Genomic DNA, 40,403 nt, shown 5'->3' on the forward strand with positions numbered 1-40,403 from the left:
CAGATCAACTCCTCCTGGACGGTCCGCGTCCACCGCGACGAGCTGGTCGAGTTCCAGGTCGACGGCACCCACGGCTCCACCGCCGCCGGAGCCCGGTCGTCCCACCACACGTGGTACGTGTCGACGACCACGCCGACCTGTGTCGCGGGGAAGTGCTCCGCGATCTCCAGGGCCTGGTCCAGGGTGGACACCGCGCAGCGGTCGGAGGCGTACATCGGGTGCAGCGCCTCGATGGCCAGGCGGACACCCCGCTCCCCCGCGTACGGGGCGAGCTCCGCGATCGCCTCGGTGATGCGGGACCGGGCGTCCGCCAGGTCGCGGCCCCCGGGGGCGAGACCGCCCGAGACCAGCACGAGGGTGTCCGTGCCGAGCGCCGCGGCCTCGTCGATCGCGGCGCGGTTGTCGTCCAGGTCGCCGGCCGTCGTGAAGAAGCCGCCCCGGCAGAGGGTGGTGACCCCGAGCCCGGCGTCCCGCAGCAGCGCGGCGGTGGCCTCGACCCCGTACGACCGGACCGGCTCGCGCCACAGTCCGACGCCCGGGATCCCCAGCCGTACGCAGTGCTCGACGAGTTCGGGCAGGGAGAGCTGCTTCACCGTCATCTGGTTGATCCCGAAACGGGAGAGGTCGTTCACCGCGGTACTCCGTACACCGTGAGCAGGGACGCCATCCGGGCCTCCGCCCGCTCGGGATCGGGGAACAGGCCGAGTCCGTCGGCCAGTTCGTACGCCCTGGCGAGGTGCGGGAGCGACCGGGCGGACTGCAGACCGCCGACCATCGCGAAGTGGTCCTGGTGACCGGCCAGCCAGGCGAGGAGGACCACGCCCGTCTTGTAGAAGCGGGTCGGCGCCCGGAACAGGTGCCGCGACAACTCCACCGTCGGGTCCAGGAGTTCCCGGAAGCCCCGCACGTCGCCGGTGTCGAGGACCCGGACCGCCTCGGCCGCGAGCGGGCCGAGCGGGTCGAAGATGCCGAGCAGGGCGTGGCTGAAGCCCGCTTCGTCGCCGGCGATCAGCTCCGGATAGTGGAAGTCGTCGCCCGTGTAGCAGCGGACCCCCTCCGGCAGGCGGCGGCGCAGGTCGACCTCGCGCCGGGCGTCGAGGAGGGAGACCTTGATGCCGTCGACCTTGTCGGGGTGCGCCTTGACGACCTCCAGGAAGGTCTCGGTCGCGGTGTCGAGATCGGCCGAGCCCCAGTAGCCGTCGAGCGCCGGGTCGAACATCGGCCCGAGCCAGTGCAGGATCACCGGCTCGGCGGACTGCCGGAGCAGCCGCGTGTAGGTGTCGAGGTAGTCCTCGGCACTCCGGGCCGTGGCCGCCAGGGCGCGGGAGGCCATGAGGACGGCCTGCGAGCCGGTCTCCTCGACGAGGGCGAGCTGCTCCTCGTACGCGGACCGGACGGCCGCGAGGCCGGCGGGACCGACGGGCAGGCCGCCGCCGGCGAGCTGGTCCGTGCCGACGCCGCAGGCGATCCGGCCGCCGACCGCCTTCGCCTCGGCGGCCGAGCGCCGGATCAGTTCCGCCGCCCCGGCCCAGTCCAGGCCCATGCCGCGCTGCGCGGTGTCCATCGCCTCGGCGWCGCCGAGGCCGTGGGACCAGAGGTGGCGGCGGAAGGCGAGGGTGGCGTCCCAGTCCACGGCGGCGGGCCCGTCGGGGCTGGTGTCGGCGTACGGGTCGGCGACCACGTGCGCGGCGGAGAAGACCGTACGGGAGGCCAGGGCGCCGCCCGCGGCGGGGCGGGCGGCGGCGGGACGCGGGGTGTACTCCCGGACCCCTCCCCCGGCCTGGGGCAGGCGGATCACAGGGCGACCTCGGGCACGTCGAGGCGGCGGCCCTCGGCGGCCGACCGCAGGCCCAGCTCGGCGAGCTGCACCCCGCGCGCGCCGGCCAGCAGGTCCCAGTGGTACTCCTCGCCGAGCACCACGTGCCGCAGGAACAGCTCCCACTGCGCCTTGAAGCCGTTGTCGAACTCGGTGTTGTCCGGGACCTCCTGCCACTGGTCGCGGAAGGACTCGCCGGCCGGGATGTCCGGGTTCCAGACCGGCTTGGGGGTGGCCGAGCGGTGCTGGACACGGCAGCCGCGCAGGCCGGCGACGGCGGAGCCGTGGGTGCCGTCGACCTGGAACTCGACCAGCTCGTCGCGGTGGACGCGGACCGTCCAGGAGGAGTTGATCTGGGCGACCGCACCGCCCTCCAGCTGGAAGATCCCGTAGGCCGCGTCGTCGGCGGTCGCCTCGTACGGCTTGCCCTGCTCGTCCCAGCGTCGCGGGACGTGGGTGGCGACGTGCGCGGCGACGGAGGTGACCCGGCCGAACAGCTCGTGGAGCACGTACTCCCAGTGCGGGAACATGTCGACGACGATGCCGCCGCCGTCCTCGGCCCGGTAGTTCCAGCTCGGCCGCTGGGCGTCCTGCCAGTCGCCCTCGAAGACCCAGTAGCCGAACTCCCCGCGGACGGACAGGATCTCGCCGAAGAACCCGCCGTCGACGAGGCGCTTCAGCTTGAGCAGGCCGGGCAGGAAGAGCTTGTCCTGGACGACGCCGTGCCGGACGCCGGCGGCCTCGGCGAGGCGGGCCAGGTCCAGCGCGCCCGCCAGGTCGGCGGCCGTGGGCTTCTCGGTGTAGATGTGCTTGCCGGCCGCGATCGCCTTGCGTATCGCCTCGACACGGGCGGAGGTGACCTGGGCGTCGAAGTAGACGTCGACGGTCTCGTCCGCGAGTACGGCGTCGAGGTCGGTGGACCACTCGGTCAGGCCGTGCCGCTCGGCGAGCGTACGCAGTGCGTGCTCGCGGCGGCCGACCAGGACGGGCTCCGGCCAGAGGGTCTCGCCGTTGCCGAGGTCGAGTCCGCCCTGCTCGCGCAGGGCGAGGATCGAGCGGACGAGGTGCTGGCGGTATCCCATCCGTCCGGTGACGCCGTTCATGGCGATCCGGACTGTCCTGCGTGTCACGAAGTCTTCCCTCCACCCACGACGGATCAGCGCTGTCCGCACTGCTGATAGAAAGCGCTTTCTACTGACAATGACGCTAGCCTGCCGACAACACGCCGGACAAGGGGTCGGCCCCCGTCACCTCGGAGGAACGCGATGACCGTCACGCTGGCGGATGTGGCTGCGCGGGCGCGGGTGTCCCCGGCCACCGTCTCCCGTGTCCTGAACGGCAACTACCCGGTCGCCGCGTCGACGCGGGAGCGGGTGCTGCGTGCCGTGGACGAGCTGGACTACGTCCTCAACGGACCGGCGAGTTCACTCGCCGCCGCCACCTCGGACCTGGTCGGCATCCTGGTCAACGACATCGCCGACCCGTTCTTCGGGATCATGGCGGGTGCGGCGCAGAGCGCCATCGGCGAGGGCGCGTCGGGGCGGGCGGGCGGCGAGAAGCTGGCCGTGGTCTGCAACACCGGCGGCTCCCCGGAACGCGAACTCACCTATCTGACCCTGCTCCAGCGCCAGCGGGCCGCGGCGGTCATCCTGACCGGCGGCTCCCTGGAGGACCCCGATCATCTGGCGGCGACGGCGGCCAAGCTGGCGCGGCTCGCGGACGCGGGGACCCGGGTCGTGCTGTGCGGGCGGCCGCCGGTGGCGGGGGACGCCGCCCTGGCGGCGCTCACCTTCGACAACCGGGCGGGGGCACGGCGGCTGACCGAGCACCTGCTGTCCCTCGGGCACCGGCGGATCGGCTACGTGGCCGGGCCCGCGAACCGGACGACGACCCGGCACCGGCTGGAGGGCCACCGGGACGCGATGGCCGCGGCGGGGTTGTCGGGGGGCCAGGAGGAGCTGACGGTGCACGGCCCGTACGACCGCCGCGCGGGCTACGACGCCACGCTCGAACTCCTGCGCAGGGACGGGTCGCTGACGGCGATCGTGGCGGCGAACGACACGGTGGCGCTGGGTGCGTGCGCGGCGCTGCGGGACCGCGGTCTGAGCATTCCGGGGGACGTGTCGGTGGCGGGCTTCGACGACCTCCCGTTCTCGGTGGACGCGGTGCCGGCGCTGACGACCGTACGGCTGCCGCTGSACGAGGCGGGGGCCCGAGCCGGCCGCCTGGCGATGGGCACGGAGGAGCCCCCGGCGGGCGGCATCGCGACGGTGCCGGGCGAACTGATGGTGCGCGACTCGACGGCGCCGCCGGCGACGGGCGCGCGGGAACGGGCCGCGCGCTCGGGACCCCGTCACCGGCGGGGGTCAGCCCCGTCGCCGCGAGGACCGCGTCGACGGTCTCCTCCACCGACTGCCGGGCGTTGTCGATCCAGACGCCGTCGCCCGACAGCTCCGCCCGCATCACCTCGTCCAGCGGCGCCCAGTCGGTCGTCAGGCGCTTGTCGCGCGCGTTGTTGCGCTCCCACGCCGTCGCCGGGCCCGGGGCGAGGAAGACGACGTGGAAGGGACGGTGCCGCAGAGTGGCGCGGTAGAAGTCCAGGTGGCTCCGGCGGACGACCACGTCGTCGATCACCGGCAGGAAGCCGGCCGAGGTGAAACTGTCCGCGAGCAGGCAGGCGTTGCGGGCCCGCAGGAAGATCTGGCGGTCGGCCTCCGGGTCGCCGTCCGGGGTCGGCCAGTGGCAGCCCCGGACGATGAGGTCCTGGAGTCGGTCGACCTCGATGTGCGCGGACCGCGCGAAGCGCGCGGCGAGGGCCGCGGCCACGGTCGACTTGCCGCTGCCGGGGATGCCGCTGAGCAGGACGGTCGCGGGCGCGGGGTCACGGTCGATCGGCACGAGTTCCATGCCACAGGACGATATCCGGATCTTGGTCGGCGCCCTCGGGTGCCCCGGCGGGCTCCCGCGCCGCCGCTCCGGAGGGGAGCTGCCCGGCACCGGCCGCGGCGGCCGCCACGACGGGGGGCGGCATCGCCGGCGCGGTGGCGGACGGGGCCGGGGCCGCCTCGGCGGGCGCGAGGGACGTCAGCGCCACTCCCCCGACCAGCAGCGCCGCGGCGCACCAGCGCAGCGGACTGACGCCCTCGCCCAGGAAGAGGGCCGCCGAGGACATCCCGAAGACCGGCACCAGCAGGGAGAACGGTGCGACCGACGACGCCGGGTGCCGCCGGAGCAGCCATCCCCAGGCGCCGAAGCCGAAGATCGTGGTGACCCAGGCGACGTAGAGGACGACGCCGGCCCCGGCCCAGTCCAGGCCGCGCAGCGCCGCGAGGTCCCGTTCAGGCCCCTCCAGGACGAGGGACAGGGCGAGCAGCGGCAGGACGGGGACGGTGCTGACCCAGACCATGAAGTTGAGGGCGTCGGGCGGGGCGGCCTTGCGGGTGAGCACGTTGGACACGCCCCAGCAGGCCGCCGCGGCGACGCAGAACGCGAAGCCGGCGAGGGGTCCCGAGGCGTCTTCGTCGACCGCGGCCACCCCGATGCCGGCCAGCGCGACCGCCATGCCGACCAGCTTCGTCCGCCCCGGCCGCTCGCCGAGCGCGACGAAGGCGAAGAGGGCCGTGAACACCGCCTGGATCTGCAGGACCAGCGAGGAGAGCCCGGCCGGGGCGCCCAGGTCCATGCCGGTGAAGAGCAGGCCGAACTTGGCCACGCCGAGGACGAGTCCGACGCCCACGATCCACTTCCAGGCCGCCTTGGGGCGGCCGACCAGGAACACGGCGGGCAGCGCGGCGACGAGGAAGCGGAGGGCCGAGAAGAGCAGCGGGGGGAAGTGGCCGAGGCCGATCTCGACGACGACGAAGTTGACACCCCAGACGGCGGCGACGAGCGCGGCCAGGGCGATGTGGGCGGGTCGCATGGGTCGAGCATCGCCGCCCCCGACCGTGTAGCACCAGCACGGATCCCTTCATGGTTGGATGAAGCAGCGCTTCATCCCACCTGTCGCCGTACCGTCGCCGAGGAGGCATCGTGCTGGATCTCGGACGCCTGCGGGCGCTGCACGCCGTCTCCGTCCACGGGACGGTGGGCGGTGCGGCCGCCGCCCTCGGCTACACGCCGTCCGCGGTCTCCCAGCAGATCGCCAAGCTGGAACGGGAGACCCGCACCACCCTCCTCGAACGCCAGGGCCGTGGCATCCGGCTGACCGACGAAGCGCACCAACTGGTCGCCACGGCGGAACAGTTGCTGTCCCTCGTCGAGGAGGCGGAGGTACGGCTCGAGGAGCGGCGCGGGCTGCCCGCCGGACGGCTGGCGATCGGCTGCTTCGCGAGCGCGGCGCGCGGTCTGATGCCACGGGCGCTCGCCGAGCTGGCCCGGCGCCATCCCTCGCTGGACGCCCGGCTCACCGAGGTCGACCCGCACGTGTCGATCGAGCTGGTGGCGCGAGGGGTGATCGACCTGGCCGTCGCCCACGACTGGGACATCGCGCCGATGCCGACCCCGCCGGGCGTGGAGCAGGCGGTGATCGGCGACGACCTGTGCGACGTGCTGGTCCCGCGCGCGCATCCGCTGTCCGAGCGGGCGTCGGTGCGGCGGGAGGAGCTGGCGGGCGAGCGGTGGATCTCGCAGCCGCCGGGGACCGTGTGCCACGACTGGCTGATGCGGACGCTGCGGTCCACCGGGTACGAGCCGCACATCGTCCACCAGGCCGAGGAGAACCACACCCAGGTCGCGCTCGTCGCGGCCGGGCTCGGGGTCGCGCTCGTGCCGCGGCTGGGCCGCGGGGCCCTGCCGCCGGAGGTGACCCCGGTCCGGCTGGACCCGGTCCCGACCCGTCGGCTGCGGGCCCTGTGGCGTACGGGCGCGGCCCGCCGCCCGGCCATCACCGAGACGGTCCGCACGCTCCAGGAGCTCTGGCCGTCGGTCGCGGCCGCGATCTGACCCCGGCTCACCTCCATCCCGCACGGCCGGTACCGACCTGCCGGGGCTTCCTCCGGTGACCCCCACCCGTGCCCGTGGACGCGCCGACCCGTGCGCACGAACCCGTACGCACCCGCGCACTCCCGCCCACAGCAGGCCCGGCGCGCGAGGCCCGTGGACGCACCACGCGACGCGTTTCTTGCGCAGATCCTTGACCTGGCAGTTACTTTCGGGCTATCCGTGGCACCTTGGAAGTTTCCTTCACCATTGCACGGCCGGAAGGAGCATCAGTGCACCACCGCGCCACCTCCAGACGCACCCTCCTCACCGTCACCGCCGCCGCTGCCGCGGCGGCCGTCACCGGCGTGACCGCCCCGCTCGCCCACGCCGGGACGGACTCCGGATCCGACTCCCGCCCGGGGGCCGGCCTCCCCGACGCCCGGCTGCGCCGCCTCATCTCCGGCATGTCGCTGGAGGAGAAGGTCGGCCAGCTCTTCGTCATGCGGGTGTTCGGCCATTCCGCCACCGCCCCCGACCAGGCCGACATCGACGCCAACCTCGCGGAGATCGGCGTCCGCACCGCCGCCGAGCTGGTCGACCGGTACCACGTCGGCGGGATCATCTACTTCGCCTGGACGCACAACACCCGCGACCCGCACCAGATCGCCGAGCTCTCCAACGGCATCCAGCGGGCCGGCCTCGCCCAGCGGACCCCCCTCCCCCTGCTGATCTCCACCGACCAGGAGCACGGCATCGTCTGCCGGGTCGGCGAGCCCGCCACCCTCCTCCCCGGTGCGATGGCGCTCGGCGCCGGAGGCTCCCACTCCGACGCCCGCCGCGCCGCCCGGATCGCGGGCGCGGAGCTGGCCGCCGTCGGCATCCGGCAGAACTACGCCCCGGTCGCCGACGTCAACGTCAACCCCGCCAACCCCGTCATCGGCGTCCGCTCCTTCGGCTCCGACCCGCAGGCCGTCGCAGGACTGGTCGCGGCCCAGGTGAAGGGCTACCAGCGAGCCGGAGTCGCGGCGACGTCCAAGCACTTCCCCGGCCACGGCGACACGGCCGTGGACAGCCACTACGGCCTGCCGACCATCACCCACACCCGCGAGCAGTGGTCCGAGCTCGACGCCCCGCCGTTCCGCGCCGCGATCGCCGCCGGGATCGACTCGATCATGACCGCGCACATCGTCGTGCCCGCGCTCGACCCGAGCGAGGACCCCGCGACGCTCTCGCACCCGATCCTGACCGGGATCCTGCGCGGGCAGCTCGGCTACGACGGCGTCGTCGTGACGGACGCGCTCGGCATGGAGGGCGTCCGGACCAAGTACGGCGACGCGCGGGTCCCGGTCCTGGCGCTGAAGGCCGGCGTCGACCAGCTGCTCAACCCGCCGAAGCTGGACGTCGCCTGGAACGCCGTGCTCGACGCGGTCAAGGGCGGCGAGCTCACCGAGGCACGGCTCGACGAGTCGATCCTGCGGATCCTGCGCCTCAAGGCGAAGCTGGGACTCTTCGAGGAGCCCTACGTGAGCCGGGCGGGCGTGGACCGCACGGTCGGCATCCCGTCCCACCTCGCGCACGCCGACCGCATCGCCGAGGAGACCACCACCCTGCTCCTCAACGAGGGCGGGCTGCTGCCGCTCTCCCGCCGGAGTCACGGCGACGTCCTGGTCGTGGGCGCCGATCCGGCCTCGCCGTCCGGGACGACCGGGCCGCCGACCACCACCCTGGCCACGGCCTTCACCGAACTCGGCTACACCGCGACGGCGTTGTCCACCGGAATCACGCCGACCGCGGCGAAGATCGACGAGGCGGTGGCCGCGGCGGCCGGCAAGGACGTGGTCGTCGTCGGCACCTACAACGTGACCGCGACCAGCCCCCAGCGGACCCTCGTCTCCCGGCTCGCCGCGACCGGCGTCCCCGTGGTCACGGTCGCGATCCGCAACCCGTACGACATCGCCCAGCTCGCCGGCCAGCGCGCGACCGTCGCCACGTACTCCTGGACCGACGTCGAACTGCGGGCGGCCGTAAGGGTCCTGGCGGGCCGGGCGCGGCCGCGGGGGCGGCTGCCCGTGCCCGTGCAGCGGGCGGACGACCCGACCCGGGTGCTGCACCCCGTCGGCTTCGGCCTGTCGTACCGGTGACCCGGCGGGTGTCCCGCCGGGCCGGTCCGGCGGGACACCGGCCATGAACGACCGCGTGGCCGGACCCCCGAGGGGTTCCGGCCACGCGTCGTTCGATGCCGGGGGTTACGGCCGGAGGCCGTGCTCCCGGTTCAGCTGCTCGTCGTCCACCGTGTCGAGGCGGGCGTCGAAGCGGGCCAGCGGCCGGGCCGCGGCGGTCGCCTGGGCATCGACTCCGGCCCAGGCCAGGATGCGGGCGGTGGCCTTCGTCCGCTCGGCCTCGACGAGCGCGGCGACGGTGGCACCGTGGTTGGCGCCCGGCGCGTAGTAGACGTAGCTGTCGCGCGTGCCCTTGCCGAGGTGGAACGGTTCGGCACCCCAGGGGTCGTTGCCGCCGTAGACGAACAGCATCCGGTTCGCGTTCTTGCGGACCCAGTCGTCGACGTCCCGCATGACCCACGGCTTGAACTTCATCGGGATCTCACGCGGCACGAAGTTCCGGGCCGGCTGGTAGCCGTAGCGGCTCAGGCCCTTGAGGTGCGGCTGCTCGATGGTGGGCGAGCCGAGCTCGGTCGCCGCCTGGTAGTAGTACGGGGTGTACGCCTCCAGGCCCTGGTCGGTGTACGCCGAGAAGCCGGAGTAGGCGTCGATCGTCTCGTACACCGTGTCGTCGGTGGCCGTGGCGGCGTCCGGGATCTGGTCGCAGACGTCCTGGCCGTAGTACTGCCAGAAGCCCCAGACGAAGTCGAGGACGACGGCCTCGTACGCCTTGTCGAGGGAGCCGACGGTGTTGAAGGTGGCGCCTTCCGAGGCCGCCCACGCCTTGTACTTCTCCTCCAGCGGCGCGCGGCGGACGAGCGCCTCGCGCTGCATCGCGTTGAGGCGGTCGCGGCACTCCTTCGTCCCGACGTTCGCGAAGAAGCGGTCGTACGCGGAGTCCTCGTTGTTGACCACGTCGTTGGGCGCCACGTAGGCGACGACACCGTCCATGTCACGCGGGTAGAAGCGCTCGTAGTACGTCGCCGTCATGCCGCCCTTGGAGGCGCCGGTGGAGAGCCACTTCTTCCCGTAGATCGTCTTCAGGGCGGTGAAGATGCGGTGCTGGTCGCTGGCGGCCTGCCAGATGTCCAGCTTGCTCCAGTCGGCGGGCTGCGGCCGGGACGGCGTGAAGAACCGGTACTCCATGGAGACCTGGTTGCCGTCGATGATCCGGGTCGGCTCGCTCCGGCTGGGGGTGGTGCTCAGCGAGTAGCCGCTGGTGCGGAAGACCGTGGGGCGGTCCGAGTCCTTGTGGAGGACCGAGATCCGCTGCTGGAACGTGCCCGCCCAGGGGCGGTGGTGGTCGATCGGCTGCTCGTAGTTCAGGACGAAGTAGCGGTAGCCGGCGTAGGGCTTCTCCTCGATCAGGGTCATCCCGGGGATCGCCAGGATGCGGTCCTTGATGTCCGTGGTGGCGGACGTGCCGGCGGTCGTGACGCCGGACGCGCCGGTGGCCGGCTCCGCGGCGGTAGCCGCGCCGGTCGTCCCGACGGTGCCTATGAGCACCGTGAGCGACAGCAGCCATCTCAGCGACTTGCGCATTCACCCTCCCCATGATTCACAACGGTGTCGCGAACCTAGCGGGGCGAACGTGTGTGCCGCCAGACCCAGTTGGCCCTTACCTATGCTTCAACACAGGATCCACCCGGTCGACACCGTACGCCCGGCGACGGTGCCCGAGGCCCGGACGCAGCGGTTGAGCGCGTGCACCGTGACGGGCCCGGCCTGGCGGCTGAACCGTCCGCTGTCGACGACGGGTCGGCCGCCCCGCGGCTGGAGCGAGACGGCCATCGCGCGCCGCGCGCCGGGGCGCTTGGCGACGGTCAGGGCGCAGACGTACTGCCGGGTCTTGTAGAGGCGCAGTTCGCCGGTGGCGAAGGGCACGGTCTTGGTGGGCCGCCCGCTGCACACGGAGGCGGCCTCCGCGGACGCGGCACCGGGCCCTCCGAGAACCAGCCCGCCCGCGGTGAGCAGGACCGCCGTCACCTGCCCGAGCAGCCGCACACCGCGCGCTCCCACTCTCGTCTCACCGAACACGTGTATCCCTCCCACCTCTGTGCCGTACGTGCGTACGACGCACGGGAGCCCCAGTCGGTTGCCTCCGGTGTCGGCCGGCGGCCGGCCTCCGGGGCTCGAGCCCCGCCGGCGCCACTCTGAAGACCGGTTCCAGGGGGCGTCTTGCCGATCGGGCCGGGAGCCCGGCAAGACCGGCTCAAGACGCCTAGCCCGTCGAGGTGAGGACGAGCAGCAGGAAGACGCACTCCGCGCCGATCAGGGTCCAGAACGCGGCCTTGCGGGACGCGGCGGGGGGTGCGGTGTCCGGGGTGCACAGGGCGTGGATCCAGGCCGCGGCGGCCACCGCCAGGGTCGCCAGGTAGAACCACGGCGGGGTCGTGGAGCAGCCCACGCGGTAGCCGACGCAGCGGCCGGCGTTCTCGGAGGCGAGGGCCAGGATGCCGGCGAGGACCGTCGCGGGGATCAGCAGCAGGCCGGCCCAGAGGGACCGGGTGCGCAGGCGGACGGCCTCGGCCGAGGGGGCCGACGGGGCGGCGCCGGCCGGGGCGTGGTCGGGGACGGAGGCGGAGCGCTCGGTGCTCATGGGCCGATTCCATCCCGTGCACGGGGCGGCCGGCATGCGCCGGCCTACTCAGATCCCCGGGTACGGGTACTCACACCCGCTCCGGCTCCTCCTCGCCGATGAAGGTCCGCCACAGCTCCGCGTACATGCCGCCGCGGGCCAGCAGTTCGTCGTGCGTGCCGTCCTCGGCCACCTTGCCGTCGGCCATGACGACGACCCGGTCGGCACGGGCGGCCGTGGTGAGGCGGTGGGCGACGACCAGGGTCGTGCGGCGGCCCACGAGGCGGTCGGTGGCCTGGTTGACCTGCGCCTCGGTGGCCAGGTCGAGTGCCGCCGTCGCCTCGTCCAGGAGCAGTACGTCCGGGTCGACCAGTTCCGCGCGGGCCAGCGCGATCAGCTGGCGCTGCCCGGCCGAGAGGTTGCGGCCCCGCTCGGCGACCTCGTGGAGGTAGCCGCCGTCCAGGGTCGCGATCATGTCGTGCGCGCCGACCGCGCGGGCCGCGGCCTCGACCTGGGCGTCGGTCGCGTCGGGGCGGCCGTAGGCGATCGCGTCGCGGACCGTGCCGGCGAAGAGGTAGGCCTCCTGCGGCACGACCCCGAGCCGGTGGCGGTACGAGGTGAGGTCCAGGTCCCGCAGGTCGGTGCCGTCGGCGGTGACCCGGCCGCCGGTCGGGTCGTAGAACCGGGCGACCAGCTTGACCAGCGTGGACTTGCCGGCACCGGTCTCGCCGACGAAGGCGACGGTCTGGCCGGCCGGGATGCGCAGGTCGATCCCGGTCAGGGCCTCCTCCTCGTCGCCGTAGGCGAAGGAGACGTCCTCGAAGGCGATCTCGCCGCGCAGCGAGAGCACGTCGAGGGGTTCGTCGGCCGCGGCCGTGGAGGTCGGCTCGCGGAGCAGCTCCTGCATCCGCCCCAGTGAGACGGTGGCCTGCTGGTAGCCGTCGAAGACCTGGGAGAGCTGCTGCACCGGCGCGAAGAACAGGTCGATGTAGAGCAGGTAGGCGACCAGCGCGCCGGTGGTCAGGGTGCCCGCCTCGATGCGGTTCGCGCCGACGATCATGACGGCCGCGGCGGCGACGGAGGACAGCAGGGTGACGAACGGGAAGTAGACCGAGATCAGCCACTGGCCGCGGACCCGTGCGTCGCGGTAGTCGTCGCTGCGTTCGGTGAAGCGGGCCACGCCGTCGCGCTCGCGGCGGAACGCCTGCACGATCCGCAGTCCGGAGACGGACTCCTGCAGGTCGGCGTTGACGACGCTGATCCGCTCCCGGGCGAGCTCGTACGCCTTCACGCTGGAGCGGCGGAAGAAGTACGTGCCGACGGCGAGGACGGGCAGCGTCGCGAAGACGACGAGGGCGAGCTGGAGGTCGAGCGCGAGCAGCGCGCCCATGATCCCGAAGAAGGTGACGACGGAGACGAAGGCGGTGACCAGACCCGTCTGCAGGAACGTGGACAGCGCGTCCACGTCCGTGGTCATCCGGGTCATGATCCGGCCGGTCAGCTCGCGTTCGTAGTAGTCGAGGCCGAGACGCTGGAGCTGGGCGAAGATCTTCAGCCGCAGGGCGTAGAGGACCCGCTCGCCGGTGCGGCCGGTCATCCGGATCTCGGCGGTCTGCGCGACCCACTGGACGAGGACGGTCAGCAGGGCGAGCGCGGAGGCGGCCCAGACGGCACCCAGGGCGAGCCGGTTGACCCCGTCGTCGATGCCGTGGCGGATCAGCACCGGCAGCAGCAGGCCCATGCCGGCGTCGACGGCGACCAGACCGAGGCTGAGGAGCAGCGGCAGTCCGAAGCCGCGCAGCAGCCGGCGCAGCCCGTAGGAGTCCTCGGGGGTGACGGCGCGGGCCTCGTCGATGTCGGGGGTGTCGGTGGCCGGCGGGAGCGCCTCGACGGCGGCGAGCAGCTCGGGGGTGGCGCCGGGCGCGGCGGCCTCCTCGGCCTCCTCCTCACGGATCCACAGGGCGGTGGTGATGCCGCGCTCGACGTCGAACTCGGCGTCCATCTCCTCGCGGAGCGTGCGGTCCTCGGGGATCTCGACGGGGGTGAGCCGGCCGGGCGAGACGCCGCCGAGCTCGTCGGGGTCGGTGAGCAGCTTCCGGTAGAGCGCGGAGCGCTTCTCGAGCTCCTCGTGGGTGCCGAGGTCGGCGAGCCGGCCTTCGTCGATGACGGCGATCCGGTCGGCGAGGCCGAGGGTGGAGCGGCGGTGGGCGATGAGGAGGGTGGTGCGGCCCGCCATCACCGAGGCCAGGGCCTCGTGGATCTCGTGCTCGACGCGGGCGTCGACCGCGGAGGTGGCGTCGTCGAGCAGGAGCAGCCGCGGGTCGGTGAGGATCGCGCGGGCCAGCGCGACGCGCTGGCGCTGCCCGCCGGAGAGGGTGAGGCCGTGCTCGCCGACCTTGGTGTCGTAGCCGTGGGGCAGCTCGGCGATGAAGCGGTCCGCCTGGGCGGCGCGGGCGGCCGCCTCGATCTGTTCCTGGGTGGCGTCCGGATGGCCGTACGCGATGTTGGCGCGCACCGTGTCGGAGAACAGGAAGCTGTCCTCCGGCACCAGCCCGATCGCGGCGCGCAACGAGTCGAGGGTGAGTTCACGGACGTCGTGGCCGCCGACGAGGACGGCGCCGCGGGTGACGTCGTAGAAGCGCGGCAGGAGGAGCGAGACGGTGGACTTGCCGCTGCCGGAGGCGCCGACCACGGCGACGGTCTCGCCCGAGCGGATCTCCAGGGAGAAGCCGTCGAGGACGGGCCGGCCGTCCTCGTACGCGAAGCTCACGTCGTCGAACTCGACCGTGGCCTCGGCGTCCGCCGGGAGCTCCTTCGTGCCGTCCCGCAGCGTGGGCTCGGTGTCGATGAGCTCCAGCACGCGCTCGACGCCGGCGCGGGCCTGCTGGCCGACGGTGAGGACCATGGCGAGCATGCGGACCGGGCCGACGAGCTGGGCGAGGTAGGAGGAGAAGGCGACGAAGGTGCCGAGGGTGATCTGGCCGCGGGTGGCGAGCCAGCCACCGAGGGCGAGGACGGCGACCTGGCCGAAGGCGGGGACGGCCTGGAGCGCCGGGGTGTACCGGGCGTTCAGCCGGATCGTGCGCAGCCGGCCGGCGAAGAGCTTGCGGCTGGCGTCGCGGATCTTGCCGGTCTCCTGCTCCTCCTGGCCGAAGCCCTTGACCACCCGGACGCCGGTGACGGATCCGTCGACGACTCCGGCGACGGTGGCGGCCTGGGCCTGCGCGTACCAGGTGGCGGGGTGCAGGCGGGTGCGGCTGCGCCGGGCGATGAACCAGAGGGCGGGGGCGACGGCGAGCGCGACGAGGGTGAGCGGGAGCGACAGCCAGGCCATCACGACCAGGGAGATGAGGAAGAGCAGGAAGTTCCCGATGGTCATCGGGAGCATGAAGAGCAGGCCCTGGATCAGCTGGAGGTCGCTGGTGGCGCGGCCGACGACCTGGCCGGTGGACAGCTCGTCCTGGCGGCGGCCGTCGAGCCGGGTGATCGTCCCGTACATGTCCGTGCGGAGGTCGTGCTGGACGTCGAGGGCGAGGCGGCCGCCGTAGTACCGGCGGACGTAGGTGAGGAGGTAGACGAGGACGGCGGAACCCAGCAGGAGCCCGGTCCAGACGGCGAGGGAGCGGGTGCCCTCGCCGACCACGTCGTCGATGATCACCTTGGTGATGAGCGGTACGAGGGCCAGCACGGCCATGCCGAGCAGCGAGGAACCGAGCGCGAGCACCACGTTCGCGCGGTACCGCCACGCGTATCCGGTCAGTCTGCGCGCCCAGCCCTGCTCTTTGTGCCCCACCGCCGCCACGTGGCGCCTCCCGTTCGTCCTGGTCTGCCGGAAGGCACCAACGCGGGCGGCCGGTGATTTCATCCCGCCGCAACAAAGCGGGGGTGAAGACCGGTCCGTGGACCTAGGTCCACGGACCGGTCGGGGCCGGGAACGGCGCCGGGGCGCCGCTCCCGTCACAGGTGTGTCGGCTCGAACATCCGGAGCAGCGCCGGCAGGACCACGACCGACGGTCCCGGCGTCGCCAGGGCCTTCGCGAGGTCCGACGTCAGCGACTCGGGCGTCGTGCGGACCGCGGGGACGCCGAAGGACTCCGCGAGGGCGACGAAGTCCGGGCGGGCCAGCTCCGTGGCCGTGGCCTCGCCGAAGGCGTCCGTCATGTACTCGCGCAGGATGCCGTAGCCGCCGTCGTCGACGATCAGCCAGGTCACGTCGGAGCCGTACTGCTTCGCCGTCGCCAGTTCCGCGATCGAGTACATCGCGCCGCCGTCGCCGGAGACCGCGAGGACCGGGCGGGTCGGGTCGGCCGCCGCCGCGCCGAGCGCCGCCGGGAAGCCGTAGCCGAGGCCGCCGGCGCCCTGGGCGGAGTGCATGGTGTTCGGGTGGCGGGCGTCGAAGGCGGACCAGGCCCAGTAGGCCAGGATCGTCATGTCCCAGAAGCTCGGGGACGTGTCCGGCAGCGCCTCGCGGACCGAGGCGACGATCCGCTGCTCCAGGCCGAGGTCCTGGGCGGCGATCCGGTCCCGGACCCTGGCCAGGACGGTGGCCACCCGCGCGGGCGCGTCGGGGTCGGTGCGCTCCGGCACGGTCTCCAGGAGCGCCGAGAGGCCGAGCCGCGCGTCCGCGTGGATGCCCAGGGCGGGGTGGTTGGACTCGAGCTTCCCGGCGTCGGCCTCGATCTGGATCACCCGGCCGCGCGGGGCGAAGGTGTGGTAGTTCGAGGACAGCTCACCGAGGCCGGAGCCGACCACGAGCAGGACGTCCGCGTCCTCCAGGAAGTCGGTGGTGTGCCGGTCCTCCAGCCAGGACTGGAGCGAGAGCGGGTGCTCCCAGGGGAAGGCGCCCTTGCCGCCGAAGGTGGTGACCACGGGCGCGCCGATCCGCTCGGCGAGCGCGAGCAGCTTGCCGGAGGCGTCGGCGCGCACGACGCCGCCGCCGGCGATGATCGCGGGGCGTTCGGCGTGCGCCAGCAGGTGGGCCGCCACCGCCGTCAGCTCGGGCCGGGGCACGACCTCCTCCGGCGTCGCGTCCATCGCCGTGACGACCGGCAGGGTCGTCTCGGCGAGCAGCACGTCCTGCGGGATCTCCACCCACACCGGCCCGTGCGGGGCGGTCAGCGCCGACTCCCAGGCCGCCGCGATCGCGGAGGGGATCTGCGACTGCGTACGGACGGTGTGCACGGACTTCACGACGTCACGGAAGGACGCCTGCTGGTCGCGCAGCTCGTGCAGGTAGCCGTGGCGGCCGCCGCCGAGTCCCGCGACGGGGACCTGGGAGCCGATCGCCAGGACGGGGGCGGAGGCCGCGGCGGCCTCCTGGAGCGCGGCCAGCGACATCAGCGCGCCGGGACCGGTGGAGAGCAGCAGCGGGGCCGCCTCGCCGGTGATCCGGCCGTACGCGTCGGCGGCGAAGCCCGCGTTGTTCTCCACGCGCAGCCCCACGTAGCTCAGCGAGGAGCGGCGCAGTGCGTCGAACATGCCGAGCGCGTGCTGCCCGGGCAGGCCGAAGACCGTGGTCGCGCCGAGGCCGGAGAGGGTCTCGACGACGAGGTCGCCGCCGTTCCGCCCGGCGGGCGGGTTGAGCGCGGCCTCGGTCTGCGCGGCGGTGGGCCGCAGCACGAGGTCGTGGTCGTGGGTCATGACATCCCCTCGGGGTGGCGTGGTCGGTCGGTGTGGCGCGTGGGCGGGCGAGGCGGCCGCGCACCCACGATGCCGGGTCCCGCGGCGGGGGGCGCGCCCCGGGTGCGGCGGGCGGTCGCGTGGCGGCCCGCCCGGTCCGCCGGCCCGCGCGGGGCGGGGCTGCCGAGCAGCTCGTCGGCGGCGGGCCTCGACGGTCTCGACCGCCTCGTTGATGTTGAAGGGGTTGGCGGCGATGTCGCCGGCGTCGGCGACTGCGCCAGGGCGAACGGCGAGGCGTCCTGCGCCGGGTTGTACGGGCGGAGCAGGCGGGACGCCTCGCGGATCGCGTTGCCGCCGAAGCGGGCGGCCGGGGCGGCGGTTCGGGGCCCGGGCGGCGTCGAAGCGCCCGCGTACGTACGTCGGTACGCGGACGTCCGCCGCCCTGCCGAGGCACGGCACCGGACACCGCGCCCCCACCGGCGCCACGTCGGCGACCTTCCCTCTGGGCTGCCGCGCGACGCCTGGCGCGTGCCCTAGCGCGCGGCCTGGTCCTCGCCGGCGGCGCGGCTCGCGGCGATCTGGCGGGACATGATCGTCGTCAGCTCGTACGCGGTGTGCGAGGCGGCGACGGCGGTGATCTCGGCGTGGTCGTACGCGGGGGCGACCTCGACGACGTCGGCCGAGACCAGGTTGCAGGAGGACAGGCCGCGCAGGATCTCCAGCAGCTCGCGGGAGGTCATGCCGCCCGCCTCGGGGGTGCCGGTGCCGGGCGCATGCGCCGGGTCCAGGCAGTCGATGTCGATGGAGATGTACAGCGGGCGGTTCCCGATGCGCTGGCGGAGCTGGTCGGCGACCTCGTCGGCGCCGCGGCGGTAGATGTCCGCCGAGGTGACGATGCCGAAGCCCATCTTCTCGTCGTCGGTGAGGTCCTGCTTGCCGTAGAGCGGGCCGCGGGTGCCGACGTGGGACAGCGCCTCGGTGTCGAGGATGCCCTCCTCCACGGCGCGGCGGAACGGCGTGCCGTGGGTGTACTCGGCGCCGAAGTACGTGTCCCAGGTGTCGAGGTGCGCGTCGAAGTGCAGGAGCGCGACCGGGCCGTGCTTCTTGGCGACCGAGCGCAGCAGCGGCAGCGCGATGGTGTGGTCGCCGCCCAGGGTCATCATGCGCGCCCCGGTGCCGAGCAGCTCGTCGGCGGCGGCCTCGACGGTCTCGACCGCCTCGTTGATGTTGAAGGGGTTGGCGGCGATGTCGCCGGCGTCGGCGACCTGCGCCAGGGCGAACGGCGAGGCGTCCTGCGCCGGGTTGTACGGGCGGAGCAGGCGGGACGCCTCGCGGATCGCGTTGCCGCCGAAGCGGGCGCCGGGGCGGTAGGAGACGCCGCTGTCGAAGGGGACGCCGACCACGGCGACGTCGGCGGTGCCGACCTCGTCGAGTCGCGGCAGCCGGGCGAACGTCGCGGGACCGGCGTACCGCGGGATGCGGGACGAGTCGATCGGGCCGCGGAAGGCGCTCTGGTCGCTGCTGCTCATGGTCGGGTCCTCCTGAGGGGTGGGTATGACGTCCGGACTGATCGCGTCCGGTGGTTCGTGGGTCAGCCGGTCACGGGCGCCGGTACGGTCTCCGGCTCCGTGTGCTCGGCCGTGTCCGGGTCCTGGCCCGCCAGCCGGGCGCGCCAGTGGGCGAGCACGGCGGCGTCCGTCGGGCGGGTCGCCAGGGAAACGATCACATAGGCGGCAAGCGATGCCAACAATCCATAGTAAACAGGCTCATTTGCCAAGATTCCGTAAGACCACATCAGGCCAATGACCGACAGCCCGCCGACGGCGACCGCGGCCAGTGCGCCCTGCACGGTGCCGCGGCGCCACAGCAGGCCGCCGAGGATCGGCACGAGCAGGCCGCCGACCAGCAGGTTGTACGCGACGGTCAGCGCCTGGACGACGTCGTTGAGGGCGATCGCGATACCGATCACGGCGACGCCCATGACCAGGATGAAGACGCGGTTGCCCTTCACCTCGTCGTGGTCCTCCCCGCGGTCCGCGACCACGCCGCGCAGCCGCGACCAGATGTCGTTGTTGGCGACGGTGGCGCAGGCGATCAGCGCACCGGAGGAGGTCGACATGACGGCGGCGAGGGCGGCGGCGAGCACCAGTCCGCGCACGCCCATCGGGAGCTCGTCCTTGACGATGGTGGCGAAGGCGTCGTCGGCGCTGGGCAGGTTCGGGTAGAGCACCTTGGCCGCCGTGCCGATGACCGCGCCGGCGAGGGCGTACAGCAGGCAGTACGTGCCGGCGACGGTGCCGCCCCACCGGGCCACCTTGTCGGTGCGGGCGGTGAAGACCCGCTGCCAGATGTCCTGGCCGATGAGCATGCCGAAGGTGTAGATCAGCACGTAGGTGAAGATCGTCTCGCCGCCGATGCCGAGCGGCGCGAAGTACTCGGTGGGCAGCTGGGCCTTCATCTCGGCGAAGCCGCCGGCCTTCACCACCGCGATCGGCAGCAGCAGGATCAGCACGCCGATCGTCTTCACCACGAACTGCACCATGTCGGTGAGCGTGATCGACCACATGCCGCCGAGCGTCGAGTACGCGACGACGATGGCGCCGCCCAGGACGATCGCCACGGTGCGGGCCGATGGTGGAGGCGCCGCCGAGGACGATGGCTGCCATGGTCCCGGAGTACATCCAGGGCCCGAGCCGGCGGCCCGCCACCAGGAACTCGCTCTTCGACCTGGCGCGGCGCATGCCCCACCAGCCCATCGCGAGCATGCCGGCCAAGTACAGGACGATCACTGAGTAGTCGACGGCCATGGGGCGGGCCCTCCTTCGTTCACCTCGGTGGCGTGTCGTGCGGGGAGACCTCGTGACCTCGAATTCCTCGAAGGCCCGAGGGGCTGACCAGAGGCTGATCACGGGGACATCCGCCCGTACCCGCGGCCTGTGGATGGCACGACAGTAGGTGGCCGGAAAGCGACGATGAAGTGTACGTTTCCTCCATCGCCCGCCCCTCGGATGTACGAAGGATCCACGGCCATGTCCGCACCGTGGCGATCGTCCTGGGCGGCGCCATCGTCGTCGCGTACTCGACGCTCGGCGGCATGTGGTCGATCACGCTCACCGACATGGTGCAGTTCGTGGTGAAGACGATCGGCGTGCTGATCCTGCTGCTGCCGATCGCGGTGGTGAAGGCCGGCGGCTTCGCCGAGATGAAGGCCCAGCTGCCCACCGAGTACTTCGCGCCGCTCGGCATCGGCGGCGAGACGATCTTCACCTACGTGCTGATCTACACCTTCGGCATGCTCATCGGCCAGGACATCTGGCAGCGGGTCTTCACCCCCGCCGCCGGTCTCCCCGGCCCCGCCGGTCGCCCTGACGTCCCTGCTCGGACGCCGCGACCTCGGCCTGCGGCTGCTCGCCGGCCCCGAGGACGTCTCGATCCACTGGGTCCACACCTCGGAGATGTCCGACCCCTATCCCTATCTGCTCGGCGGCGAGCTGCTGATGACGGCGGGCGTGCAGCTGACCGATCCCGTGCGCTACGTGGCGCGGATGGTCGAGGCGGGGGCTGCGGCCCTGGGATTCGGCGTCGCCCCGGTGTACGACACGGTGCCCGCGGAGGTCGTCGCGGCCTGCGAGCGGTACGGGCTGCCGCTCCTGGAGGTCCCGCCGGAGACGCCGTTCACGGCGGTGGCCCGGGCGGTGTGGCGGCTGATGGCCGAGGCGCGCCACCGCGAGCTGCGCCGGGTGACCGAGGCACAGCAGTCCCTGGCGACGGCGGCGGCCCGGCCGGCGCCGGTTCCGGCGGTGCTCGCGGCGCTGGCCTCCCGGCTCGGCGGGCGGGCGGTCCTGTTCACCGCGGAGGGCGCCGCGGACGCCGCGGCGGGGCGGCCGATCCCGGCGGGGGCCACGCGGGCGCTGCGCGAGCTGGCGCGCGTGGTCGGCCCGCCGCGGCCGGACCCGGGGAAGGGCGCGGGACGGGCGGTCGCCCGCGCGGGCGCCGAGCGGCGGGCCGCCACGGCCGGCGCGCCCGCCTCCGCGGGCGGGGACGCGGAGGGCTGGCGTCTCGCCGCCTACGCGCTGGGCGGCGCCGACGGGCTCACGCTGGGCGTCGCGACCGAGGGACGCGAGCCCGGCGACCACACGATCGCCGGCGTCGCGGTCGTCCTGCTCTCCCTGCTGACCGCGCCGCACCGCGGCGCCGGCGTCGCGGCGCGGGACGCGGCCCTGGTACGGCTGCTGCTCGGCGCGGACCCGGCCGAGGCGACCGCGGCGCTGGGCGCCGGACCCTGGACGGTGGTCCACGCCCGCGGCGGCGACGGCACCCCCTTCGCCGCGGCGTCCCTGGCGGCGGCCCTGGGCACGCCGCTGATGGACGCCGGGGACGCGGGGGACACGACGGCGGCGGGGGACGGCGCCGCGTCCCGGCGGAGGGCCGGAGGCGACCCGGCGACCGACTCCCCCGGGGCATCCCCCCGCCGGGAGGCCGGCGGCGCCGGCGCCCCCGCACCGTCCGGCGCCTCCCCCGCCCCGGCGGCCCGGCACCCGGACGTCCGGCTGCTGCTGCCCGCCGGGCAGGAGGTCGAGCCGCAGCCGGGATGGGTGCTCGGGGCGAGCGCGCCCGTCGGCGCGGCGGAGCTGGCGGTCGCCGACGCGCAGGCGGCACGGGCGGTCCGGCGGGCGGAGGCCGCGCGGGTGCCGCTGGCACGGCACCGGCCGGCGGGCCTCGGCGCGCTGGTGGACCGGGCGGAGGCGGCCTCGTACGCCCGCGCCCTGCTGGCCCCGCTCTCGGACCCGCTGGCCGAGACGCTGCGCACCTGGCTGTCGCTGCACGGCAGTTGGGACCGGACGGCCGTGGCGATGGAGATCCACCGCAACACCGTCCGGCAGCGCGTCGCGCGCTGCGCCGCGCTCCTGGAACTCGATCTGGACGACGCGGACGTGCGGATGGAGCTGTGGTTCGCCCTGCGTTCCCGCTGAGGTCCGTTGTGAGATGAACGACCTCGGGGGTCCGCCTCTGGACACCGGCGCGAACTGCTGGGTAACTTTGCTGTCACGCTACTGAGCAAGCGCTTAGCCATGGCCCGCACACCGGAGGAGTCGTACCGTGCGCCGTACCGTATTCGACGAGGACCACGAGGCGTTCCGGGAGACCATCCGCGCCTTCATCGAGGCCGAGGTCGTCCCCGTCTACGACGAGTGGTTCGCCGCGGGCCAGGCGCCGCGCGACTTCTACGCCAAGCTCGGCGAGCTGGGCATCTTCGGCATCAACGTCCCCGAGGAGTTCGGCGGCGCGGGCCTGGACACCCACAAGTTCGAGGGCGTCCTCTACGAGGAGACCGCGCGCGCCGGCGTGCAGTTCGGCGGCTCCGGCGTGCACGTGCTGCTCGCCCTCCCCTACATCAAGATGCTCGCCACCGACGAGCAGAAGAAGCGCTACCTGCCGAAGTTCGTCTCCGGCGAGGAGATGTGGGCGCTGGCGATGACCGAGCCGGGCACCGGCTCCGACGTCGCGGGCATGAAGACCACGGCCAAGCTCTCCGAGGACGGCACGCACTACGTCCTCAACGGCGCCAAGACCTTCATCACCGGCGGCGTGCACGCCGACCGTGTGATCGTCTGCGCCCGCACCTCGGCCCCCACCGAGCAGGACCGCCGCTTCGGCATCTCCCTGTTCGCCGTGGACACCAAGTCCGAGGGCTACTCCATCGGCCGCAAGCTGGACAAGCTCGGCCTGCGCACCTCCGACACCGCCGAGCTGGCGTTCGTCGACGTGAAGGTGCCGGTCGAGGACCTGCTCGGCGAGGAGGGCAAGGGCTTCTCGTACCTCGGCCACAACCTCGCCTCCGAGCGCTGGGGCATCGCCTTCGGCGCGTACGCGCAGGCCAAGGCCGCCGTCCGGTTCGCCCAGCAGTACGTGCAGGAGCGCACCGTCTTCGGCAAGCCGGTCGCCCACTTCCAGAACACCAAGTTCGAACTGGCCGCCTGCAAGGCAGAGGTGGACGCCGCCGAGGCCGTCGCCGACCGCGCCCTGGAGGCCCTGGACGCGGGCGAGCTGACCCCGGCCGAGGCCGCGAGCGCCAAGCTCTTCTGCACCGAGGTCGCGCACCGCGTGATCGACCGCTGCCTCCAGCTGCACGGCGGCTACGGCTACATGAACGAGTACCCGATCGCCCGCCTGTACGCCGACAACCGCGTCAACCGCATCTACGGCGGCACCAGCGAGATCATGAAGTCGATCATCGCCAAGTCGATGGGTCTCTAAGTGCCCGAGGCTCTCGACGCTCTGCTCGATCTGCTCGACCTGGAGCAGATCGAGCAGAACTTCTTCCGGGGCCAGTCCCGCTCGGCCGTCGTCCCCCGCGTCTTCGGCGGCCAGGTGGCCGCCCAGGCGCTGGTGGCGGCCGGGCGGACCGTCCCCGAGGACCGGCTCGCCCACTCCCTGCACGCCTACTTCCTGCGGGCCGGGGACCCGGGCGCGCCGATCGTCTACACGGTCGACCGCATCCGTGACGGCCGTTCCTTCACCACCCGCCGGGTGGTGGCCGTCCAGCACGGGCAGCCGATCTTCCACCTCTCCGCGTCGTTCCAGGCGTACGAGGAGGGGCTGGAGCACCAGTACGACATGCCGGCCGCGCCGGACCCGGAGACCCTGCCGACGGCCGCGGAGATGCTGCCGCGCCATCTGCCCGCGCACGTCGCCCAGCGGCTGGTCGACGCGCGGGCCGCGGTGGACCTGCGGTACGCCGACGTGCCCCCGTGGGGCAGTGTCGGGGAGCCGCGCGAGCCGCGCTCGCAGGTGTGGTTCCGCACCAACGGCAAACTGGCCGACGACCCGCTGCTGCACGTCTGCCTGGCCACCTACGTCTCCGACATGACGCTGCTCGACTCGGTGCTCCTCGCCCACGGGCGGGGCGGCTGGGCGGTCGGCGACGTGGTGGGGGCCTCGCTGGACCACGCGATGTGGTTCCACCGGCCCTTCCGCGCCGACGAGTGGCTGCTGTACGACCAGGAGTCGCCGTCCGCCTCGGGCGGGCGCGGGCTCGGCCAGGCCCGGATCTACACGCAGGACGGGAAGCTGGCCATCTCGGTCATCCAGGAGGGTGTCGTTCGCGTTCCGCGCTGACGGCCGGACGTACCGTCCGGTGCATGGCGGAACAGGGCGAGAGTGTCTTCACGGTGATCGTGGCGGCGGCGGCGAACCTCGGGATCGCCGCCGCCAAGGCCATCGCCGGCGTGATCAGCGGATCGAGCGCGATGCTCTCCGAGGCCGCCCACTCGGTCGCCGACACGGTCACCGAGGTGATGCTGCTGGCGGCGCTCAGACGGAGCGCGAAGCCGGCCGACGAGGACCATCCGCTCGGCCACTCCGGCGAGCGGTACGTCTGGGCCCTGCTCGCCGCCGTCGCCACCTTCGTCGGCGGCGCGGTCTTCTCCGTCTACGACGGCGTCCACACCCTCACCCACGGCGAGGACCTGGGCGATCCGCTCGCCTCCTACATCGTGCTCGGCGTCGCCTTCGTCCTGGAGGGCTTCTCGCTGCGGACCGCGCTGCGGCAGGCCAGGGGCGAGGCGGCGGCGGCGCGGGCACCCCTGGGCCGCTATCTGCGGCTGACTCCGGACACCACCGTGAAGGCCGTGGTGATGGAGGACTCCGCCGCGCTCGCCGGACTGATGCTGGCGGCGGGCGGCCTGCTCGGCGGCGAGATCACCGGCTCGGGCGTGTGGGACGGGGTCGCCTCGATCCTCATCGGCGCCCTGCTGGTGTACGTGGCCTGGGAACTCGGCCGCTCCAACGCGGCGCTGCTGATCGGCCGCCCGCTGCCGCGCCCGATGCGCGAGGCGGTCCGGGAGGAGCTTCTCTCGGTGCCGCACATCATCGGTGTCCTGGAGCTGACCACCCTCATCCAGGGCCCGGACGAGGTCCTGATCGCGGCGAAGGTCGACTTCCGGGACGTGGCCTCGGCCGCGCAGGTCGAGTGGGCCTGCGAGGAGGCCGAGGAGCAGCTCCGGGAGCGCATGCCGTCGATCGCACGGGTGCATCTGGACCCGACCCCGGGGGTGACCCGCCGCGCGGCGGGCGGCCCCGGGGACGGCGGCTGACGTCCGGGCCCGGCCCCGGGCGTCAGTCGCCCAGGCCCGCCGCGTCCAGCAGGTACGCCGTCATCGGCTCGTAGAAGCGCGGGTCCACCACGTGGTCGTCGAGCGGGATGGTCACCTGCATCGTCCCCTCGGCCTCGCCGATGAAGAGGGCGGGGTCGTTGCAGTCGGCGTAGCCGACGGAGTCGACGCCCCGCTGGCCCGCGCGGCCCGCCCAGCCGTGGTCGGCCACGACGAGGTCGGGCCGGCCGTCCTCGCCGAGCGCGTCCAGGATCGCGTTCATCGGCTCCGGGGAGTGGGTGTGCCAGAGGCTGGCCCCCCGCTCGAAGACGGCGACGTCGGCGAACTGCACGACGTAGCCCTCGTCGGCGACGAGGCCGCCGGGGATCCGGACGATGTCGCAGCCGCGGGCGCGCAGGGCGGCGGCGACCCGGCTGTGGGCGTCGATCAGGGCACCGGGGTGACCGGTCGCGAAGAGCACCCGCTCCTTGCCGGCGGCGGCCTTGCGCAGCCGGGCGGCCGCCCGGTCGAGGGCGTCGACGGTGAGCTCGGGGTCGATGGTGTCCTGCCCGGCGCGGTGGGCGGGGTCGTCGTTGACGCCGCACCTCTCCGCCATGACGGCGAGCACGTCCTGCTCGTCGGTCCACCGGTCGCCGAGTTCCAGGCCGAGCCAGTAGTGCCGGTCGCCGTTGGCGAGCTTGCGGTAGTGGGAGAGGTTGTTGTCACGCGGGGTGGCGACGTTCCCCGCGATCCGGGTCCGGACGAGGTGCTCGACAAGGGCGGGGCGGCTGAGTATCGGCATGGTGCTCATTCTGCGCGACCCGCGTCCCCGATGGGCAGTCGGTTCCGCCCGGGGAGACGCTCCCTCAGGCCGCCAGCGCGCCGAAGGCGCCGTGCGCCAGGCGGCGCAGCAGTTCCTCCATGGCCGTGCGCCCGAGCGCGGCCAGGTGCGGCGTCGAGTTCAGCAGGCCGAACACCGCGTGCACGGCGGCCCGCGCCTCCGACTCCCCCGCCGCCGGGTAGAGCTCGCGGACCACCGCCACCCACAGTTCCACGTACTGCCGCTGGAGCTGGCGGACCCGCTTGCGGTCCTCGTCCTTGAGCCGGTCCAGCTCCCGGTCGTGCAGGGTGATCAGCGGCCGGTCGTCGAGGGCGAAGTCGATGTGGCCGTCGATGAGCGAGCCGAGGAGCGCCCGCGGGTCGCCGACCGCCTCGCCCGCCCGCAGCCGTCCGCCGTCCAGCAGCCGCTCGCTGATCCCGACGAGCAGTTCCGCGAGCATCGCGTCCTTGCCCGCGAAATGCCGGTAGAGCCCGGGGCCGCTGATGCCGACGGCCGCCCCTATCTCGTCGACCCCGACACCGTGGAAGCCGCGCTCGGCGAAGAGGCGGGCAGCCTCCTTGAGGATCTGCTCGCGTCGCGTCGGGGCGTCGGTCCTGGCGGTGGTGGTCATGCGTCCGATTCTAGACAATGCGGTTAGCGGTCGTTAACCTGATGGGCATACGTTAACGCTCATTAACCGAGCAAGGGAGCTCGAGGGATGCAGCAGGCACCTGTGCTGACGAGCGCGGCGGATCCCGCGTCGCCGGCCTGGCAGGCCAACGAGGCGGCCCACCACGAGCTGGCCGCGACCCTGCGCGCCAAGCTCGCGGCGGTCGCGCTCGGCGGTGGAGAGAAAGCCCGCGCCCGGCACACCGCGCGCGGCAAGCTGCTGCCGCGGGACCGGGTGGACACGCTTCTGGATCCGGGCTCGCCCTTCCTGGAGCTGGCCCCGCTCGCGGCGAACGGGATGTACGACGACCAGGCGCCCGCCGCCGGGGTCATCGCCGGCATCGGCCGGGTCTCGGGCCGCGAGTGCGTGATCGTCGCCAACGACGCGACCGTCAAGGGCGGCACGTACTACCCGATGACGGTGAAGAAGCACCTGAGGGCCCAGGAGGTGGCGTTGGAGAATCGTCTCCCCTGCCTCTACCTGGTCGACTCGGGCGGCGCGTTCCTGCCGATGCAGGACGAGGTCTTCCCGGACCGCGAGCACTTCGGCCGGATCTTCTACAACCAGGCGCGCATGTCCGGTGCCCGCATCCCGCAGATCGCGGCGGTCCTCGGCTCCTGCACGGCCGGCGGCGCCTACGTGCCGGCGATGAGCGACGAGGCCGTCATCGTGCGGAACCAGGGCACGATCTTCCTGGGCGGACCCCCGCTGGTGAAGGCGGCGACCGGTGAGGTCGTGACGGCCGAGGAGCTGGGCGGCGGCGAGGTGCACTCCCGCACCTCCGGCGTCACCGACCACCTCGCCGAGGACGACGCCCACGCCCTGCGGATCGTCCGCAACATCGTCGCGACGCTCCCCGAGCGCGGCCCGCTGCCGTGGTCGGTCGAGCCGGTCGAGGAGCCGAAGGTCGACCCGGCCGGGCTCTACGGCGCGGTACCGGTGGACTCGCGCACGCCCTACGACGTGCGCGAGGTCATCGCGCGCATCACCGACGGCTCGCGCTTCCAGGAGTTCAAGTCGGAGTACGGCCAGACGCTGATCACCGGCTTCGCCCGGATCCACGGCCACCCGGTGGGCATCGTCGCCAACAACGGCATCCTGTTCTCCGAGTCCGCCCAGAAGGGCGCGCACTTCATCGAGCTGTGCGACCAGCGCGGCATCCCGCTGCTGTTCCTCCAGAACATCTCCGGATTCATGGTCGGCCGGGACTACGAGGCGGGCGGCATCGCCAAGCACGGCGCCAAGATGGTGACCGCGGTGGCGTGCACCCGCGTGCCGAAGCTGACGGTCGTCGTCGGCGGCTCCTACGGCGCCGGCAACTACTCCATGTGCGGCCGGGCGTACTCGCCCCGCTTCCTGTGGATGTGGCCCAACGCCAAGATCTCGGTGATGGGCGGCGAGCAGGCCGCCTCCGTGCTCGCGACGGTCAAGCGCGACCAGCTGGAGGGGCGCGGCGAGAGCTGGCCCGCCGAGGACGAGGAAGCCTTCAAGGACCCGATCCGCGCACAGTACGAGCAGCAGGGCAGCGCCTACTACGCGAGTGCCCGGCTGTGGGACGACGGCGTCATCGACCCGATGGAGACCCGGCAGGTGGTGGGCCTCGCGCTCACCGCGTGCGCCAACGCCCCGCTCGCCGACCCCGCCTTCGGCGTCTTCCGGATGTGAGTGACAGATGACCATGTTCGACACAGTCCTGGTCGCCAACCGAGGCGAGATCGCGGTCCGGGTCATCCGCACCCTGCGGGCCATGGGCGTCCGTTCCGTCGCCGTCTTCAGCGACGCGGACCGGGACGCGCGCCACGTGCGGGAGGCCGACACGGCGGTCCGGCTCGGCCCGGCGCCCGCCTCGGAGAGCTATCTCTCCGTGGAGCGCCTGCTGGAGGCGGCCCGCCGCACCGGCGCGCAGGCCGTCCACCCCGGCTACGGCTTCCTCGCGGAGAACGCGGCCTTCGCGCAGGCGTGCGCGGACGCAGGCCTGGCCTTCATCGGCCCGCCCGCCTCCGCGATCTCGCTGATGGGCGACAAGATCCGGGCGAAGGAGACGGTGAAGGCGGCGGGCGTGCCCGTCGTGCCGGGCGCCGCCGACCCCGAACTGGAGGAGGCCGCCCGCGAACTGGGCGCTCCGGTCCTGCTGAAGCCCTCGGCGGGCGGCGGCGGCAAGGGCATGCGCCTGGTGCGCGACCTGTCGACGCTGACGGAGGAGATCGCGGCGGCGCGGCGCGAGGCCCGGTCCTCGTTCGGCGACGACACCCTGCTCGTGGAGCGGTGGATCGACCGTCCCCGCCACATCGAGATCCAGGTCCTCGCCGACGCCCACGGGAACGTGGTGCACCTCGGGGAGCGCGAGTGCTCGCTCCAGCGGCGCCACCAGAAGATCATCGAGGAGGCGCCCAGCGTCCTGCTCGACGAGGAGACGCGCGCCGCGATGGGTGCGGCGGCGGTCGAGGCGGCCCGCTCCTGCGGCTACGTGGGCGCCGGCACGGTCGAGTTCATCGTCCCGGGCGTGGACCCCTCCTCGTACTACTTCATGGAGATGAACACCCGCCTCCAGGTCGAGCACCCGGTGACCGAACTGATCACGGGCGTGGACCTGGTGGAGTGGCAGCTGCGGGTCGCCGCGGGCGAGCCGTTGTCCTTCGGCCAGTCCGACGTGCGCCTGACGGGCCACGCGATCGAGGCCCGGATCTGCGCGGAGGACCCGGCGCGCGGCTTCCTGCCGTCCGGCGGCACGGTCCTGTCCCTGCGCGAGCCGCAGGGCGACGGGGTGCGGACGGACTCGGGCCTGAGCGAGGGGACGGAGGTCTCCAGCCTCTACGACCCGATGCTCTCGAAGGTCATCGTGCACGCGCCGGACCGCGCCACCGCGCTGCGCCGGCTGCGCGCGGCCCTGGCGGACACGGTCACCCTGGGCGTGCCGACCAACGCGGGCTTCCTGCGCCGTCTGCTGGCACACCCGGACGTGGTGGCCGGGGACCTGGACACGGGTCTGGTGGAGCGCGAGGCGGACGGCCTGGTCCCCGAGGGCGTACCGGACGAGGTGTACGCGGCGGCCGCGCTGCTGCGGCAGTTCCCGCCGGGATCCGGCGCGCCCGCGGGCTGGACGGACCCCTTCGACGCCGGCAGCGGCTGGCGGCTGGGCGGCCGGCCGGCCTGGACTCCGCGCCCCTTCCGCGTCCCGGGCCAGGACCCGGTGACGATGCGGGTGCGGGGCACGTCGGCGGAGGCGGAGCTCGCGCTCGGTGAGTCCGCGGCGGAGCCGACGGCGGCGGGAGTCGGGGAGATCTCCGCGCACCACGTCTCCGTGCGCCTCGACGGGCTCACCCATCACTTCCACCGCGCCGACTCGGCCGAGGGGACCTGGCTCGGCCGGGACGGCGACGCCTGGCACGTCCTCGACCACGACCCGGTCGCCAGCGCCCTGTCCGGTGCCGCGCGCGGCGGGGCCGACACGCTCGCCGCGCCGATGCCCGGCACGGTCACCGTCGTGAAGGTGGCCGTCGGGGACGAGGTCGAGGCAGGACAGAGCCTGCTGGTCGTCGAGGCGATGAAGATGGAGCACGTCATCTCCGCCCCGCACGCCGGCACCGTCACCGAGCTGGACGTCACACCCGGCAACACCGTCGCCATGGACCAGATCCTCGCCGTGGTGACCCCCAGGGAGGAATCATGACCACGGGCCTGCCCATGCGCGTGCCCGCCCCCGGGCTCCCCGCCCGGGTCCGGATCCACGAGGTCGGGCCCCGCGACGGGTTGCAGAACGAGAAGAACGTCGTGCCGACCGCGGTCAAGGCCGAGTTCGTGCGCCGCCTCGCGGACGCCGGCCTCGGCACTGTCGAGGCGACCAGCTTCGTGCACCCCAAGTGGGTGCCCCAGCTGGCCGACGCCGAGGAGCTGTTCCCGCTGCTCGCCGGCGTGCCCGCCCGGCTGCCCGTCCTGGTGCCCAACGAGCGCGGCCTCGACCGCGCGCTGGCACTCGGCGCCCGGGAGATCGCCGTCTTCGCCTCGGCCACCGAGTCCTTCGCCCGGGCCAACCTCAACCGGACCGTCGACGAGGCGCTGGCCATGTTCCGGCCGACCGTCACGCGGGCCATAGAGCACGGCCTGAAGGTCCGCGGCTATCTCTCGATGTGCTTCGGCGACCCCTGGGAGGGGGCCGTCCCGGTGGAGCAGGTCGTCCGGGTCACCAAGGCGCTCGCGGACATGGGCTGCGACGAGCTGAGCCTCGGCGACACCATCGGCGTCGCCACCCCCGGGCACGTGGAACAGCTCCTGGCCGCGCTCGCCGAGGCGGGGGTGCCCGCCTCCCGGCTCGCCGTGCACTTCCACGACACCTACGGCCAGGCGCTCTCGAACACCCTCGCCGCGCTCCGGTGCGGCGTCGGCACCGTCGACGCCTCCGCCGGCGGCCTCGGCGGCTGCCCGTACGCCAAGAGCGCCACCGGCAACCTCGCCACCGAGGACCTCGTGTGGATGCTCGACGGCCTCGGCATCGAGACCGGGGTCGATCTGGCCGCCCTCACCGCCACCAGCGTGTGGATGGCCGACCAACTGGGCCGACCGAGCCCTTCCCGTACCGTCCGCGCGCTCTCCCACAAGGAGTCCTAGCAATGTCGCTCGACCACCGGCTCTCCCAAGAGCACGAGGAACTCCGCCGCACCGTCGAGGAGTTCGCGCACGACGTCGTCGCCCCGAAGATCGGCGACTACTACGAGCGCCACGAGTTCCCGTACGAGATCGTCCGCGAGATGGGCCGCATGGGCCTGTTCGGCCTGCCCTTCCCCGAGGAGTACGGCGGCATGGGCGGCGACTACCTCGCCCTGGGCATCGCCCTCGAGGAGCTCGCCCGGGTCGACTCCTCCGTCGCCATCACCCTGGAGGCGGGCGTCTCGCTGGGCGCGATGCCGCTGCACCTGTTCGGCACCGAGGAGCAGAAGCGCGAGTGGCTCCCCCGGATGTGCTCGGGCGAGATCCTGGGCGCGTTCGGCCTGACCGAGCCGGGCGCCGGCTCGGACGCCGGCGGCACCCGCACCACGGCCGTGCGTGACGAGTCCACCGGCGAGTGGGTCATCAACGGCTCGAAGTGCTTCATCACCAACTCCGGTACGGACATCACCGGTCTGGTGACGGTCACGGCGGTCACCGGCCGCAAGTCCGACGGCCGGCCGCTGATCTCCTCGATCATCGTCCCCGCCGGCACCCCGGGCTTCACCGTCGCCGCCCCGTACTCCAAGGTCGGCTGGAACGCCTCCGACACCCGCGAGCTGTCCTTCGACGACGTGCGGGTCCCGGCGGCGAACCTGCTCGGCGAGGAGGGCCGCGGCTACGCGCAGTTCCTCCGCATCCTGGACGAGGGCCGGGTCGCGATCTCGGCGCTCGCGACGGGCCTCGCGCAGGGCTGCGTCGACGAGTCGGTGAAGTACGCGAAGGAGCGGGTGGCGTTCGGCCGTCCGATCGGCGAGAACCAGGCCATCCAGTTCAAGATCGCGGACATGGAGATGCGGGCGCACATGGCCCGCATCGGCTGGCGTGACGCGGCGTCGCGCCTGGTGCTCGGCGAGCCGTTCAAGAAGGAGGCGGCGCTGGCGAAGCTGTACTCCTCCACGGTGGCGGTCGACAACGCCCGGGAGGCCACCCAGATCCACGGCGGCTACGGCTTCATGAACGAGTACCCGGTGGCCCGGATGTGGCGCGACTCCAAGATCCTGGAGATCGGCGAGGGCACCAGCGAGGTCCAGCGCATGCTGATCGCCCGCGAGTTGGGCCTGCCCGCCTGACGGTACCCGCCGCCCGGCCGTCCTCCGTGCCCGTCGCCCTCCCGGGGTGGCGGGCACGGTCGCGTCCCGGGGCGAAGGAATCCGCACCCCACCCGTTCAAGCCAACGTGAGGTTAGGCTAACCTATCTTCGATCTCTCCCGTCGGMTCGATCCCACCCGATCGATCCAGCCCGCCCAGAAGGTGGCCCGACTCCGATGACGACCACTGAGACCGTCCCCTTCCGCTTCTTCCCGCTCCAGGTCGACCGGACGAGGCGGCTCGGCCCCTCACTGGTCCGCATCACCTTCACCGGGGAGGACCTGAAGGGCTTCGCCTCGGGCGGCCGCGACCAGTCGCTCTCGCTCTTCCTGCCGCACCCCGGCCAGCCGGAGCCGGTCCTGCCGCCGCTCGACACGGACGACCTGTACGCGGTGCTCGGCGCCTGGCGCGCCATGCCCGCCGACGAGCGGGCCGTGATGCGCTCGTACACCGTCCGGGAGCAGCGCACCGCCCCCGACGAGATCGACATCGACTTCGCACTGCACGAGGACGGCGGCCCGGCCTGCCGCTGGGCCCAGCAGGCCGCGAAGGGCGACCGGGTGGTCGTCCTGGGCCCGGCCGTGCCGAAGAACACGGGGGTCCGCTTCCAGCTGCCGGCCGACGCCGACTCCGTCCTCGTCTGGGCGGACGAGACGGCCCTGCCGGCCGCCGCCGCGATCCTGGAGTGGCTGCCCGCGGACACGCGGGCGCACGTCCATCTCGAAGTGCCGTACGCCGGGGACCGGATGGAGCTGGCGACCGAGGCCGACGCCACGATCACCTGGCTGGTCCGCGAGGAGGGTGCGCCGTCCGCGGTGGAGGCGGTGCGCGGGGCCGAGCTGCCCGGCGACGCCCCCTACGTGTGGATCGCCGGAGAGTCGGGTTCGGTGAAGGCGCTGCGCCGCCACTTCGTCGGGGAACGCGGACTGGACCGGCGCCGGGTGACGTTCGTCGGCTACTGGCGCAAGGGGCTGTCGGAGGACGCCCTGCGCGAGGTGCCGGACGAGACCCAGGAAGACGCGTAGGCCCCGTCCCGCCCGCGCCCGCCGGCTCGTGCACCCGCGCCGGGCCACGCGTTCCGCCGCGCCATGGCGAAGCGGCGTCCGCCCCGATCCGGCACGACCGTCACGGCACCCCCGGCCCACGGCACCCCGCTCGACGGAGGGCGCCCGGGACGCCAACTGCTGTGACACGAGAGGGACGAGGGGTCGTTGCGAACTTAACTTAGGTTAGGCTAACCTAAGTTTGTTGTCGCCTCTCGCCCCTCCCTGTGTCCGGAGGGAGCGACCGAGTCCCGTACCCGGGAAGGACCCTGCATGCGCTCGCACCTGCTCAATGACGCCACGGCGGAGAGCTACCGACGCTCCGTCACCGAAGGAGTCGAGCGGGTGGCCGACAAACTCGCCACGACGCGACGCCCGTTCACGGGGGTCACGCCGGCCGAGCTGGCCCCGGTCATCGACGCCGTGGACCTGGACCGGCCCCTGGGCGACGCCTCCGCGGCCCTCGACGAGCTGGAGGACGTCTACCTCCGCGACGCCGTCTACTTCCACCACCCGCGCTACCTGGGCCACCTCAACTGCCCGGTCGTCATCCCCGCCGTCCTCGGCGAGGCGGTCCTCTCGGCCGTCAACTCCTCGCTCGACACCTGGGACCAGAGCTCGGGCGGCACCCTCATCGAGCGCAAACTGATCGACTGGACCACCGGCCGCATCGGCCTGGGCCCGGCGGCGGACGGCGTCTTCACCAGCGGTGGCACCCAGTCCAACCTCCAGGCCCTGCTCCTCGCCCGCGAGGAGGCCGGCACCGACGACCTGAGCCGCCTGCGGATCTTCGCCTCCGAGTGCAGCCACTTCAGCGTCCAGAAGTCCGCCACCCTCCTCGGGCTCGGCCGCGACGCCGTCGTCTCCGTCCCCGTCGACCGCGACAAGCGCATGCAGTCGGTCATCCTCGCCGCCGAGCTGGAGACCTGCCGCGCCGAGGGCCTGATCCCGATGGCGATCGTCGCCACCGCCGGCACCACGGACTTCGGCTCCATCGACCCGCTGCCCGAGATCGCCGCACTGGCCGCCGAGTACGGCGCCTGGATGCACGTCGACGCCGCGTACGGCTGCGGCCTGCTCGCCTCGCGCACCCGCCGCCACCTCCTGGACGGCATCGAGCACGCCGACTCGGTCACCGTCGACTACCACAAGTCCTTCTTCCAGCCGGTGAGTTCCTCCGCCGTCCTGGTCCGTGACGGTGCCACCCTGCGCCACGCGACCTACCACGCGGACTACCTCAACCCCCGCCGCAGCGTCGCCGAGCTGATTCCCAACCAGGTCGACAAGTCCCTCCAGACCACGCGCCGTTTCGACGCGCTGAAGCTGTGGATGACCCTGCGCGTGATGGGCGCCGACGGTGTCGGCGAGCTCTTCGACGAGGTCTGCGACCTGGCCGGGGCCGGCTGGGACCTGCTGGTCGCCGACCCGCGCTACGACGTCGTCGTCGAGCCCCGGCTGTCCACCCTCGTCTTCCGCTACATCCCCGAGGCCGTCACCTCCCCCGCCGAGATCGACCGGGCCAACCTCCAGGCCCGCAAGGCGCTGTTCGCCTCGGGCGAGGCCGTCGTCGCCGGCACGAAGGTCGACGGCCGCCAGTACCTGAAGTTCACCCTGCTCAACCCCGAGACGACCCCGGCCGACATCGCCGCCGTCCTCGATCTGATAGCCGGCCACGCCGAGCAGTACCTGGGAGAGAACCTTGTCCACGCAGCCTCTTGATTTCATCGGCATCGGACTCGGTCCGTTCAACCTCGGCCTGGCCTGCCTGACCGAGCCCGTCGACGAGCTGGACGGCCTCTTCCTGGAGTCCAAGCCGGACTTCGAATGGCACTCGGGCATGTTCCTGGAGGGCGCGCACCTCCAGACGCCCTTCATGTCCGACCTGGTCACGATGGCCGACCCGACCTCCCCGTACTCCTTCCTCAACTACCTCAAGGAGAAGGGCCGGCTCTACTCGTTCTACATCCGCGAGAACTTCTATCCGCTGCGCACGGAGTACAACGACTACTGCCGCTGGGCGGCCGGGAAGCTGTCCTCCATCCGCTTCTCCACGACCGTCGCCTCGGTCTCGTTCGACGAGGCGGACGAGGTCTACGTGGTGCGGACCGAGGCCGGCGAGACGTTCCGCGCCCGCCGGATCGTGCTGGGCACCGGCACCCCGCCCTACGTCCCGGAGTCCTGCCGGGAGCTCGGCGGCGACCTGATCCACAACTCGCGCTACCTCCCCCACAAGGAGGCTCTCCAGGCGAAGAAGTCGATCACCCTGGTCGGCAGCGGCCAGAGCGCGGCCGAGATCTACTACGACCTCCTCTCGGAGATCGACGTCCACGGCTACCGGCTGAACTGGGTGACCCGCTCCCCGCGCTTCTTCCCGCTGGAGTACACCAAGCTCACCCTGGAGATGACCTCCCCGGAGTACGTGGACTACTTCCACGCCCTCCCCGAGGAGACCCGCTACCGCCTGGAGAGCGGCCAGAAGGGCCTGTTCAAGGGCATCGACGGCGAGCTGATCGACGCCATCTTCGACCTGCTCTACCAGAAGAACCTGGCCGGCCCGGTCCCCACCCGGCTGCTGACCAACTCCGCCCTGAGCTCCGCCGCGTACGACGACGCGACGGGCACCTACACCCTGGGCTTCCGCCAGGAGGAGCAGGAGAAGGACTTCACGGTGGAGACCGAGGGCCTGATCCTCGCCACCGGCTACCGCTACGCCGTCCCCGCCTTCCTGGAGCCGGTCCGCGACCGGATCAACTGGGACGGGCAGGGCCGCTTCGACGTGGCGCGCAACTACGCCATCGACACGACGGGCCGGGGGATCTTCCTCCAGAACGCCGGCGTGCACACCCACTCCATCACCTCGCCCGACCTGGGCATGGGCGCGTACCGCAACGCCTACATCATCGGGGAGATGCTGGGTTCGGCCTACTACCCCGTCGAGAAGACCATCGCGTTCCAGGAGTTCTCCGTATGACCGTCCGCTTCCGCCCGCTCGACCCGCTGGCCGACGCCGAGCTGATCCACCCGTGGGTCACCCACCCCAAGGCCGCGTTCTGGATGATGCAGGGCGCGAAACTCCAGGACGTGGAGCGCGAGTACATGGCGATAGCCGCGAACCCGCACCACGACGTCTTCATCGGCCTGGTCGACGACGAGCCCGCCGTCCTCATGGAGCGCTACGACCCGCGCCACGTCGAGCTGGTGGGCCTGTACGAGCCGCAGCCCGGTGACGTCGGCATGCACTTCCTGGTCGCGCCCACGGACACGCCCGTGCACGGCTTCACGCGCCTCGTGATCACCGCCGTGATGCGCGAGCTGTTCGACGACCCGGCGACCGCCCGTGTCGTCGTCGAGCCGGACGTGCGCAACACCGCCGTCCACGCGCTCAACGCGGCCGTCGGCTTCGTGCCGGAGCGGGAGATCCGGAAGCCCGAGAAGGACGCGCTGCTCAGCTTCTGCACGCGCGAGCAGTTCGACGCCGCCGTGGGAGCCGCCCTGTGAACCCCGTCGCACACCTCACGCCCGAGCGCTGGGCCGACGCCAACCGGGCGCTGATCCGCAAGGGTCTCGCCGAGTTCGCCCACGAGCGGCTGATCCACCCGCGGGAGCTGGGCGAGAGCCGCTACGCGGTCCTCAGCGACGACGGCGCGACCGAGTACCGCTTCACGGCCGACCGCTTCGCGCTCGACCACTGGCAGGTCCTCCCCGAGTCCATCAGCCGCCACCGGGGCAGCGAGCGGCTGCCGCTGGACGCCCTGCAGTTCATCACCGAGCTGCGCGGCGCGCTGGGCCTGAGCGACGAGATCCTGCCGGTGTACCTGGAGGAGATCTCCTCGACCCTGGCCGGCACGGCGTTCAAGGCGACCAAGCCGCGTGTCGCTTCGGCCGAGCTGGCGCGGGCGGACTTCCAGGAGATCGAGACCGGGATGACCGAGGGTCACCCCTGCTTCGTCGCCAACAACGGCCGGCTGGGCTTCGGCGTGGACGAGTTCCGCGCCTACGCGCCGGAGGCGGCGAGCGAGATCCACCTGATCTGGCTGGCCGCGCGCCGGGACCGCACCACCTTCACGGCGGGCGCCGGCCTCGCGTACGAGAGCTTCATCCGCGCCGAGCTCGGCGACCGGGCGGTCGACGGCTTCGCCGCCACCCTCGCCGAGCGGGGCCTGGACCTGGCCGACTACCTGCTGATGCCGGCCCACCCCTGGCAGTGGTGGAACAAGCTGTCGGTGACCTTCGCCGCCGAGGTGGCGCAGGAGCGCCTGGTCTACCTGGGCGAGGGCGACGACGCCTACCTCGCGCAGCAGTCGATCCGTACCTTCTTCAACACCTCGGACCCGGCCAAGCACTACGTCAAGACGGCGCTGTCGGTCCTCAACATGGGCTTCATGCGGGGGCTCTCGGCCGCGTACATGGAGGCCACCCCGGCGATCAACGACTGGCTGGCCGGCCTGATCGAGGCCGACTCCGTCCTGAAGGCGGCGCGGTTCTCGATCATCCGCGAGCGGGCCGCGATCGGCTACCGGCACCTGGAGTACGAGGCCGCCACCGACCGCTACTCGCCGTACCGCAAGATGCTCGCCGCGCTCTGGCGGGAGTCCCCGGTGGCGTCGCTCGAGCCGGGCGAGCGCCTCGCGACGATGGCCTCGCTCCTCCACGTCGACCACGCGGGCGCGTCCTTCGCGGGCGCCCTGATCAAGGACTCGGGGCTCGCCCCGACCGCGTGGCTGCGCGGCTACCTGGACGCGTACCTGCTGCCGGTGCTGCACAGCTTCTACGCGTACGACCTGGTCTACATGCCGCACGGCGAGAACGTGATCCTCGTCCTCGACGAGCGGGGCGCGGTCACGCGGGCGGTGTTCAAGGACATCGCCGAGGAGATCTGCGTCATGGACCCGGCCGCGGTGCTGCCGCCGGCCGTGGAGCGGGTCCGGGCCGAGGTCCCCGAGGACATGAAGCTGCTCTCGGTCTTCACGGACGTCTTCGACTGCTTCTTCCGCTTCCTCGGCGCCACGCTGGCGTCGGAGGGCGTCCTGGACGAGGACGACTTCTGGCGGACGGTCGCGGAGTGCGTCCGCGGCTACCAGGAGTCGATGCCGGAGCTCGCGGACAGGTTCGCGCAGTACGACGTGTTCGCCGAGACCTTCGCGCTGTCCGCACTGAACCGGCTCCAGCTGCGCAACAACCGGCAGATGGTGGACCTGGCGGACCCGTCGGCGGCGCTCCAGCTGGTCGGCGACCTGGTGAACCCGATCGCGCGGTTCGCCCGATAGACCGGCGCATGTCCGGCGGAGTACGGTCCTCCGCCGGACATGCGCTCCGTCCTGCCCCGCTCCCCCGCTCCCGGCGGCCCTACTCGGCCGGCCAGGGCACCTGCGGCGAGCGGTGGTAGTCGATCCCGAGGGCCGTCATGCGCGGCCCCTGTTCCGCGAGCCGCACCCTGTAGGTCTCCCAGTCGTGCGTGGCCGCCGGCGACCAGCCGAGCTCCGCCACGCCCGGCAGGCGCGGGAAGGCCATGCGGTCGATGTGCGCGCTCTGCGAGATCGTCTCCGTCCACAGCGGCGCCTCGACGCCCCGGACCGCCGACTCGGGCACGTCCGGCAGATAGGCCCCGGGGTCCCAGTCGTAGGAGCGCCGGACCTCGACGTAGCCGGCCCAGGACAGGCCCAGCGGGGTGTCCTGGGTGTACTTCATGTCGAGGTAGACCCGGTCGGCCGGAGAGAGGATCAGCCCGGTGCCGTTCCGCGCGGCGCGGGCCACCTGTGCCTTCTCGGCCGCCGAGGAGCGGTCCAGGCCCCAGTACTGGGCGAGCGCCCCCGGTGCGGGCGTGGCACCGGTGAGCTGGTGCCAGCCGATGACGGTCTTGCCGTACTTCGCGACGATCGGCTGCACGCGGTCCATGAAGGCGACGTAGTCGGCGTGGCTGGTGGAGTGCGCCTCGTCGCCGCCGATGTGGAGGTAGCGCCCCGGGGTGAGCGCGGCGATCTCCCGGATCACGTCGTCCACGAAGTCGTACGTCTCGGGCTTCGCCACGCACAGCGAGCTGAAGCCGACGGAGGTGCCGGTGTAGAGCGGTGGGGCGATCCCGTCGCAGTTGAGCGCGGCGTAGGAGGCCAGGGCCGCGTTGGTGTGTCCCGGCATGTCGATCTCGGGGACGACCTCCTGGTAGCGGGAGGCGGCGTGGCGCACGATCTCCCGGTAGTCGTCCTTCGTGTAGAAGCCCCCGGGGCCGCCGCCGACCTGGGTGGAGCCGCCGTGCGCGGCGAGGCGGGGCCAGGAGTCGACGGCGATCCGCCAGCCCTGGTCGTCGGAGAGGTGCAGGTGCAGCGTGTTGATCTTGTAGAGGGCGAGCTGGTCGATGTAGCGCTTGACCTGGTCGACGGTGAAGAAGTGACGTGAGACGTCGAGCATCGCGCCCCGGTGGGCGAAGCGCGGGGTGTCGGTGACGGTGCCGCCGGCCACGGTCCAGGGCCCCGGCTGGACGGTGTCCCGCTCCACGGCGGCGGGCAGTTGCTGGCGCAGCGTCTGGACGCCGCGGAACAGGCCGGCGGGCCGGTGGGCGGTGAGGGTTACGCCGCCGGGGCCGGACTCCAGCCGGTACCCCTCCTCGCCGAGCGCGGACTCGCCGGCGCGCAGGCGCAGCAGGATGCCGCCGCGCCCGGCGGAGTCGTCGACGACGGGCAGCGGGAGGCCGGTGGAGGGCCGCAGGATCCCGGCGAGGTAGCCGCCGACGGCGCGGGCCTCGCGGGAGCCCTTGTCGACCCGGATGCGGGTGGCGGCGGTGAGTGCGTAGGGCGCCCCGCCCGGGGTGACGGAGGCGGGCACCGGGACGATCCGGCCGAGCGGCCGGGGAGCAGCGTCCTGCTCGGCGAAGGGCGCCGCGGAGGAGGGGCCGGGG

At 72.9% G+C, this 40,403-nt stretch carries 28 protein-coding genes and 5 pseudogenes; 17 read left to right on the top strand and 16 right to left on the bottom strand.

Annotated features, from left to right (window positions below; genetic code table 11):
- From EAO71_RS14260 to EAO71_RS14270, 3 genes are all read right to left on the bottom strand, one after another.
- Positions 1-599: sugar phosphate isomerase/epimerase family protein (locus tag EAO71_RS14260; RefSeq protein WP_147979291.1), on the bottom strand; the 599-nt coding region annotated here is incomplete at its 3' end.
- A gap of 29 nt (positions 600-628) precedes the next feature.
- Positions 629-1,798, bottom strand: a complete 1,170-nt coding sequence (locus EAO71_RS14265; protein ID WP_147978081.1) for a dihydrodipicolinate synthase family protein — start codon at positions 1,796-1,798, stop codon at positions 629-631.
- Positions 1,795-2,946 carry a Gfo/Idh/MocA family protein gene (locus EAO71_RS14270; RefSeq protein WP_147978082.1) on the bottom strand — a complete coding sequence of 384 codons (1,152 nt, stop codon included), beginning with the start codon at positions 2,944-2,946 and terminating at the stop codon, positions 1,795-1,797. The genes EAO71_RS14265 and EAO71_RS14270 overlap by 4 nt, the downstream gene beginning before the upstream one ends.
- A 135-nt stretch (positions 2,947-3,081) precedes the next feature.
- On the opposite strand from EAO71_RS14270, the pseudogene EAO71_RS14275 reads away from it, so the two are divergent.
- A pseudogene (locus EAO71_RS14275) lies at positions 3,082-4,131 on the top strand (LacI family DNA-binding transcriptional regulator); the annotation flags it as partial.
- Positions 4,132-4,174: 43 nt separating this feature from the next.
- On the opposite strand, the pseudogene EAO71_RS14280 reads toward EAO71_RS14275, so the two are convergent.
- Together EAO71_RS14280 and EAO71_RS14285 are read right to left on the bottom strand one after the other, a co-directional pair.
- Positions 4,175-4,723, bottom strand: a pseudogene (locus EAO71_RS14280) (AAA family ATPase); the annotation flags it as partial.
- Complete coding sequence (locus EAO71_RS14285; protein WP_147978083.1) at positions 4,698-5,735, bottom strand: EamA family transporter; 1,038 nt, start codon at positions 5,733-5,735, stop codon at positions 4,698-4,700. The pseudogene EAO71_RS14280 and the gene EAO71_RS14285, both read right to left, overlap by 26 nt.
- Before the next feature lie 110 nt (positions 5,736-5,845).
- On the opposite strand from EAO71_RS14285, the gene EAO71_RS14290 reads away from it, so the two are divergent.
- Together EAO71_RS14290 and EAO71_RS14295 are read left to right on the top strand one after the other, a co-directional pair.
- Positions 5,846-6,757 carry a LysR family transcriptional regulator gene (locus EAO71_RS14290; RefSeq protein WP_147978084.1) on the top strand — a complete coding sequence of 304 codons (912 nt, stop codon included), beginning with the start codon at positions 5,846-5,848 and terminating at the stop codon, positions 6,755-6,757.
- A 269-nt stretch (positions 6,758-7,026) separates the two neighbouring features.
- The gene (locus tag EAO71_RS14295) at positions 7,027-8,877 is read left to right on the top strand and encodes a glycoside hydrolase family 3 protein (RefSeq protein ID WP_147978085.1); all 1,851 of its coding nucleotides are present in this window, start codon (positions 7,027-7,029) and stop codon (positions 8,875-8,877) included.
- Between the two features lie 105 nt (positions 8,878-8,982).
- On the opposite strand, the gene EAO71_RS14300 is transcribed toward EAO71_RS14295, so the two are convergent.
- The 8 genes and pseudogenes from EAO71_RS14300 to EAO71_RS14335 form a co-directional block, all read right to left on the bottom strand.
- On the bottom strand, positions 8,983-10,437 hold the full coding sequence (locus EAO71_RS14300) for an alpha/beta hydrolase family protein (protein WP_147978086.1): 1,455 nt from the start codon (positions 10,435-10,437) through the stop codon (positions 8,983-8,985).
- Between the two features lie 87 nt (positions 10,438-10,524).
- Entirely contained in the window at positions 10,525-10,932 is a 408-nt protein-coding gene (locus EAO71_RS14305) for a hypothetical protein (protein ID WP_410093970.1), read from the bottom strand.
- A gap of 184 nt (positions 10,933-11,116) precedes the next feature.
- A complete protein-coding gene (locus EAO71_RS14310; RefSeq protein WP_147978087.1) occupies positions 11,117-11,494 on the bottom strand; it encodes a hypothetical protein in 378 nt (125 codons plus the stop codon).
- A 70-nt stretch (positions 11,495-11,564) separates the two neighbouring features.
- The gene (locus EAO71_RS14315) at positions 11,565-15,338 is read right to left on the bottom strand and encodes an ABC transporter ATP-binding protein (protein ID WP_410093971.1); all 3,774 of its coding nucleotides are present in this window, start codon (positions 15,336-15,338) and stop codon (positions 11,565-11,567) included.
- A 92-nt stretch (positions 15,339-15,430) separates the two neighbouring features.
- Complete coding sequence (locus tag EAO71_RS14320; RefSeq protein ID WP_147978089.1) at positions 15,431-17,113, bottom strand: thiamine pyrophosphate-binding protein; 1,683 nt, start codon at positions 17,111-17,113, stop codon at positions 15,431-15,433.
- A 152-nt stretch (positions 17,114-17,265) separates the two neighbouring features.
- Positions 17,266-17,463, bottom strand: a pseudogene (locus tag EAO71_RS14325) (arginase family protein); the annotation flags it as partial.
- Between the two features lie 162 nt (positions 17,464-17,625).
- A complete protein-coding gene (gene speB, locus EAO71_RS14330; RefSeq protein WP_147978090.1) occupies positions 17,626-18,621 on the bottom strand; it encodes an agmatinase in 996 nt (331 codons plus the stop codon).
- Between the two features lie 62 nt (positions 18,622-18,683).
- A pseudogene (locus tag EAO71_RS14335) lies at positions 18,684-19,899 on the bottom strand (sodium:solute symporter family transporter).
- 227 nt (positions 19,900-20,126) lie between these two features.
- Between EAO71_RS14335 and EAO71_RS38790 the strand changes: the two are divergent.
- From EAO71_RS38790 to EAO71_RS14360, 5 genes and pseudogenes are all read left to right on the top strand, one after another.
- Positions 20,127-20,423, top strand: a pseudogene (locus EAO71_RS38790) (sodium:solute symporter family transporter); the annotation flags it as partial.
- 34 nt (positions 20,424-20,457) lie between these two features.
- Positions 20,458-22,065 (top strand): PucR family transcriptional regulator ligand-binding domain-containing protein, encoded by a 1,608-nt coding sequence (locus tag EAO71_RS14345; protein WP_147978091.1) that lies wholly within the window; start codon positions 20,458-20,460, stop codon positions 22,063-22,065.
- Between the two features lie 127 nt (positions 22,066-22,192).
- Positions 22,193-23,350: an acyl-CoA dehydrogenase family protein gene (locus EAO71_RS14350; RefSeq protein WP_147978092.1), complete on the top strand. Its 1,158-nt coding sequence runs from the start codon at positions 22,193-22,195 to the stop codon at positions 23,348-23,350.
- Positions 23,351-24,211: an acyl-CoA thioesterase II gene (tesB, locus tag EAO71_RS14355; RefSeq protein ID WP_147978093.1), complete on the top strand. Its 861-nt coding sequence runs from the start codon at positions 23,351-23,353 to the stop codon at positions 24,209-24,211.
- 23 nt (positions 24,212-24,234) lie between these two features.
- On the top strand, positions 24,235-25,188 hold the full coding sequence (locus EAO71_RS14360; RefSeq protein WP_147978094.1) for a cation diffusion facilitator family transporter: 954 nt from the start codon (positions 24,235-24,237) through the stop codon (positions 25,186-25,188).
- 22 nt (positions 25,189-25,210) lie between these two features.
- Here the strand turns inward: EAO71_RS14360 and EAO71_RS14365 are convergent, their stop codons facing one another.
- Together EAO71_RS14365 and EAO71_RS14370 are read right to left on the bottom strand one after the other, a co-directional pair.
- Positions 25,211-25,987 (bottom strand): phosphatase, encoded by a 777-nt coding sequence (locus tag EAO71_RS14365; RefSeq protein WP_147978095.1) that lies wholly within the window; start codon positions 25,985-25,987, stop codon positions 25,211-25,213.
- Between the two features lie 64 nt (positions 25,988-26,051).
- Positions 26,052-26,636 (bottom strand): SACE_7040 family transcriptional regulator, encoded by a 585-nt coding sequence (locus tag EAO71_RS14370; protein ID WP_147978096.1) that lies wholly within the window; start codon positions 26,634-26,636, stop codon positions 26,052-26,054.
- Positions 26,637-26,723: 87 nt separating this feature from the next.
- On the opposite strand from EAO71_RS14370, the gene EAO71_RS14375 reads away from it, so the two are divergent.
- The 9 genes from EAO71_RS14375 to EAO71_RS14415 all read left to right on the top strand — a co-directional run bounded on the left by EAO71_RS14375 (position 26,724) and on the right by EAO71_RS14415 (position 38,778).
- A complete protein-coding gene (locus tag EAO71_RS14375; protein WP_147978097.1) occupies positions 26,724-28,340 on the top strand; it encodes a carboxyl transferase domain-containing protein in 1,617 nt (538 codons plus the stop codon).
- A gap of 13 nt (positions 28,341-28,353) precedes the next feature.
- Positions 28,354-30,345: an ATP-binding protein gene (locus EAO71_RS14380; protein WP_147979293.1), complete on the top strand. Its 1,992-nt coding sequence runs from the start codon at positions 28,354-28,356 to the stop codon at positions 30,343-30,345.
- Positions 30,342-31,280 carry a hydroxymethylglutaryl-CoA lyase gene (locus EAO71_RS14385; RefSeq protein WP_147978098.1) on the top strand — a complete coding sequence of 313 codons (939 nt, stop codon included), beginning with the start codon at positions 30,342-30,344 and terminating at the stop codon, positions 31,278-31,280. The genes EAO71_RS14380 and EAO71_RS14385 overlap by 4 nt, the downstream gene beginning before the upstream one ends.
- 2 nt (positions 31,281-31,282) lie before the next feature.
- A complete protein-coding gene (locus tag EAO71_RS14390; protein WP_147978099.1) occupies positions 31,283-32,449 on the top strand; it encodes an acyl-CoA dehydrogenase family protein in 1,167 nt (388 codons plus the stop codon).
- A 195-nt stretch (positions 32,450-32,644) separates the two neighbouring features.
- A complete protein-coding gene (locus EAO71_RS14395; protein ID WP_147978100.1) occupies positions 32,645-33,493 on the top strand; it encodes a siderophore-interacting protein in 849 nt (282 codons plus the stop codon).
- Positions 33,494-33,784: 291 nt separating this feature from the next.
- Positions 33,785-35,230: a pyridoxal phosphate-dependent decarboxylase family protein gene (locus EAO71_RS14400; protein ID WP_147978101.1), complete on the top strand. Its 1,446-nt coding sequence runs from the start codon at positions 33,785-33,787 to the stop codon at positions 35,228-35,230.
- Positions 35,211-36,482, top strand: coding sequence for a lysine N(6)-hydroxylase/L-ornithine N(5)-oxygenase family protein (locus EAO71_RS14405; protein WP_147978102.1), 1,272 nt, complete (start codon positions 35,211-35,213; stop codon positions 36,480-36,482). The genes EAO71_RS14400 and EAO71_RS14405 overlap by 20 nt, the downstream gene beginning before the upstream one ends.
- Positions 36,479-37,009 carry a GNAT family N-acetyltransferase gene (locus EAO71_RS14410; protein WP_147978103.1) on the top strand — a complete coding sequence of 177 codons (531 nt, stop codon included), beginning with the start codon at positions 36,479-36,481 and terminating at the stop codon, positions 37,007-37,009. Before EAO71_RS14405 ends, EAO71_RS14410 begins: the two co-directional genes overlap by 4 nt.
- Complete coding sequence (locus EAO71_RS14415) at positions 37,006-38,778, top strand: IucA/IucC family protein (RefSeq protein ID WP_147978104.1); 1,773 nt, start codon at positions 37,006-37,008, stop codon at positions 38,776-38,778. Before EAO71_RS14410 ends, EAO71_RS14415 begins: the two co-directional genes overlap by 4 nt.
- A gap of 79 nt (positions 38,779-38,857) precedes the next feature.
- Here EAO71_RS14415 and EAO71_RS14420 read toward each other — a convergent pair.
- On the bottom strand, positions 38,858-40,403 hold a 1,546-nt coding region (locus EAO71_RS14420; RefSeq protein WP_147979294.1), incomplete at its 5' end, for a beta-N-acetylhexosaminidase.

The organism is Streptomyces sp. MS191 (assembly GCF_008042125.1).
Taxonomy (GTDB): domain Bacteria; phylum Actinomycetota; class Actinomycetes; order Streptomycetales; family Streptomycetaceae; genus Streptomyces.

Excerpts from the sequence above, each read along its gene's own strand:
- EAO71_RS14400 (WP_147978101.1), top strand. The coding sequence starts at position 33,785 with ATGCGCTCGCACCTGCTCAATGACGCCACGGCGGAGAGCTACCGACGC.
- EAO71_RS14360 (WP_147978094.1), top strand. The coding sequence starts at position 24,235 with ATGGCGGAACAGGGCGAGAGTGTCTTCACGGTGATCGTGGCGGCGGCG.
- speB (WP_147978090.1), bottom strand. The coding sequence starts at position 18,621 with ATGAGCAGCAGCGACCAGAGCGCCTTCCGCGGCCCGATCGACTCGTCC.
- EAO71_RS14385 (WP_147978098.1), top strand. The coding sequence starts at position 30,342 with ATGACCACGGGCCTGCCCATGCGCGTGCCCGCCCCCGGGCTCCCCGCC.
- EAO71_RS14320 (WP_147978089.1), bottom strand. The coding sequence starts at position 17,113 with ATGACCCACGACCACGACCTCGTGCTGCGGCCCACCGCCGCGCAGACC.
- EAO71_RS14300 (WP_147978086.1), bottom strand. The coding sequence starts at position 10,437 with ATGCGCAAGTCGCTGAGATGGCTGCTGTCGCTCACGGTGCTCATAGGC.
- EAO71_RS14410 (WP_147978103.1), top strand. The coding sequence starts at position 36,479 with ATGACCGTCCGCTTCCGCCCGCTCGACCCGCTGGCCGACGCCGAGCTG.
- EAO71_RS14370 (WP_147978096.1), bottom strand. The coding sequence starts at position 26,636 with ATGACCACCACCGCCAGGACCGACGCCCCGACGCGACGCGAGCAGATC.
- EAO71_RS14390 (WP_147978099.1), top strand. The coding sequence starts at position 31,283 with ATGTCGCTCGACCACCGGCTCTCCCAAGAGCACGAGGAACTCCGCCGC.
- EAO71_RS14285 (WP_147978083.1), bottom strand. The coding sequence starts at position 5,735 with ATGCGACCCGCCCACATCGCCCTGGCCGCGCTCGTCGCCGCCGTCTGG.
- EAO71_RS14375 (WP_147978097.1), top strand. The coding sequence starts at position 26,724 with ATGCAGCAGGCACCTGTGCTGACGAGCGCGGCGGATCCCGCGTCGCCG.
- EAO71_RS14310 (WP_147978087.1), bottom strand. The coding sequence starts at position 11,494 with ATGAGCACCGAGCGCTCCGCCTCCGTCCCCGACCACGCCCCGGCCGGC.
- EAO71_RS14395 (WP_147978100.1), top strand. The coding sequence starts at position 32,645 with ATGACGACCACTGAGACCGTCCCCTTCCGCTTCTTCCCGCTCCAGGTC.
- EAO71_RS14380 (WP_147979293.1), top strand. The coding sequence starts at position 28,354 with ATGTTCGACACAGTCCTGGTCGCCAACCGAGGCGAGATCGCGGTCCGG.
- EAO71_RS14315 (WP_410093971.1), bottom strand. The coding sequence starts at position 15,338 with ATGAAATCACCGGCCGCCCGCGTTGGTGCCTTCCGGCAGACCAGGACG.
- EAO71_RS14365 (WP_147978095.1), bottom strand. The coding sequence starts at position 25,987 with ATGCCGATACTCAGCCGCCCCGCCCTTGTCGAGCACCTCGTCCGGACC.